Origin of the sequence: Burkholderia sp. MSMB1072, from assembly GCF_001524725.1 — a bacterium.
Taxonomy (GTDB): domain Bacteria; phylum Pseudomonadota; class Gammaproteobacteria; order Burkholderiales; family Burkholderiaceae; genus Burkholderia.
In genome coordinates this window covers 1-56,460 of record NZ_LOYC01000004.1, presented here as the reverse complement: position 1 = coordinate 56,460, position 56,460 = coordinate 1, and the positions used below count along the sequence as shown (strand labels likewise).

51 protein-coding genes and 1 pseudogene (1 of these 52 only partly in view) are annotated in these 56,460 nt (G+C 68.2%); 31 read left to right on the top strand and 21 right to left on the bottom strand.

Annotated elements, in window-relative coordinates:
* Positions 1-837, bottom strand: the 5' portion of a protein-coding gene (locus WS89_RS00595; protein WP_059789129.1) for an MFS transporter. 621 nt of this gene lie to the left of the window's left edge; only the first 837 of its 1,458 coding nucleotides appear in the window; it begins with the start codon at positions 835-837; its stop codon lies beyond the left edge, outside the window.
* Positions 838-979: 142 nt separating this feature from the next.
* Here WS89_RS00595 and WS89_RS00590 point away from each other — a divergent pair, with 142 nt between their 5' ends.
* Together WS89_RS00590 and WS89_RS00585 are read left to right on the top strand one after the other, a co-directional pair.
* Positions 980-1,852 carry a LysR family transcriptional regulator gene (locus tag WS89_RS00590; protein WP_059789240.1) on the top strand — a complete coding sequence of 291 codons (873 nt, stop codon included), beginning with the start codon at positions 980-982 and terminating at the stop codon, positions 1,850-1,852.
* Between the two features lie 60 nt (positions 1,853-1,912).
* Positions 1,913-2,236 (top strand): DUF7660 family protein, encoded by a 324-nt coding sequence (locus WS89_RS00585; protein ID WP_059502692.1) that lies wholly within the window; start codon positions 1,913-1,915, stop codon positions 2,234-2,236.
* Between the two features lie 31 nt (positions 2,237-2,267).
* Here the strand turns inward: WS89_RS00585 and WS89_RS00580 are convergent, their stop codons facing one another.
* Positions 2,268-3,176 (bottom strand): LysR family transcriptional regulator, encoded by a 909-nt coding sequence (locus WS89_RS00580; protein ID WP_059789128.1) that lies wholly within the window; start codon positions 3,174-3,176, stop codon positions 2,268-2,270.
* Positions 3,177-3,275: 99 nt separating this feature from the next.
* Between WS89_RS00580 and WS89_RS00575 the strand changes: the two are divergent.
* Positions 3,276-4,246 (top strand): annotated as a pseudogene (locus WS89_RS00575) (NAD-dependent epimerase/dehydratase family protein); the annotation flags it as partial.
* Between the two features lie 349 nt (positions 4,247-4,595).
* On the opposite strand, the gene WS89_RS00570 reads toward WS89_RS00575, so the two are convergent.
* The 5 genes from WS89_RS00570 to WS89_RS00550 form a co-directional block, all read right to left on the bottom strand.
* A complete protein-coding gene (locus WS89_RS00570) occupies positions 4,596-5,297 on the bottom strand; it encodes a DUF2848 domain-containing protein (RefSeq protein ID WP_059789127.1) in 702 nt (233 codons plus the stop codon).
* 49 nt (positions 5,298-5,346) lie between these two features.
* Positions 5,347-6,582 carry an MFS transporter gene (locus WS89_RS00565; protein WP_373558376.1) on the bottom strand — a complete coding sequence of 412 codons (1,236 nt, stop codon included), beginning with the start codon at positions 6,580-6,582 and terminating at the stop codon, positions 5,347-5,349.
* A 141-nt stretch (positions 6,583-6,723) separates the two neighbouring features.
* Entirely contained in the window at positions 6,724-7,413 is a 690-nt protein-coding gene (locus WS89_RS00560) for a DUF4286 family protein (protein WP_059789126.1), read from the bottom strand.
* A 98-nt stretch (positions 7,414-7,511) separates the two neighbouring features.
* The gene (locus WS89_RS00555; RefSeq protein ID WP_059789125.1) at positions 7,512-8,549 is read right to left on the bottom strand and encodes a LysR family transcriptional regulator; all 1,038 of its coding nucleotides are present in this window, start codon (positions 8,547-8,549) and stop codon (positions 7,512-7,514) included.
* Positions 8,550-8,649: 100 nt separating this feature from the next.
* Positions 8,650-9,441: an SDR family NAD(P)-dependent oxidoreductase gene (locus WS89_RS00550; RefSeq protein WP_059789124.1), complete on the bottom strand. Its 792-nt coding sequence runs from the start codon at positions 9,439-9,441 to the stop codon at positions 8,650-8,652.
* 403 nt (positions 9,442-9,844) lie between these two features.
* Between WS89_RS00550 and ypfJ the strand changes: the two genes are divergently transcribed.
* The 11 genes from ypfJ to WS89_RS00495 all read left to right on the top strand — a co-directional run bounded on the left by ypfJ (position 9,845) and on the right by WS89_RS00495 (position 22,735).
* On the top strand, positions 9,845-10,723 hold the full coding sequence (ypfJ, locus tag WS89_RS00545; RefSeq protein ID WP_034204488.1) for a KPN_02809 family neutral zinc metallopeptidase: 879 nt from the start codon (positions 9,845-9,847) through the stop codon (positions 10,721-10,723).
* Positions 10,724-10,886: 163 nt separating this feature from the next.
* Complete coding sequence (locus WS89_RS00540; RefSeq protein ID WP_059789123.1) at positions 10,887-11,621, top strand: helix-turn-helix transcriptional regulator; 735 nt, start codon at positions 10,887-10,889, stop codon at positions 11,619-11,621.
* Positions 11,622-11,838: 217 nt separating this feature from the next.
* The gene (locus WS89_RS00535; RefSeq protein WP_059789122.1) at positions 11,839-13,341 is read left to right on the top strand and encodes an aldehyde dehydrogenase family protein; all 1,503 of its coding nucleotides are present in this window, start codon (positions 11,839-11,841) and stop codon (positions 13,339-13,341) included.
* 67 nt (positions 13,342-13,408) lie between these two features.
* The gene (locus WS89_RS00530; RefSeq protein WP_059502710.1) at positions 13,409-14,749 is read left to right on the top strand and encodes an aspartate aminotransferase family protein; all 1,341 of its coding nucleotides are present in this window, start codon (positions 13,409-13,411) and stop codon (positions 14,747-14,749) included.
* Between the two features lie 237 nt (positions 14,750-14,986).
* A complete protein-coding gene (locus tag WS89_RS00525; RefSeq protein ID WP_059789121.1) occupies positions 14,987-16,489 on the top strand; it encodes an APC family permease in 1,503 nt (500 codons plus the stop codon).
* Positions 16,486-17,085 carry a DUF3156 family protein gene (locus WS89_RS00520; RefSeq protein ID WP_059789120.1) on the top strand — a complete coding sequence of 200 codons (600 nt, stop codon included), beginning with the start codon at positions 16,486-16,488 and terminating at the stop codon, positions 17,083-17,085. The genes WS89_RS00525 and WS89_RS00520 overlap by 4 nt, the downstream gene beginning before the upstream one ends.
* A gap of 70 nt (positions 17,086-17,155) precedes the next feature.
* A complete protein-coding gene (locus tag WS89_RS00515; protein ID WP_034204494.1) occupies positions 17,156-18,094 on the top strand; it encodes a helix-turn-helix domain-containing protein in 939 nt (312 codons plus the stop codon).
* Between the two features lie 161 nt (positions 18,095-18,255).
* Entirely contained in the window at positions 18,256-19,464 is a 1,209-nt protein-coding gene (locus WS89_RS00510) for a porin (RefSeq protein WP_059789119.1), read from the top strand.
* A gap of 271 nt (positions 19,465-19,735) precedes the next feature.
* On the top strand, positions 19,736-20,974 hold the full coding sequence (locus tag WS89_RS00505; protein WP_059789118.1) for an ABC transporter substrate-binding protein: 1,239 nt from the start codon (positions 19,736-19,738) through the stop codon (positions 20,972-20,974).
* A gap of 34 nt (positions 20,975-21,008) precedes the next feature.
* Positions 21,009-21,878, top strand: a complete 870-nt coding sequence (locus WS89_RS00500; RefSeq protein ID WP_059789117.1) for a carbohydrate ABC transporter permease — start codon at positions 21,009-21,011, stop codon at positions 21,876-21,878.
* Positions 21,875-22,735: a carbohydrate ABC transporter permease gene (locus WS89_RS00495; RefSeq protein WP_059789116.1), complete on the top strand. Its 861-nt coding sequence runs from the start codon at positions 21,875-21,877 to the stop codon at positions 22,733-22,735. The genes WS89_RS00500 and WS89_RS00495 overlap by 4 nt, the downstream gene beginning before the upstream one ends.
* Before the next feature lie 32 nt (positions 22,736-22,767).
* On the opposite strand, the gene WS89_RS00490 is transcribed toward WS89_RS00495, so the two are convergent.
* Positions 22,768-23,790 carry a LacI family DNA-binding transcriptional regulator gene (locus WS89_RS00490; RefSeq protein ID WP_059789115.1) on the bottom strand — a complete coding sequence of 341 codons (1,023 nt, stop codon included), beginning with the start codon at positions 23,788-23,790 and terminating at the stop codon, positions 22,768-22,770.
* Between the two features lie 6 nt (positions 23,791-23,796).
* On the opposite strand from WS89_RS00490, the gene WS89_RS00485 reads away from it, so the two are divergent.
* The gene (locus WS89_RS00485; protein WP_156440188.1) at positions 23,797-24,717 is read left to right on the top strand and encodes a phosphatidylinositol-specific phospholipase C; all 921 of its coding nucleotides are present in this window, start codon (positions 23,797-23,799) and stop codon (positions 24,715-24,717) included.
* On the opposite strand, the gene WS89_RS00480 is transcribed toward WS89_RS00485, so the two are convergent.
* Both WS89_RS00480 and WS89_RS00475 read right to left on the bottom strand, forming a co-directional pair.
* Positions 24,718-25,221 carry a hypothetical protein gene (locus tag WS89_RS00480; RefSeq protein WP_082741735.1) on the bottom strand — a complete coding sequence of 168 codons (504 nt, stop codon included), beginning with the start codon at positions 25,219-25,221 and terminating at the stop codon, positions 24,718-24,720. It lies immediately after the preceding gene.
* Positions 25,222-25,274: 53 nt separating this feature from the next.
* The gene (locus WS89_RS00475; RefSeq protein WP_059789114.1) at positions 25,275-25,886 is read right to left on the bottom strand and encodes a LysE family translocator; all 612 of its coding nucleotides are present in this window, start codon (positions 25,884-25,886) and stop codon (positions 25,275-25,277) included.
* A gap of 86 nt (positions 25,887-25,972) precedes the next feature.
* Here WS89_RS00475 and WS89_RS00470 point away from each other — a divergent pair, with 86 nt between their 5' ends.
* Positions 25,973-26,500: a GNAT family N-acetyltransferase gene (locus WS89_RS00470; RefSeq protein WP_059789113.1), complete on the top strand. Its 528-nt coding sequence runs from the start codon at positions 25,973-25,975 to the stop codon at positions 26,498-26,500.
* A gap of 18 nt (positions 26,501-26,518) precedes the next feature.
* Here the strand turns inward: WS89_RS00470 and WS89_RS00465 are convergent, their stop codons facing one another.
* The gene (locus tag WS89_RS00465) at positions 26,519-27,580 is read right to left on the bottom strand and encodes an alkene reductase (protein ID WP_059502729.1); all 1,062 of its coding nucleotides are present in this window, start codon (positions 27,578-27,580) and stop codon (positions 26,519-26,521) included.
* Positions 27,581-27,661: 81 nt separating this feature from the next.
* Positions 27,662-27,970, bottom strand: coding sequence for an ArsR/SmtB family transcription factor (locus WS89_RS00460; RefSeq protein WP_011547377.1), 309 nt, complete (start codon positions 27,968-27,970; stop codon positions 27,662-27,664).
* A gap of 246 nt (positions 27,971-28,216) precedes the next feature.
* Between WS89_RS00460 and WS89_RS00455 the strand changes: the two genes are divergently transcribed.
* Together WS89_RS00455 and WS89_RS00450 are read left to right on the top strand one after the other, a co-directional pair.
* Positions 28,217-28,927: an HAD family hydrolase gene (locus WS89_RS00455; protein ID WP_059502730.1), complete on the top strand. Its 711-nt coding sequence runs from the start codon at positions 28,217-28,219 to the stop codon at positions 28,925-28,927.
* A gap of 85 nt (positions 28,928-29,012) precedes the next feature.
* Positions 29,013-30,185 (top strand): hypothetical protein, encoded by a 1,173-nt coding sequence (locus tag WS89_RS00450; RefSeq protein WP_059789112.1) that lies wholly within the window; start codon positions 29,013-29,015, stop codon positions 30,183-30,185.
* A gap of 152 nt (positions 30,186-30,337) precedes the next feature.
* Here the strand turns inward: WS89_RS00450 and WS89_RS00445 are convergent, their stop codons facing one another.
* The gene (locus WS89_RS00445) at positions 30,338-30,679 is read right to left on the bottom strand and encodes a cupredoxin domain-containing protein (protein ID WP_059502820.1); all 342 of its coding nucleotides are present in this window, start codon (positions 30,677-30,679) and stop codon (positions 30,338-30,340) included.
* Between the two features lie 19 nt (positions 30,680-30,698).
* Positions 30,699-31,643 carry a metallophosphoesterase family protein gene (locus WS89_RS00440; protein ID WP_059789111.1) on the bottom strand — a complete coding sequence of 315 codons (945 nt, stop codon included), beginning with the start codon at positions 31,641-31,643 and terminating at the stop codon, positions 30,699-30,701.
* A gap of 252 nt (positions 31,644-31,895) precedes the next feature.
* On the opposite strand from WS89_RS00440, the gene WS89_RS00435 reads away from it, so the two are divergent.
* The 3 genes from WS89_RS00435 to WS89_RS00425 all read left to right on the top strand — a co-directional run bounded on the left by WS89_RS00435 (position 31,896) and on the right by WS89_RS00425 (position 35,295).
* Positions 31,896-32,105, top strand: coding sequence for a hypothetical protein (locus WS89_RS00435; RefSeq protein ID WP_059789110.1), 210 nt, complete (start codon positions 31,896-31,898; stop codon positions 32,103-32,105).
* Positions 32,106-32,185: 80 nt separating this feature from the next.
* On the top strand, positions 32,186-33,937 hold the full coding sequence (locus WS89_RS00430; RefSeq protein WP_059789109.1) for an ABC transporter permease: 1,752 nt from the start codon (positions 32,186-32,188) through the stop codon (positions 33,935-33,937).
* Positions 33,938-33,948: 11 nt separating this feature from the next.
* Positions 33,949-35,295 carry an ABC transporter ATP-binding protein gene (locus tag WS89_RS00425; RefSeq protein ID WP_059789108.1) on the top strand — a complete coding sequence of 449 codons (1,347 nt, stop codon included), beginning with the start codon at positions 33,949-33,951 and terminating at the stop codon, positions 35,293-35,295.
* Positions 35,296-35,322: 27 nt separating this feature from the next.
* Here the strand turns inward: WS89_RS00425 and WS89_RS00420 are convergent, their stop codons facing one another.
* Positions 35,323-36,201, bottom strand: a complete 879-nt coding sequence (locus WS89_RS00420; protein ID WP_059500173.1) for a MurR/RpiR family transcriptional regulator — start codon at positions 36,199-36,201, stop codon at positions 35,323-35,325.
* A 367-nt stretch (positions 36,202-36,568) separates the two neighbouring features.
* On the opposite strand from WS89_RS00420, the gene ggt reads away from it, so the two are divergent.
* Both ggt and WS89_RS00410 read left to right on the top strand, forming a co-directional pair.
* A complete protein-coding gene (gene ggt / locus WS89_RS00415) occupies positions 36,569-38,320 on the top strand; it encodes a gamma-glutamyltransferase (RefSeq protein ID WP_059789107.1) in 1,752 nt (583 codons plus the stop codon).
* A gap of 178 nt (positions 38,321-38,498) precedes the next feature.
* On the top strand, positions 38,499-39,827 hold the full coding sequence (locus tag WS89_RS00410) for a dicarboxylate/amino acid:cation symporter (RefSeq protein WP_059789106.1): 1,329 nt from the start codon (positions 38,499-38,501) through the stop codon (positions 39,825-39,827).
* Positions 39,828-39,830: 3 nt separating this feature from the next.
* Here WS89_RS00410 and WS89_RS00405 read toward each other — a convergent pair whose 3' ends face one another.
* Complete coding sequence (locus tag WS89_RS00405) at positions 39,831-40,220, bottom strand: DUF3331 domain-containing protein (protein WP_034204517.1); 390 nt, start codon at positions 40,218-40,220, stop codon at positions 39,831-39,833.
* Positions 40,221-40,264: 44 nt separating this feature from the next.
* On the bottom strand, positions 40,265-41,557 hold the full coding sequence (locus tag WS89_RS00400; RefSeq protein WP_059789105.1) for an NAD(P)/FAD-dependent oxidoreductase: 1,293 nt from the start codon (positions 41,555-41,557) through the stop codon (positions 40,265-40,267).
* Between the two features lie 146 nt (positions 41,558-41,703).
* On the opposite strand from WS89_RS00400, the gene WS89_RS00395 reads away from it, so the two are divergent.
* Entirely contained in the window at positions 41,704-42,357 is a 654-nt protein-coding gene (locus WS89_RS00395; RefSeq protein WP_059500177.1) for a TetR/AcrR family transcriptional regulator, read from the top strand.
* A gap of 22 nt (positions 42,358-42,379) precedes the next feature.
* On the opposite strand, the gene WS89_RS00390 is transcribed toward WS89_RS00395, so the two are convergent.
* On the bottom strand, positions 42,380-43,291 hold the full coding sequence (locus tag WS89_RS00390; protein ID WP_059789104.1) for a LysR family transcriptional regulator: 912 nt from the start codon (positions 43,289-43,291) through the stop codon (positions 42,380-42,382).
* Positions 43,292-43,405: 114 nt separating this feature from the next.
* On the opposite strand from WS89_RS00390, the gene WS89_RS00385 reads away from it, so the two are divergent.
* Entirely contained in the window at positions 43,406-44,167 is a 762-nt protein-coding gene (locus WS89_RS00385) for an SDR family NAD(P)-dependent oxidoreductase (protein WP_059789103.1), read from the top strand.
* Positions 44,168-44,191: 24 nt separating this feature from the next.
* Here WS89_RS00385 and soxR read toward each other — a convergent pair whose 3' ends face one another.
* On the bottom strand, positions 44,192-44,671 hold the full coding sequence (gene soxR / locus WS89_RS00380) for a redox-sensitive transcriptional activator SoxR (protein ID WP_034204522.1): 480 nt from the start codon (positions 44,669-44,671) through the stop codon (positions 44,192-44,194).
* A gap of 79 nt (positions 44,672-44,750) precedes the next feature.
* Between soxR and WS89_RS00375 the strand changes: the two genes are divergently transcribed.
* From WS89_RS00375 to WS89_RS00355, 5 genes are all read left to right on the top strand, one after another.
* The gene (locus WS89_RS00375) at positions 44,751-45,947 is read left to right on the top strand and encodes an efflux RND transporter periplasmic adaptor subunit (RefSeq protein ID WP_059789102.1); all 1,197 of its coding nucleotides are present in this window, start codon (positions 44,751-44,753) and stop codon (positions 45,945-45,947) included.
* A gap of 13 nt (positions 45,948-45,960) precedes the next feature.
* Positions 45,961-49,134 carry an efflux RND transporter permease subunit gene (locus tag WS89_RS00370; RefSeq protein WP_059789238.1) on the top strand — a complete coding sequence of 1,058 codons (3,174 nt, stop codon included), beginning with the start codon at positions 45,961-45,963 and terminating at the stop codon, positions 49,132-49,134.
* Positions 49,131-50,654 (top strand): efflux transporter outer membrane subunit, encoded by a 1,524-nt coding sequence (locus WS89_RS00365; protein ID WP_059789101.1) that lies wholly within the window; start codon positions 49,131-49,133, stop codon positions 50,652-50,654. The genes WS89_RS00370 and WS89_RS00365 overlap by 4 nt, the downstream gene beginning before the upstream one ends.
* A gap of 521 nt (positions 50,655-51,175) precedes the next feature.
* On the top strand, positions 51,176-52,426 hold the full coding sequence (locus WS89_RS00360) for an MFS transporter (RefSeq protein ID WP_059789100.1): 1,251 nt from the start codon (positions 51,176-51,178) through the stop codon (positions 52,424-52,426).
* A 178-nt stretch (positions 52,427-52,604) separates the two neighbouring features.
* Complete coding sequence (locus WS89_RS00355) at positions 52,605-53,216, top strand: cysteine hydrolase family protein (RefSeq protein WP_059789099.1); 612 nt, start codon at positions 52,605-52,607, stop codon at positions 53,214-53,216.
* A 196-nt stretch (positions 53,217-53,412) separates the two neighbouring features.
* On the opposite strand, the gene WS89_RS00350 is transcribed toward WS89_RS00355, so the two are convergent.
* Both WS89_RS00350 and WS89_RS31505 read right to left on the bottom strand, forming a co-directional pair.
* Entirely contained in the window at positions 53,413-53,889 is a 477-nt protein-coding gene (locus tag WS89_RS00350; RefSeq protein WP_059500185.1) for a nuclear transport factor 2 family protein, read from the bottom strand.
* Positions 53,890-54,239: 350 nt separating this feature from the next.
* Complete coding sequence (locus WS89_RS31505; protein ID WP_082741733.1) at positions 54,240-54,611, bottom strand: YXWGXW repeat-containing protein; 372 nt, start codon at positions 54,609-54,611, stop codon at positions 54,240-54,242.
* Positions 54,612-55,196: 585 nt separating this feature from the next.
* On the opposite strand from WS89_RS31505, the gene WS89_RS00345 reads away from it, so the two are divergent.
* A complete protein-coding gene (locus WS89_RS00345; protein ID WP_059500186.1) occupies positions 55,197-56,318 on the top strand; it encodes a porin in 1,122 nt (373 codons plus the stop codon).
* Positions 56,319-56,460 lie beyond the last annotated feature (142 nt).

Genomic DNA, 56,460 nt, shown 5'->3' with positions numbered 1-56,460 from the left:
GCGCACGTCGAGCAGCGGATCGTGGCCGCGCGCGAGCCGGCGCGCTTCGACCGTCAGCAGCGCGCCGAGCATCGGCAGCGCGCCGACGCCGCACGCGATCATCCACAGCGGCCAGCCGGCTTCGCGACCGTGCGTGAGCGGGTACACGAGCATCAGCAGGAACAGCGACATCAGCACCGTGCCCGGCACGTCGATGCGCTGGCCGCGCGGCGCGCGGTTTTCCGGGATGAAGCGCCAACTGCCGATCAACGCCAGGATGCCGATCGGCAGATTGACGAGGAAGATCGCGCACCAGCCGAGCCCGAACGGATGCAGGCTGATCAGTGCGCCGCCGCCGAGCTGGCCGATCACGGCCGCGAGGCCGAACGCGAACCCGTAAAAGCCCATCACGCGCACCTGCTCCTGCGGGCTGAACACGCTGCGGATCGTCGCGAGCACCTGCGGCGCGAGGATCGCGGCGAACAGGCCCTGCAGCACGCGGCCGCCGACGAGCACCGTGCCGTTGCCGGCGAGCCCGCACAGCGTCGACGCGAACACGAAGCCGGCCATGCCGATCATGAACATGCGTTTGCGTCCGTACAGGTCGCCGAGACGCCCGCCGGTGATCTGGACGACCGCGTTCGCGCACGCATAGGCCGATACGACGAGTTGCAACTCGGCCTGGCGTGCGCCGATGCCGTCGCGAATGGCCGGGAGCGCGAGGTTCACGATGAAGTAGTCGAGCGGCGGCAGAATGGCGCCGACCAGCAAGACCACGAGCGCCCAGCCGTGGTGACTGCGTGGCGTCGCGGCAGCCGCGCCGGCCGGCGCGCAGGAAGCAAGGGTGTTGTTCGTCATGAAGGATCCGAAAAATTAGGGGCCTGATGGGTGATGGGCCCAGGCAGGCCGTTGCCCCATTATTCTGGGCATCGCCAATGGTTCGGAAAAGCGGGAAAGAGTGGTAGCATCCATCGGGTTAATCGATGGATGGGGAATGACGATGCGCGGTTTCGATCTGGATCAGTTGCGCACTTTCGCGGCGGTCGCGGATGCCGGCAGCCTCACGGCAGCCGCGCCGCTGCTGCACCTGTCGCAATCGACGGTCAGCGAGCAGGTGCGCAAGCTCGAATCGCGCGCCGGCGTGCCGCTGTTCGTGCGCAGCAAGCGCGGCGTCGAGCCGACGCCGGCCGGCTCGCGGCTGCTGAAGCATGCGCGCCGCATCGTCGCGTTGAACGAGGCGGCGTTCGACGAGTTGCGCGGGCAGGCGATCAAGGGCGAACTGCGCGTCGCGATCACCGACTATTACCGCACGAACGAAGTGGCGGGCATGCTGGCGCGGCTGCGCGAGTGCTACCCGCAGTTGAGCCTGCACGTGAGCGCGATGAAGAGCGCGGATATCGAGGCGGCGCACGCGCGCGGGCAGATCGACCTCGGCGTCGTGATGAACATGTCGAGCGGGCCGTTCCGGCCGGCGTCGGCCGACACGCGCTGGGTGCTGCGGCGCGAGCCGCTGTCGTGGGTCGCGTCGCCCGCGCTCGCCGAACAGTTGCCCGAACCGCTGCCGCTGGTGCTGCTGCCGGACGACTGCATGATGCATCAGGTCGCGGTGCGCTCGCTCGACGAACGGCACACGCCGTACGCGCTCGTGCACAGCGCGTCGGGTGTCGCGGGCTTGCAGTCGATGCTCGCGGCGGGGCTCGGGGTCGGCTGCCTGTGCGCGTCGGCGATCGGCGATGGCCTGATGCGGCTCGGCACGAAATACCGGCTGCCGCCTTTGCCCGACGCGGTGTTTTCGCTGACGCCGCCGTTGCCGGGCGAGCGCGAGACCGTCACCCAGGCGCGCGAGGTGCTGTCGCGTCAGCTGCTGATGTAACACCATGCCGCGCGTCGTGCGGCGGCGCGTCACCGACGGGCGCGCCAGGGGGCTACGGGCATGAACGACGACGAACTGAAGAACCAGATGGCCGCGAAGCTGGAGCATGCGCTGGAGCGCGTGGTCGACGAGCGCTCGCTGGTCCACTTCCTGCGGGTGCTCTGCCATGACTGGCGCACGGAGCGGCAGCTCGAGGCCGATGCGCCGCTGTCGCCGTATGCCCACGCGGCGCTCGGCTGGGAAAACCGTTCGATCGGCGAATACCTGGAAGCGATGATCGACTGGGCCGAGGCGTCGGAAGAGGGGTTGGGCTGCTACGCCATGCCCGACAATCCGTGGCGGCGCATCGCCGACATCCTGTTCGCCGGGAAAACCCACGAATGACGCGGCTCGCGCGATTCACGCACGCCGCTTTCTACTCGGCGACTTCATCGTCCGCGTCCGCATATGCACGCAACCCGTTGGCCAGTGCATCGAACACGGCCCGGCAGCGCGGGCTCGTCCGCAGGTCTTCGTGCATCACGACCCAGGTTTCCAGCCGCATCGCGGGCCCGTCCGGCAGCACGCGCACGAGCCGCGCGTCGCGTTTCGCGAGCGCCGTCTGGCAGAAGCCGATTCCGTAGCCGGCGCGGATCATCGCAAGCTGTGCGAGGTTGCTGTCGGTGCGCAGCGCGAACGCGTCGCGCTTCCACATCGGCATGCCGCGCCCCGCGGAGCGGATGAACGGCGTGACCGTATCGAAGCCGATCAGCGCGTGATGCGCGAGCGCGTCGATCGTCGCGGGCGCGCCGTGGTGCGCCAGGTAATCGTCGCGCGCATACAGCCCGACCTCGATTTCGCCGACGCGCCGCGCGACGAGCGCATCCTGCGCGGGCGGCGCCATCCGGACCGCGATATCGGCCTCGCGCTTCAGCACGTCCTGGATGCGGTCGGTCGGTACCAGTTCGATCACGAGCCCCGGATGGTCGCGCCGCAATTGCGCGAGCATCGGCGGCAGCACCTCGACGGCGATCACGTCGCTGGCCGAAATCCGCACGATGCCGCGCACGCCGGCGCCGTGGCTGGCCGCCGCACGCTCGAACGCGGCCGCCGCGCTGCGCAGCGCCTCCGCATGGCCGCGCAGCGCGAGCGCGGCCTCGGTCGGCAGCAGGCCAGACGGCGAGCGCGTGAACAGCGTCTGGCCGAACGCCGCTTCGAGCGCCGCGACATGGCGGCCGGCCGTCGGCTGCGTGATGCCGAGCGCGCGCGCCGCGCCGGACAGCGAGCCTTCCGTCAGCACCGCGAGGAAGGTGCGGTAGCGTTCCCAGTTCAGAGCGGTGGTCATGCATAAATGTATAGCCGATCCGTCGGGTTAGGCAATTCCTTGATAGCCGGCTGCGCGCCAGAATGCGTGTCGTGATGGTTTCATTCAAGGGGAACGGCAATGGCGAAGAACGCAGGCGGGACGCAACGGCTGGCACTCGTGCTCGGCGCGAGCGGCGGAATCGGCGGGGAAGTCGCGCGGCAGTTGCGCGATGCGGGCTGGCAGGTGCGTGCGCTCAAGCGCGGGCTCGCTGCCGAGGCCGTGGAGCGCGACGGCATCGCGTGGGTGCGCGGCGACGCGCTGGATCGCGATGCGGTGGTGCGCGCCGCACGCGGTTGCAGGGTGATCGTGCATGCGGTGAACCCACCCGGATACCGGAACTGGGCTACGCAGGTGTTGCCGATGATCGACAACACGCTCGCGGCGGCCCGGGCCGCGCAGGCGACCGTCGTGCTGCCGGGCACGGTCTACAACTTCGGCGCCGATGCGTTTCCGGTGCTGCGGGAAGATGCGCCGCAGCATCCGGTGACCCGCAAGGGCGCGATCCGCGTCGAGCTGGAGCGGCGGCTGCAGGACGCCAGCACGCGCGGCGTGCGGGCAATCGTCGTGCGCGCCGGCGATTTCTTCGGGCCGCAGCTCGGCAACAGCTGGTTTTCCCAAGGGTTGGTCAGCCCGGGCGGCCCGTCGCGGCCATCCGCGTGCCGAGCCGCGGCGTCGGCCATCAGTGGTCGTATGTGCCGGACGTGGCCCGCGTGATGGTCGAGCTGATCGAGCGGCGCGAGACGCTGGAGCCGTTCGCGCGATTTCATCTGGGCGGGCATTGGGATGAAGACGGCATGCAGATGGCGCAGGCCGTGCAACGCGTCGCGCAGCGGCACGGCATGCGGCCGGCGCTGCGCGATTTCCCGTGGTGGCTCGTGTGGGTAGCCGCGCCGTTCGTCACGACGCTGCGCGAATTGCTCGAGATGCGTTACTTGTGGCGCGAACCGGTCCGGATGGACAACGCGCGCGTGACCGCGGTGCTCGGCCGCGAGCCGGTGACGCCGCTCGATACCGCGGTGGAGGCGACGCTGGCGGGGCTCGGGTGTCTCGGGTGAGCAAGGCCGGGCTGCGCCCGTGCACGGAAACGCGTCACGGCGAACCGGAGAACGCACGAGGCCACAATTCTCCACATACCCGCGTGCGTCCGATGCGCATCATGTCGGTCAGTACCGATAAGGCGAGAACGGGGGCGCGATGGGGTATTGCGGATGGAAAATATCGGTTGCGGGGGCAATCGTGTTCGCACTGAGCGGGTGTGCGAACCTGGCCGGTGTGCTGTACTGCGGCAACTCGCAGTTCAACTTCCCGGACTACCATTGCTTCGAGTCGTACAGGTAGGAACGGGCGCGACGACTGAACACCGTCGTGCCCGTGTTCCGTGCGATGTTCCGCTCGCCGTTACGCCACGACCGGCAACACCTCGACTGCATACCGGTGTCGCAAGCTGCGTCCGAGCACCGGATCGTGCAACTCCATCTCGAATGCGTCGCCGTCGTCCATCGCCGCGATCGCGCCGTGCACGGCGACCGTGCCGCCGTACATCGCGCAGCGTGCGGGCATCGTGCGGCGATCGTCGAACCGCTGCCACAGCACGTCGGGCGCGAGCAGGCCGCTGACCGCGCCGTGCTGGTACGCCACCCGTTCGCCATCGCGCGCAATCAGCCACGAACGCATCTCGAGCGTATCCCAGTGATCGGCGACATCCGCATAACGCCACGCGTCGCGGCCGAGCGGCTTCGCGCACACCTGCTTCGACACGGCGACGCCGTACGCTTCGACTTCGCGATCCGTGTGATCGGAGCCGACCGTGACCAGCGTGCCGGCCGGGCTGTCGACCAGCACGCATTCGATTTCGCCGCCGGAGCGCGCGCCGAGCACGCCGATCGACGGCGCCTGCGTGAGCAGCGCGGACGACACGCGATAGAAGCATGGCGTGGTCGACGGGGGTGCGACGCCGAGCGCCGCGAGTTCATCGATGTGCGCGCGGATCGCGGCCGGGTCGCGGCCGGCCCAGCCGGCGATCACGACGCGTTCGACGTCGGCGTCGACGGCGGCTGGCGTGCCTTGCGGGGAAATCACGTTGAACGACAGGGTTGGCATGCGGCTATCCGTTTGAAGTGCGAAGGAATGAATCGGCTGGCGGCTGCGCTCAATCCTCGAGCGGCCGGTGCGCGGTCTCGCGCGCGGCGACGAGTGCGATCGACGTGACGACGAGCGCGGCGGCGACGTACAGCGACACGGCCGTCGTCGTGCCCGTCTGCCGGAACAACGTGGCGATCACGAGCGGCGCGAAGCCGCCGCCGACGATGCCGGCGAGCGTGTACGCGAGCGACGCGCCGGCATAACGCACGCGCGTCGGGAACTGTTCGGTCACGAACGCGCCTTGCGGGCCGTACATCACCGCATGGATCACGAGGCCGATCGCGACGGCCGCGACGATCGCCGCAGGGCGCGCCGAATCGAGCAGCGCGAAGAACGCGAACGCCCACACGATGCCGGCGAGCGCGCCGGCGAGATACACGGGCCGGCGGCCGAAGCGGTCCGACAGCGCACCGAAGAACGGCACCGCGAGCGCGTTGCAGGCCGTGCCGATCATCACGGCCGTCAGCGCGACGGGGCGTGACAGGTGCAGCACGGTCGTCACGTAGGTCAGCGTGAACACGACGATCAGCGCATACAGCACGTCCGAGCCGATCCGCGAGCCGCCTGCGATCAGCAGGCGCTTCCAGTGGTACTTCAGCACGTCGGCGACGGGCACGTCGGCGGTCGCGTGCGATTCGGCGAGCTGCTCGAACTGCGGCGTTTCGTCGACGCCGCGCCGCAGCCAGAATCCGAACACGACCAGCAGTGCGCTGGCCGCGAACGGCAGGCGCCAGCCCCACGACAGGAACGTGTCGGACGTGGTGGACAGCGTGACGAGCGCGATGCAGCCGGTGCCGAGCAGCGTGCCGAACGACGGGCCGATCTGCGTCCACGAGGCGGACAGCCCGCGCCGTTTCTGGTCGCCGTGCTCGACCGAGAGCAGCACCGCGCCGGCCCATTCGCCGCCGAGCGCGACGCCCTGCACGAAACGCAGCGCGACGAGCAGGATCGGGCTCAGGATGCCGGCCTGCGCGTAGGTCGGCAGCGCGCCCATCAGCGCGGTCGTCACACCCATCAGCACGAGCGTGAGCATCAGCACCGCGCGGCGGCCGATGCGGTCGCCGAGGTTGCCGAACACGAAGCCGCCGAGCGGACGCGACACGTAGCCGACCGCATAGGTCGAGAACGCGAGGATCGTGCCGGCCAGCGGATCGACCGACGGAAAGAACAGATGGTTGAAAACGAGCGCGGCGAGCGTGTTGTAGATCGTGAAGTCGTACCACTCGAGCGACGTGCCGATCATGCTCGCGGTCGCGAGTCGGCTGTTGCGGACACGGCGGGGCGCGTGGGCGGCGGGCTGGACGAGAGTGCTCATGGTATCGGGCAGGTCGTGACGGATGACGGGATGAAGCGCGGGGCCGGCGTGGGCGTCGGCGTCGAGCGTTCAGGCAGGCAGGGCGGCAGCGGCGGCCGCGTCGGCTTCGGTGTCGCGTCGCCGGGCAGGCAGCGGCGCGGCGGCGCGCCACAGCAGGTCGAAGGTGCGCACGTCGTCGTGCCCGGCGAGCGTCGCCGCCACGCGACGCGTGGCCGCCGCGTCGCTGCCTTCGATCAGCACGAGCGCATCGGCGGCCGGGCGGGCGGCCGCTGCGGCGCCGATCGGCGCGGACAGGTCCGGCGACGTGCGGAAGAGCCGCGCGGCGTGGATGCCCGGTTCGTGCAGCGCGGCGTCGAAGCGCTCGCGCAGGTGCGGCACGTCGATGCGGTCCGGCGGCAACACGAACAGCGCGAGATGCGCGCCTTCGCCGTCACCGGCCTCGATCGTCAGCTCGCCGACGCGCCGCTGCGTGCCCGTCATGCGCTCGAAGTTCGCCAGCGACCACGCGGTCTGCTGCGTGAACGCGCGCCGGTACGCGTCGCCGCGGAACACGTCGAGCGCGTCCGTCACGTACAGCGCGAGGTATCGGCGCGGGCCGCCGTCGGTCGCCCGAAACCGTCGCGCATGCGTGAAGCCGGGAATCGCGACACGCTCCTGCATGTGCTCGCGGTCGTACCACGCGTTGAAATCGGCTTCGTGCGTGGGGTCGATATCCGTCCAGACGCAAAGCTGGCCGTGCGGAAGGGAAAGGCGGGTCATCGCGGGGGTCCTCGTGACGGGGTGTCAGGAACCTCAGTGTCCCGAAGGCGGGCCGCGCCCGTCCAACAAGAAAACAAATTCGCGGTGAACAGGTTTTCTTATGAGCGGCGCGGGCGGCGTTTCGCGGCGGGTGTGGCAGGCGATGCGGCCTTCGCCGTGCGCTTCGTTTTCGCCGACGTGTTCGTCTTCGTCCCGGTTGCCTTGCACGTGGGCGCTGCGTCGACGCGATCGGGGGCGGCCGGCTTCGCGAGGTTCGCGGCGGCTGCCGTCGGGCGCGCGACTTCGCTCGCGAGTTCCGCGATGCGCGCGGCGACCGGCAGCCCCTGGCTGCGGTACGTCGCGACGAGCGGCAGCGCCGGGAACTCGGGCTCGACGTCGAGCAGTTCGAGCGTGCCTTCGTGCAGTTCGCGCCCGATGATCGCGGGCGGCAGCGCGGCCACGCCGAAGCCGTCCGCGACGAGGCGGATCATCGCGGCGACCGACGTGATGCAGTTGATGCTGGCCGGCCGTTCGACGGCTGCGAACAGCCGCTCGATCGTCGCATGCGGCCCCGAGTGGCGCGAGAAGCTGATGATCGGAAACCCGGCCAGGCGCGCGACGTCGAGCGGCTGGCCGCCGAGCCCGAGGCGCGGGCTCGCGGCCCAGCGCACCGGGAATTCGCACAGCGGCAGGTTCGTGAAGTCCGGCCCCGGCACCGGGTCGGTCTGCAGGATCAGGTCGACGCCGTCGGTGCTGAGCAGCCGGATCAGATGCAGCGTCGTGTCGCTCGTGATCTCGACGTCGAGGCGCGGATAGCGCTCGCGCAGTTGCGCCATCAGCGCGGGGAACCAGCTGTGCACGATCGATTCGATCACGCCGATCCGGATCAGGCCCGCATCGCTCGCCGCGTCGATGTCGCGCCGCATTTCGCCGTCGAGCCGCACGATCCGCTCCGCGTAGGCCAGCATGCGCCGGCCCGCGGGAGTGAGCGTGGCCGAGCGCGTGTTGCGGTCGAACAGGCGCACGTCGAACGCCTCCTCGAGCGATGCGATGCGGCTCGACACGGCGGCTTGCGTCGTGTGCAGTTTCTCGGCCGTGAGCCGGAAGTTTTCCAGCTTCGCGAGCCAGACGAAGGTTTCCAGAAACCGGATGTTCATCGCATTCCGAACGGTGAGGCGGTGCCGCGCCGGGCGGCGGATCCGGACGATGTTAATGGATTCGGGCGCGGGCCGGCGCGTGCGACGCCTTCCGGTGGCGTCAAAGCCGGTCGAACGCGAGCGTCGGCACGTCGACGCTCGTCGCGCCGCCGTCCGCGACGAGCGTCGCGCCGGTCACGAACGATGCGTCCGGCGACGCCAGGAATGCGCACACGGCCGCGATCTCGTCGGGTTCGGCCGCGCGCCGCAGCGGCACGTCGGCGCTGACGCGGGCGTACGCCTCGTCGAGCGAATCGCCGTGCGCGGCCATCAGCGGTGCCATTTCCGCATCGGCCATCGGCGTGCGGACCCAGCCGGGGCAGACGGCGTTCGCCCGCACGCCGTGCGGGCCGTAGTCGCGTGCGAGCGATCGCGCCAGCCCGAGCAGCGCGTGCTTGCCGACCGTGTAGCCGCATACGCCCGGCCCGGCCGCGAGCGCCGCGATCGACGCGACCAGCACGATATTGCCGCGCTGCGCGATCAGGTCGGGCAGGCACGCGCGCGCGCTGACGAATGCGGTGTCGAGGTTCGCGCGCATCGCGTCGCGCCACTGCGCGTCGTCGGTTTCGTCCGCACGGCCGACACCGTGGCCGCCTGCGCATGCGACGAGCGCATCGACGCGGCCGAAGCGCTCGGCGATGCGCGGCAGGAAGCCGGCCCAGTCGGCGGTGCCGGCGGCGTCGCCCGCGAGCGCGAGGCCGCCCGTTTCGGCAGCCAGCGCGTCGAGGGGGGCCTGGCGGCGCCCGATCAGCACGACGCGGTCGCCGCGACGGGCGAAGCGGCGCGCGCACGCGGCGCCGATGCCGGTGCCTGCGCCGGTGATCGCGATCGTGCGGGCGGGCGGTTGCGTCATGTCGTTCTCCGGAAAAGGGGCGGTCCGGCCACTTTATGCGGCGCGGGCGCGCCCCGGTATCCGCCGAAAGGATGAATGCGGGCTGTCCGGGCGGCCGGGCGCGGCGGCCGTCGCGCATTTTGCAAAGGCTGACGATGTTCGCCGCCGAATCGCTCTATCCTCCACATTTTTGCGATAAGCCGCGAAAGCCCGGCAAAATAGCGCGGGCGCGCGCGCGCAGTGGCGCGCGGCGCGTCGGTCGGCCGGTTCCGTCGTACGAATCGGGCGGCAGGCGGAATCGGCGCGAGCGGGCGTCCGCGGCACAGGTATCGCGTCCGCCGACGGCTCGTGCCGCCACGGCGTATCGCCCGGTTGCGCGCTGGCGCGGCCGGACCATCGACAAAAGAACAGGGAGGGGCCGGCAATGAGGCTGGACGACGAAAGAGAAAGCGTCAACGTCGAGGATCGACGCGGCGCCGGCGGGTTCGGCGGCGGGCGCGCGACGATCGGCATCGGCACGATCGTGGTTGCGCTCGCCGCATCGTATTTCTTCGGTATCGATCCGCGCGTCGTGCTCGAAGGCGCGTCGGCGCTGCAGGGCCGCCAGCAGCAGGCGCAGCCCGCGCCGACCCAGCGCCAGGGCGCGCCGGCCAACGATCCCGGCGCGGTGTTCACGCGCAAGGTGCTCGGCAATATCGAACGCACGTGGACGGATGTGTTCAACACGCAGCTGCACGCGCAGTACGAACCGCCGAAGCTCGTGATGTTCACCAACTCGACGCCGACCGCGTGCGGCACCGGCCAGACCGCGATGGGGCCGTTCTATTGCCCGGGCGACCGCAACGTGTATATCGATCTCGGCTTCTACGACGAGCTGCGCAAGCGTTTCGGCGCGGGCGGCGATTTCGCGCAGGCCTATGTGATCGCGCACGAAGTCGGCCATCACGTGCAGAACCTGCTCGGCATCGCCGACAAGGTCGACGCCGCGCGGCGGCGGTCGAGCCAGGCGCGCGCGAATGCGCTGTCGGTGCGCATGGAGCTGCAGGCCGACTGCTTTGCCGGCGTGTGGGCGAACAACGCGCAGCGCGCGAACCAGCGGCTGATGGAGCCGGGCGATTTCGAGCAGGGGCTGAAGGCCGCCGCGGCGATCGGCGACGACCGGCTGCAGCAGCAAGGGCAGGGCTACGTCGTGCCCGAAAGCTTCACGCACGGCACCAGCGAGCAGCGCGTGTACTGGCTGCGGCGCGGGATGGAGTCGGGTGAGGTGAGCGCCTGCGACACGTTCGCCGCGAACGCACGCTGAAACGACGCGCGCGCACCGTCGCGCGCCGATATCGTCCTGGTTGAACCGGCCGCCGCGGCCGGGCCGGGACGATTTGCCGATTTGTGCTCACCGGCGCTTTTCGGCGCCGGTAGGCTGGCCCGACCGTCGAGATTCGATGCGTTCGCCTGCCGGCCGATTTCCCATGCCCATCTTGTCCGTTTCCGCCGACCACGCCCGCGCCGACTGGCAACGCGCGCTGCGCGCGTGCGTGGATGCGTTCGACGCATTCGCGAGCCCGTCGGCGATCGTGTTCTACCGGCTCGACCGGAGCGGCGAGCCGGCCGATTTCGAGCTGTTCGGGATGCCGGAATCGATGCATCGCACCTACGTCGCCCGCTACCGGATGCTCGATCCGCTCCATCCGTCGCGCTGCGCGGAGGGCGAATGCGCGGTCGTCACGCTCGCGTCCCAACTGCCCGACGAGCGACGTGATGCGTCCGCGTACTGGACCCGTTTTCTGCGGCGCCACGACGTGGCCGACGTCGTCGAGATCTGGCTGCGCGATGCGGGCCGGACGGTGGGCGCATTCTCGCTGCTGCGCTTCGGCATTGGCGACGCGAACGGCAGCGGCAGCGGCAGCTCCGGCCGGTTCGCACCGGGCGAGATCGACGCGCTCGCGCGGCTGCAGCCGGTCGCCGAAGCCGCGTTGAGTCCGCTGCTGCGCGCGCGGCGCGGCATCCACCGGATCGGCTGCGAAGAACGCCTGACCTACCGCGAGGAGCAGATCGCGCGGCTCGTGCGCGACGGCCGCTCGAACAAGGAGATCGCACGCGATCTCGCGCTCGGGCAACCGACGATCAAGACGCACCTGATGCGCATGTACCGCAAGCTCGGCGTATCGAACCGCACCGAGCTGGTCGGGGCGCTGTTCCTGTAATCGTTCCGCGCGCGGGCAGCCCTGCCCGCGGCGATATCGAGCCGGGTTACGGCTCCGCTCCGCCCGTGCGTCGCCGCAGGGGACGAACTCGCCCCTCCCGGCGTCCCACGCGCTGCCAATTTGCGCTCACCGGGCGCGATTCCCCGTCGATACAGTGGTCCGACGCACGCGTGCCTCACCGGCACGCGATCCAGCCACGACCATCAACGAGACGCCCATGAGCAACACGAACTTCGTCGCCGTCAGCGACACCGTGCGCACTTTCGTCGCGCGCGATTTCGGCCTCTTCATCGACGGTGCAATGCAGCCCGCACACGCGGCCGCGCGGCTCGACGTGTACGACCCGGCCACGGGCGAGCGGCTCGCGACCGTCGCCGATGCGGACGCACACGACGTCGACCGCGCGGTCGCCAGCGCGAAACACGCATTCGACGCGCGCGTCTGGAGCGGGCTGCGGCCGGCCGACCGCGAACGCATCCTGCTGAAACTCGCAGACCTGATCGAAGCCGACGCCGAAACGCTCGCGCAACTCGAAACGCTGAACCAGGGCAAGTCGATTCACGTGTCGCGCGCGATCGAGGTCGGCGCGAGCGTCGAATACGTGCGCTACATGGCCGGCTGGGCGACCAAGATCACCGGCCAGACGCTCGACGTGTCGATCCCGTTCCCGCCCGGCGCACGCTATACGGCCTATACGCGCAAGGAGCCCGTGGGTGTGGTCGCCGCGATCGTGCCGTGGAATTTTCCGCTGATGATCGCGGTGTGGAAGCTGATTCCCGCGCTCGCGGCCGGCTGCACGATCGTGCTGAAGCCGTCGCCGGAAACGCCGCTCACCGCGCTGCGCCTGGCCGAACTCGCGCTTGACGCCGGCGTGCCGCCCGGTGTGTTCAACGTGGTCACGGGTGGGCGCGTCTGCGGTGCGGCGCTCGCGAGCCATCCGTCGATCGCGAAGATCTCGTTCACCGGGTCGACCGCGACCGGCAAGCTGGTCGGCGCGGCGGCCGTGCAGAACATGACGCGCTTCTCGCTCGAACTCGGCGGCAAGAACCCGATCGTGATGCTCGACGACGTCGACGTCGCGCAGGCGCTCGACGGCGTGGCCGCCGGCGCGTTCTTCAACCAGGGGCAGGTATGCGCGGCCGCGTCGCGCATCTACGTGCATCGCAGCAAGTTCGCGCCGCTCGCGGAGGGCCTCGCGGGCGTCGCGCAGTCGATGAAGCTCGGCGCTGGCCTCGACACCACCGCGCAGATCAACCCGCTGGTCTCCGCGCACCATCGCGACAAGGTCGTCGAGCACATCGAAGGCGCGCGCCGCGCGGGCCTCACGTTCCTCGCGGGCGGCACGCCGGCCGACGATCTGCCCGGCTATTACGTGAAGCCGGCCGTGATTGCCGATCCGCATCCGGACAGCGCGATCGTGCGCGACGAGGTATTCGGCCCGGTGATCGTCGTCGTGCCGTTCGACGACGCGGCCGACGCGGTGCGCCTCGCGAACGCGTCGCCGTACGGCCTCGCCGCGAGCATCTGGAGCAACGACCTGAAACGCGTGATGAACCTGGTGCCGCAGATCGAGGCCGGCACCGTGTGGGTGAACTGCCATATCCCGCTCGATCCGTCGATGCCGTTCGGCGGCTACAAGCAATCGGGCATCGGCCGCGAATTCGGCCAGTACGCGATCGAAGGCTTCACCGAAACCAAATCCGTCTGCATCGCGCACTGACGCGCGGCGCTCGAACCCGAACGAATCCGAACGAACCGATTCAACCGATCCGACCATGGAGACTGCAATGAGCTACAACGAAGCGAAATTCTGGCACCCGATGCTGCACCCGAACGAAATGAAACAGCGCAAGCCGATCCGTATCGTGCGCGGCGACGGCTGCTACGTGTTCGACGAGGAGGGGCGCAAGCTCGTCGACGGCGTCGCGGGCCTGTGGAACGTGAACGTCGGCCACAACCGCCAGGAAGTGAAGGACGCGATCGTGCGTCAGCTCGACGAACTCGAATACTTCCAGCTGTTCGACGGTATTTCGCATCCGCGCGCCGAGGAGCTGTCGAAGAAGCTGATCGACATGCTCGAACCGGAAGGGATGCGCCGCGTGCTGTACAGCTCGGGCGGCTCCGATTCGATCGAGACCGCGCTGAAGATCGCCCGCCAGTACTGGAAGGTGCGCGGCCAGGCCGATCGCACGAAGTTCATCTCGCTGAAGCAGGGCTATCACGGCACGCATTTCGGCGGTGCGTCGGTGAACGGCAACACGGTGTTCCGCCGCAACTACGAACCGAACCTGCCCGGCTGCTTCCACGTCGAGACGCCGTGGCCGTACCGCAACCCGTTCACGCAGGACCCGGACGAACTCGGCCGGATCTGCGCGGAAATGCTCGAGCGCGAGATCCAGTTCCAGAGCCCGGACACCGTCGCCGCGTTCATCGCGGAGCCGATCCAGGGCGCGGGCGGCGTGATCGTGCCGCCGGCCAATTACTGGCCGCTGGTGCGCGAGGTGTGCGACCGCTACGGCGTGCTGCTGATCGCCGACGAAGTCGTGACGGGCTTCGGCCGCAGCGGCAGCCTGTTCGGCAGCCGCGGCTGGGGGGTGCGCCCGGACATCATGTGTCTCGCGAAGGGGATTTCGTCGGGCTACGTGCCGCTCGGCGCGACGGTCGTGAACGCGCGGATCGAGGATGCGTTCGCCGCGAATGCCGATTTCGGCGGGGCGATCATGCACGGTTACACGTACGCCGGCCACCCGGTTGCATGCGCGGCCGCGATCGCGAGCCTCGACATCGTCGTGAAGGAAGACCTGCCGGCGAACGCGGCGAAGCAGGGCGCGTACCTGCTCGAAGCGCTGCAGCCGTTCGCGGAGCGCTTCGCGGCAGTCGGCGAGGCGCGCGGCAAGGGGCTGATGCTCGCACTCGATCTCGTCGCGAACAAGGACACGCGCGAGCCGATCGATCCGTTGTCGGGCTATGCGAACGCGGTCGCGGAAGTCGCGCGCGAAAACGGCGTGCTGGTGCGTCCGGTCGGCACGAAGATCATCCTGTCGCCGCCGCTCGTGATCCAGCGCGAACAGCTCGACCGGATCGTCGATGCGCTCGCGGCCGGCTTCGAGGCCGTACCGTTCGCATGACGGCGTGACCGCATGACGGCAAACCCGCGGCGGAGGGTAAACGCCATCGCGGGTTTGCCGATTTGCGCTATGACCGGATTATTTTGCCTGCGTATTTTTTCGACATCGGATCACGCCGTGATCGACAAGGGCCCCGGGTCTCGTCGGGCTGAAGCACCGCCCCGGGGCCGACCGCAGAGCATCCGGCCCCGGCGCCGATGAAGCGTCGGCTCGGGCCAACCAACGAAGGAGACAACGATGTCGGGATGGTCGGGAATGACCGGCGCCGCGGGCGATACGTCCGCCGGCTTGCCGGCTGAAGCGGGCGGCGGCGCCGCATTGAAGGCCGGTGCGGTCGGTTTCCCGACCGCGCTGGCGAGCGCCGTCGGCCTCATCATGGCGAGCCCGGTGATCCTCACCGCGACGTCGGGCTTCGGGATGGGCGGCTGGGCGTTCGCGGTCGCGATGATCGTTGCGTTCGTGATGATGCAGGCGCAGGCGACCACGTTCTCCGAAGCCGCCGCGATGCTGCCGACGGCCGGCTCGGTTTACGATTACCTGTCGTGCGGGCTGGGCCGCTTCTGGGCGATCACCGGCACGATTTCCGCGTATTTCCTCGTGCACGTGTTCGCCGGCACGGCGGAGACGATCCTGAGCGGCATCATGGCGCTCGTGAACTTCGAGTCGCTGAACGCCGCGTTCGAGAAGCACAACAGTTCATGGCTCGTCGGCGTCGGCCTCGTGGTCACGTTCGCGATCACCAACATCGTCGGCATCAAGGTATTCAGCAATCTCGAGATCGTGCTGACGGCCGGCATGTGGCTGTCGCTGATGATCTTCGGGATCCTCGGGCTTGCGGCCGCGCCGGCCGTGCATCTCGACGGCTGGTTCGGCGGCTCGGCCGTCGGCACGTCGATCCCGGCCGTGCTGTCGCTGGTCGGGATGGCGATGTTCATGTTCGTCGGCTGCGAGTTCGTCACGCCGCTCGCGCCGGAAATGAAGGCGCCGGGCCGCACGATCCCGCGCGCGATGGCGCTCGGCCTCGTCGGCGTCGCGATCTGCATGTTCCTGTACGGCGCGGCGATCCGCCGCCAGGTCGCGAACGTGCCGGTGAGCCCCGACGGCCTCACGCACCTGCTCGACACGCCGGGCGCGATTCCCGCTTTCGCGCTGCAGGTGCTCGGGCCATTCGGCCGCGTGTGGTTCGGCATCGCGTTCCTGTGCGCGGGCGCCGCGACGATCAACACGCTGATGGCCGGGCTGCCGCGCATTCTGTACGGGATGGCGATCGACGGCGCGCTGCCGCGCTGCTTCGCGTACCTGCATCCGCGTTTCAAGACGCCGGTAGTCGGCATCGTCGCGTCGGCGGTCGTGCCGATCTTCCATGCGTGGCTGATCAACGGCAATCTCGACAGCATCCTGCATCTCGTGCTTGCCGCGACCTGCGCGTGGGGCATCGCGTACCTGCTCGTCACCGCATCGGTCGTGATGCTGCGTATCCGCCGCCCGGACCTGCCGCGGCCGTACCGTTCGCCGCTGTTCCCGCTGCCGCAGATCGTGTCGAGCGTCGGTATCGTGCTTGCGATCTGGTACATCACGCCGCCCGGGATGAACCCGCGCGACATCTACGTGCCGTTCGGCGCGATGCTGGGGCTCACCGCGCTGTACGCGCTGTTCTGGACGCTCGTCGTGCAGCGCCGGCATCCGTTCAAGCCGGTGCCGGTCGAGGACGTGCTGCGCAACGAGCACGTCGCGCCGTGAAGGCCGTACTCGCCCGATGGCGCGCGGCGGCCGATGCGCCGCCGCCCGGTCACCGCTCCGGCGCGATCGCCGCGCGCGTGCTCGCCGATCTGCGGGCCGTGCGCGATGCCGGCGGCGGCGTTGGCGGCGTCGGTGGTGTCACGGCGCGGCTGTCGAACGGTGTGCGCGTGAGCATCGACGAGCGCGTCGAGCGCCAGTTCCTGATGCATACGGTCGGCGTGAAGGTGACGGCGGCCGCCGACGGCCCGGCCGCGCGGGGCAGCGCGCGCGTGCGGCAGACCGGCTGGCTGCGTCGAACCGGCATCGAGGCGGCGCCCGCGCCCGGATGCGACCCGCGCTTCGTCGACACGCTGGCTGCATTGATCGCCGAGCCGGCGCTGGCCGACGCGCTGCGGCCGCTGCACCTGACCGACTGCGCGATCGACGCGCGCGACGGCCGCTGGACGCTCGCGATCGTGCCGTTCGGCGGCAGCGAGGTCGTGAACCGGATGCCGTCGTTTCGCCGCTATGTCAGGCTGATCGACGAGCAGGCCGCGGCGCTGTCGGCGGCCTGTCTCGCGTTCGAAACCGTACTACGCGGGATTTTGCGAGGGTAAGCTATGGCGATGCGTGCCGCGCGAACCGGGCGGCCGCGTCCAGCACCCCAGGGTTTTACCGGAGACGCCGATGCTGTTCCAGTCACGCTCACACGAAGACGTGCACGATCACGGGCTCGCGATCGCGGGCTGGCATCAGGTCTATCGTCAGATGACGCCGGGCCGCTTCAAGGGCACCGTCACGCAGGTGCTGTACGACGATTTCCACTTCTTCCGCGAGACGACCAACCGGCGTGTCGCGCAAACGGGGCTCGCGCCGCTCGGGCGCACGTCGCTCGCGGTGCCGCTGTCCGTGCCGCTCGCGGGTACGTTCCAGGGGCAGCCGGTCGACGGCTATGCGCTGCTCGCGCTGCGCGCCGGCGAGGATTTCGAATTCCACACGCCGGAAGGGATGGGGCTCGTCGGGATCAGCGCGGCGTCCGACATGGTCGACGAGCTGTGCGAAGCCGAATTCGGTGCGGCTGCTGCGCGCAGGCTGCGGCACGTGACGCGGCTGTCCGATGCGCAGGGCGTCGCGCTCGGCATGCGGTTGTCGGCGCTGATCGACGATGCCCAGCGCAACCCGGGCTGCCTCGAATATGCGGCCACCCGCAAGATGTTTCGCGACGCGATGCTCGGCATGTTTCTCGATGCACTCGAACAGGGCATCGGCGTCGAGCGCCGCGACATCACGCACGCCACCTACAGCGATATCGTGAGCCGCTGCGAGAAGCATCTGCGCGAGCGGCCCGAAGAACCCGTCACCGTGCTCGAACTGTGCCGCGCGCTGCGCTGCAGCCGCCGCACGCTGCAAACGAGCTTTCAGCGCGTGGCGGACGTCACGCCGGTCGGCTACCTGCGCACGATCCGGCTGAACGCGGTGCGTCGCCTGCTGCGCACGACGCCGGTGCAGCAGCTCGGCGTCGGGGAAGCCGCCGCGAGCTGGGGCTTCACGCATCTCGGCTATTTCGCGCGCGAGTATCGCGACCTGTTCGGCGAGTTGCCGTCGCAAACCTTGCGGCCCGAATGACGTCCTCCTGCCGCGACGGCGCCGTCGTGCGTCGCCCGTCCTCGTCACCGTTTGCTGATTTGGGATAGGGGTCCGGAATTTTCGCTGGATAAAGTCCTGCCACCCATATCGACAACACCATCGGTTCGCAGTGCAAATCGATGAACATGGAGGGGCGGGACATGAAGAACGGACGACGACTGGCCGCGGCCGCGGTCATGCTGGGTTGCGTGCACGCGCACGCGCAAACCTCGGGGAGCGTGACGCTGTACGGCACCGTGGACACCGGCATCATCTATTCGACCAACCAGCAGTTCACGCGCGCCGACGGCAGCACGGGCGGCGGCCATGCGTGGCAGATGGGCGGCGGCAACCTCGTGCCGTCCCGCTTCGGCTTCCAGGGCGCCGAGCCGCTCGGCGGCGGCCTCGATGCGGTATTTACGCTCGAGCAGCAGTTCCTGTCGGCGAGCGGGCAGGCGCTGCAGGGCGGCACCGCATTCAGCCGGCAGGCATGGGTCGGGCTGCGCCAGGACGGGATCGGCACGCTCGGCCTCGGCCGGCAATACGACTCGTACACCGACATGCTCGGCGCGTACGTGTCGAGCAACAACTGGGCGACGCCGTACGGCTCGCATCTCGGCGACGTCGACAACCTCAATGCCGCCTTCAACTTCAACAACGCGGTGAAATTCACCAGCGCCGATTTCAACGGGCTCACGTTCGGCGGCACGTTCAGCTTCGGTGGGCAGGCCGGCGATTTTTCCGCGAAGCGCGGCTATGCGGTGGCCGCGACGTACACCCGTGCGCCGGTGGCGTTCTCGCTCGGCTATCTCGACCTGCATCAGCCGCTCGACGCGGCGCTCGGCGGCGCGAGCGGCTATATCGGCGATTTCGCGTGCGGCAACCCGGGCGCGATGTATTGCCTGCTGCAGGATGCCGGCTCGATGCGCGCGTTCGGCGCGGGCGGATCGCTCACGTTCGGCGCGGCGACGGTCGCGCTGACCTACACGCATACGCGCCTGGGCGACAGCCGCTATTTCTCGACCGCCGCACAGCCGCGCACGCAGGCGTTCACGTTCGACGTCGGCGAGCTGAACGTCACGTACATGTTCACGCCGGCGCTGCAAGGCGGCGTCGCGTACATCTTCAACGCCGCGCATACGGACGGGCGCGGTACGACGCGGTTCCACCAGATCAACCTCGGCACGAACTACAGCCTGTCGAAGCGCACGGCGCTGTATGCGGTCGCGATCGGGCAAATCGCGAGCGGCACGGGGCTCGGCACCGACGCGAACGGCAACGCGGCGAACTATGCGCAGATTCCGGTGCTCGCGAACAGCAATTCGAGCCGGCAACTGGCGGTGCTGGCCGGGATTCGCGTGAACTTCTGACGGCTGCTGCTGCGGGCATGAGGCGGCCGGTCGGGCGCGCATGGCGTGCCTGGTTGACCTCCGGGCCGTCGTCGCATCACGGCACGATCGATACGGCCGGCGCGAGCGGTACGACGGCAAATGCCGCGCACCGGCATTCGACGCGTGCCATAAATTCTTAACGATCGGCGTGAACAATGGCGTTCGCATCAGGCGGCCAGCCGCGTCCCCCGCGTTGCACACGTGTGCAACGCCTGGCCGTCCCGCCACCACGCCGAACGAGAGAGACCTCATGACCTTGCCGAGCCGCCTGCGCGCGCTGTCCGTCGCCCTTGCGCTGTCCTTCGCCGCCATGCACGCCGTGGCCGCCGATCTCGTCATCGCGGGCCGCGACGACATCTACGGCAAAGGGCTGGCCGACGCCGTCGCCGGCTTCAACAAGCTGCATCCGGGCACCGAGATCGAACTGCTCAAGCTGCCGAACGCGAACCTGTACCAGAAGCTCAAGCTGTCGATGCGCGAAGGCACGGGCGCCTACGACCTCGTGATGATGGACGACACGTGGGCGCCCGAATTCATCGGCAACGGCTGGCTGAAGCCGCTGCCCGCGTCGCTCGCGGACGCCGATCTCGTGCCGTCCGCCGTCGCGCTCGGCCGCAATGCGGCCGGTGCGCTGTACGCGCTGCCGATCGTCGGCAACGTCGAGATGTTCGCGTACCGCAAGGATCTGCTCGCGAAGTACAAGCTGCAGCCGCCGCGCAACTGGGACGACGTGCTGAAGATCGCACAGACCGTCGGTGGCGCGGACAAGAGCGTGTCGGGCGTCGTGTTCCGCGGCACGAAAGGCAACCCGGTCGTCACGGGGTTCCTGCCGATCCTGTGGGCGTACGGCGGCGACGTGTTCGACCATGCCGGCAACGTGACGATCGATTCGCGCGAAGCGCAGGCTGCACTGAAGACGTTCCTCGCGCTGAAGGCGTTCGCGCCGAAGGACGTCGACGTGTACGGCGCGGCCGAAGTGCGCGATGCATTGCAGCGCGGCACGGCCGCGCAGTCGATCGAGGTATGGCCGGCGTGGGTGCCGGCGCTCGACGATCCGAAGCAGTCGCGCGTGGTCGGGCAGATCGCGCTGCAGCCGCCGCCGGGGCAGACCGCAGGCCCGGCACCGATGCTCGGCATCTGGCAGATGGGCATTCCGAAGGACGCACCGCACGCGAAGCTCGCGCAGGACTTCCTCGCTTACCTGAGCGCGCGCGATACGCAGACGCGCCTCGCCGGCATCGGCATTCCGCCGACTCGCCGCAGCGTCTTCAACGATCCGGCGCTGGTGCGCCAGTACCGCTGGTATCCCGATCAACTGAAGGCGCTCGAGGCTGGCCGCGCACGGCCGCGCGTGAAGGACTGGCAGCAGGTCGAGAGCATTCTCGGCGATCAGTTGCAGCTCGCGTTGACGGGGCAGGCAGCGCCCGATGCCGCGCTGCGCCAGGCGCAGCAGAAGATCGCGCAGGCGACGGTCGCGGCCGGCAAGTGAGCGCGCCCGTCGATCCGCTGGCCGGGCGTTCCGCATGAAAGCGTTCGGCCGCGGCCTGCCGTTCGTCGCGCTGCTCGGGCCGGCGCTGCTGGTGCTCGCCGCGCTTGCGCTGTATCCGGTCGCGCAGGTGCTGATCGACTCGTTCTGCCGGGTCGATTACTCGGCCGGCCGCCGCGCGTTCGCGGGGCTCGCGAACTATCGCGCGGTGCTCGGCGACGATGCGTTTACGGCCGGCTTCGGCAACACGCTGCGCTTCACGCTCGTCGCGTCGCTTGCCGAAGTCGTGCTCGGTTTCGGTCTCGCGCTGCTGTTCGTGCGCGCGTTTCCGGGGCGGCGCATCGCGCTGCCGCTCGCGATCCTGCCGATGATGCTGTCCACGCTCGTGTGCTCGGCGATCTGGCGCAACTGGCTGAACTTCGACGGTTTCCTGAACGCGCTGCTCGCGGCGTTCGGCGTCGACGGCGTGCGCTGGCTGTCCGATCCGCACCTCGCGCTGTGGTCGCTCGCACTCGTCGACGTGTGGCAGTGGACGCCGATGGCGTTCCTGATCGTGCTGGCCGGGCTGCAGTCGATTCCGCAGGAACTGTACGAAGCCGCACGCACCGACGGCGCGAGCGAGTGGCAGTGCCTGCGCGACATCACGCTGCCGCTCGCGGCGCCGCAGATCGGCCTTGCGCTGCTGCTGCGCTCGATCGACACGTTCAAGCTGTTCGACAAGGTCTATGCACTGACGGGCGGCGGCCCCGGCAATGCGACGCAGACGCTGTCGACCTATATCTACGACACGGGCTTCCGCTTCTTCAACGTCGGTCCGGCGAGTGCCGCGTCGGTGCTGATGCTCGCGGCGTCCGCGCTGCTGGTCTCGGGGTACGTATGGCAGACGGTTCGCAAGCGGCGCGCATGACGACGCAATCGGCGGGCATCTCGTGCGCACGGACGGGCGCCGTATTCGGTCACGCGGGGCCGTGGGCGCTGCGCATCGTCGCACTCGCGCTGTTGCTGCTGCCGTGCCTGTGGATGGCCGGCGCGGCCTTCATGCCGACCCTCGAACGCCTCGATCATCCGTTGCGGATCTGGCCGGCCGCGCCGACCGTCGAGCATTTTTCATCGGTGTGGTCCAACGGCATCGGCGCGCCGCTCGCCAATTCGCTGCTGGTCGGCTTCGGCACGACGCTGCTCGCGCTGGCGCTCGCGTTTCCCGCCGCGTATGCACTCGTGCGGCTGCGATTTCCGGCGCGGCTCGATCTGCTGTTTCTGGTGCTCGTGCTGGCGTTGAAGCTGATGCCGCCGATCACGATCGCGGTGCCGCTGTTCGCGCTCGCGAAGCGGCTGCACCTGCTCGATTCGACGCTCGGCCTGACGCTCGCGTACCAGATCTACGCGTTGCCGATGGCGATCTGGATGCTGCTCGCGTTCGTGCGCGACGTTCCGGTCGAATACGAGGAAGCGGCGTGCATCGATGGCGCGGGGCTCGCCCGGCGGCTCGTGCAGATCGTGTTGCCGCTGTGCGCGCCGGGGCTGATCGCGACCGCGATCTTCGTGTTCATCGCGGCCTGGAACGAATTCCTGATCGCGCTGCTGTTCGTGTCGACGCCGAGCCGCTTCACGCTGCCGCTCGCGATTGCCGGCTACGTGACGGAGAACGGCATCGACTGGGGCGACCTGATGAGCGCGGGGCTGATGGCGTCGCTGCCCACGCTCGCCGTGGCCGGCTACGTGCAGCGCTACCTGTTGCGCGGGTTCGCGGGCGGGTTGAAGTGACGCGCGGCGTGGCCGCGCCCGGTCCCGCGCCGTCACGCGCAACTGTCCCGCACCACCTGCGTGACCGGTACGACGCACGTGCGCGACGGGCCGTCGAACGTCTGCATCCGGTCGGCGAGCAGGTCGATCGCCGCGTGCGCGAGGCCGTGCGTGTCCTGCCGCAGCGTCGTCAGCCCATACGCATCGTATGCGGCGGCGGGGATGTCGTCGAAGCCGATCACGCGAAGGTCGTCCGGCACGCGCAAGCCGAATTCGCGGCGCGCGACGTCGATCACGCCGAGCGCGAGCAGGTCGGACGAGCAGAACACGCCGTCGGGCCGCTCGCCGGCCGCGAACAGTTGCCGCGCGGCGTCGATGCCGCTGGCGTGGGTGTCGGACGGCGTGTCGAGCACGCGTACGAGCGTCGCGTCGAACGCGTCGCGTTGCCCGATCGCCTGTTCGAACGCCGCGGCGCGCGACCGCGCGCTGTAGCTCGCGCTGCGCGGCCCGACGAACGCGAGCCGGCGCGCGCCGGCCCGCACGAGCCGCTGCGCGGCGTGGACGGCGCCCGCCGCGTTGTCGCTGACGATCACGTCCGCGCCCGGCAGATTCGCTTCGCGGTTGATCATCACGACCGGAATCCGGTGTTCGAGATACTGCTGCGCAACCGACAGCGGCGGCGATGCGGACGTCATCACGAGGCCCGCGATCCGATAGCTGAGCAGTCGTTCGAGCGATTGCCGGACCTGGCGCGGATCTTCCGCATTGGTCACGAGCGGCGTGAGCGCGCGCTGCCCGAGCGCGGCCATCAGGTCCGACAGCAGCCGCGCGCGGAACGGGTTCTCGAACCCGGCCGTCACGACGCCGATCATGCTGCTGCGCTGCGTGATCATGTCGCGCGCGATCAGGTTGACCTGATAGCCCAGCGCACGCGCGGCGACCATCACCCGTTCACGCGTTTGCGGTGCGATGCTTGCCGTCGGCGAGAACGCGCGCGACACCGCGGAGCGCGACACGCCGGCCCGCGCCGCAACATCCGACGCCGTCACCCACGGTTTTCTTTCCTTGTCATTCATCGATTCATGATTCCTTCGCGCCACGATACGTGCATGCCGCCTGCCGACTGGATGTCGGCGCTCGACGACGCGCGGCTGCTGCATACGCTGACCCTACCGGGCAGCCATGACACCTGTGCGTATACGGTCGACGATCCGCTGGTGCGCACGCAGCGTGCGCCGCTCGACGCGCAGCTCGCGCATGGCGTGCGGCTGCTCGACATCCGCTGCCGGCACGTGCGCGACGCGTTCGACATCCATCACGGCGGCATCGCGCTCGGCATGACGTTCGACGACGTGCTGGCAACCTGTACGCGCTTTCTCGATGCGCATCCTCGCGAATGCATCGTGATGTCGGTGAAGGACGAGTGGCCGGCGCATGCGTGCACGCGCGGTTTCGATGCGACGTTCGACGCGCATCGCGCGCGGCATCCGCGGCTGCGCTGGCATGCCGGCGGCACGCTGCCGACGCTCGGCGACGTGCGCGGCGCGGTCGTGCTGTTGCGGCGCTTTCGCAGCGGCCGGCCGCTCGGTATCGACTTGACCGCGTGGTCCGACAACGCGACGTTTACGATCGATCATCCGGACGGCGCATTCGTGATCCAGGACGAATATCGCGTGCCGGTGGCAGCGTCGATCGCATGGAAGTGGCGCGCGATCGACGCGCTGCTGACGCACCTGCCGCTGCCGGACAGCGGCCGCTGGGCGCTCAGTTTCTGCAGCGGAACGGGGATGGGGGCGAATCCGTCGGTAGTCGCATTCGGCGATGGCCGGGTGCAGGGGATTCATGCGCGACTGGCCGAGCGCTTGCGCGAGCAGCGCGGCCCGTACGGCGCGGTGCTGCTCGATTTCTGCGACGACGGCGACTGGGCGCTGGTGCGTGCGCTGATCGAATGCAACGATCGCGCGCCTGAACAGGGCGGCTGGCGCAAGGCGTTTCGCTGCTAGTCAGCGAAGATTCGCGTTGAAGAACGCGAGTGCCTTGGCGTCGAGCGTTTCGTGGAATGTGGCGCGATCGAATCCCTTTGCGTCGGTGCAGATGCCGGGTGCGCTGCGTGCGAGCCGTTCGGAACACGGCGACAGAAACGCGAAATGGGCGGAATGCGGCACGACGTGGAATTCCGGCCGTTGCGGCAGCAGGGCAGCCACTTCGGAGACCGTTTGCGGCTCGACACCGCCGCCGCCCGATGCGGACGCCCACAGCTGGATCGGCGCATGCACGTCCTTCAGCGTGTCGACGGTCGGAAACATGTCGAACGGATCGGCGAGCACGTAGGCCTTGATGCGCGGATCGTGCGTCAGCGGCGCCTTCGGCAGGTCGCCAGCACGGATCTGCTTCGCACGCAACTCGGGGCCGGTTGCATCGGCGGGGATCCGGACGAACTCGACACCGGCCGCGTGCGCAACCGTGGCGCACAGGCAGAGCGGGACAGCCGATAGCCAGGTTTTCATGTCGATTCCCGAGGCGACGAAGAAGGGAACCGCGCTGCGCGCCCGACGGCGGCTTACCGCGTCACGATCGCCACCGCCGCGCCGGCCATCGCGGTCGCGCTCGTGCGGTTCGCGATCCGCTTTGCGCGTGCCGACGTGAGCAACGCACGCGCACGCGAAGCGAGCAGCGACCAGAAGCAGTCGGCGAGAACCAGGATGGCGAACATCGTGCCGACGAGCTCGGCCCACGCCACGACACCGACATGCGTCAGATCGACGATCGTCGGCAGCAGTGCAAGATAGAACAGCATGATCTTCGGGTTGCCGAGCGTGACCAGCATACCGGCCACGAACATGCGCCACGGCGACTGGCCGGTCGGCAGCTCGTCCGTGCCCGCCGACGTGGGCGCGGTCCACATCTTCCACGCAAGGAACAGCAGGTACGCGACGCCGAGCAGCTTGAGCACGGTCAGGCCCGTCGCGAACGTGTGCACGAACGCGGACAGCCCCGCGACCGCGAGCGTGAGCCACAGCGCTTCGCCGAGCCACATCGCGGCGAGGAACGGCAGCACGTCGCGCACGCCGTTCGTCAGCACGCGTGCAACGAGCGCGGCAACGCTCGGGCCGGGCGTGCCGGCGGTGACGAGCAACGCGAAGGCGAAGACGGCGAGGGCGGACAACGTCATGGCAAGCCTCCTGGGTAGGCGTTCGAAACGTCTGAAGTTTCGATTATAGTGACGGCCGTTCCAGACTGTCTGCCTGAATCGCCGTCATGCCTGCATCGATCCTGATTCGTCCCGCCACGCGGGAAGACGCGGCCGCGATGGCCGCCGTGGAAGTCGCCGCCGCGCAGCGGTTTCGCGCGATCGGCATGGCCGATATCGCCGACGGCGAGCCGACCGATGCGGCCGCCGTGCGCGTGCGGATCGACGACGGTCGCGCGTATGTCGCGGTCGATCCGCAAGGCACGTGCGTCGGATTCGCGTTCTACCGGCTGCTCGATGCGCAGCGGCTGTATCTGGAGGAACTGGACGTCGCGCCGTCGCATGCCGGGCAGCGGATCGGCGCACGTCTCATCGAACAGGTGATGGCGCGCGCGGCGCGGGAGCACGTCGAGCAGGTAGTGCTGTCGACGTTCCGCGATGCGCCGTGGAATGCGCCTTACTACGCGCGCCTCGGTTTCCGGATCGTCGACGATGCAGCGCTCGACGACGCGCTGCGCGCGATTCGCGCGCACCACGTCGCGCTCGGTCTCGACGAAACGCGGCGCGTGTTCATGCGCGCCGACGTGCACGCCTGAACCCGCACCGTTCTGCCGTCAGGCCGCGTCGCTCAGCGCCGGGTAGTCGGTGTAGCCCGTTTCGCCTTCCGCGTAGAACGTTTCCGGCACCGGTGTGTTGAGCGGCGCACCGATTTCGAGGCGGCGCGGCAGGTCCGGGTTCGCGATGAACAGCTTGCCCCAGGCGATCGCATCGGCGCTGCCGTTCGCGAGCGCGGCCTGCGCGGTATCGAGCGTGAACTGCTCGTTCGCGATCAGCGGGCCGCCGAACGCCTCCTTCAGGCGCGGGCTCAACTCGTCGCCCGAATACGATTCGCGCGTGAAGATGAACGCGATCCTGCGGCGGCCGAGTTCGCGCGCGACATAGCCGAACGTTGCCGCCGGATCGGAGTCGCCCATGGTATGCGCGTCGCCGCGCGGTGCGAGGTGCACGCCGACCCGGCCGGCGCCCCACACGTCGATCGCCGCGTCGACCACTTCGAGCAGCAGGCGGGCGCGATTCTCGATCGGGCCGCCGTATGCATCGGTGCGGCGATTGGTGCTGTCCTGCAGGAACTGGTCGAGCAGGTAGCCGTTCGCGCCGTGAATCTCCACGCCGTCGAAGCCGGCTGCCTTCGCATTTTCGGCGCCCTTGCGGTACGCGGCGACGATGCCCGGAATTTCGTCGAGTTCGAGCGCACGCGGCGTCACGTACGGGCGCTGCGGACGCACGAGGCTCACGTGGCCGCCCGCGGCGATCGCGCTCGGCGCGACCGGCAGATCGCCGTTCAGGAACATCGGATCGGAGATCCGGCCGACGTGCCAGAGCTGCAGCACGATGCGCCCGCCAGCCGCGTGCACGGCCTGCGTGATCTGCTTCCAGCCTTCGACCTGCTCGTCGGACCAGATGCCGGGCGTGTCGGCATAGCCGACGCCTTGCGGCGTGACCGACGTCGCTTCGGTAATGATCAGGCCGGCCGACGCGCGCTCGGCGTAGTAGCGCGCCATCAGCGCGTTCGGCACGCGCGCCGCGCCCGCACGGGAGCGGGTGAGCGGCGCCATCACGATGCGGTTCGGCAGGGTCAGCTCGCCGAGGGTAACGGGATCGAACAACGTGGGCATGGCAGATAACCTCTTACGAAAGGCGGGAAAGCCGCCGCGTCGTGTGCGACGGCGCCCCCGCATGGCCGGTTCGGCCGTTGGCTAGAGTTCGCGGCGCAGAGCGTCGAGAAATGCGTCGATGACGGCCTCGTTGCGCTGGAAGAACGCCCATTGGCCGATCCGCGTCGACGTCACGAGCCCCGCGCGCTGCAGCGTGGCGAGGTGGGCGGACACGGTCGACTGCGACAGCCCGCAGCGCGCGTCGATCTGGCCCGCGCAGACGCCGTGTTCGTACGGCAGCGTCTGTTGCGGAAAATGCTCGCCGGGCGTTTTCAGCCAGACGAGGATCTCCCGGCGCACGGGGTTCGAGAGCGCTTTCAGGATCGCGTCGATGTCGAGTTCGGTCGGCATGGAAAGGCTGGGTGTGTCGATCAGGCAACGGGTATCGTCGATGAACGAATCTTATATCGTTATTTTGCGATATGTTCGAAAGCACTGTCGGCAATGGGGTTGATAGCGTGCGTCGATCGCGGGGGCGGATCGACGGCGGGAGGCGCCTTCGACGGAGGGGCACCGGTTTCTGGCCATCTCGGCGACGATCTCATGTCGCCGCCCGCGTAACATACGTGGCATCGTGCTTGGCTTACGGAGTCTTTCATGCCAGTTCGGGCCGTGATATTCGATTTCGACCTGACGCTGGCGGATTCGTCCGCCGCGATCGTCGCGTGCACCGAGCATGCGCTGGACCGGCTCGGCGCCGCCGGCCCGACGCCCGCGCAGATCGGCGCCGTGATCGGGCTGCCGCTGCCGGACATGTTCCGTTCGTTGACGGGCGAAACCGGCGCGGCGCGGGCCGATGCGTTCGCGCGGCACTTCGTGGCGCGCGCCGACGAGATCATGGTGTCCGGCACCCGCATCTATCCCGAAGTGCCGCCGCTGCTTGCGGCGTTGCGCGAGCAAGGAATCGCCGTCGCGATCGTGTCGTCCAAGTTTCGCTACCGGATCGACGCGATTCTCGAACGTCACGGCTTGCAATCGCGGGTCGACGTGGTGATCGGCGGGGAAGACGTGCAGCGCCACAAGCCGGACCCCGAAGGGCTCGTGCAGGCACTGGCGCGGCTGGGTCTGCCTGCCGCGGCGGCGGTCTACGTCGGCGACCACGCAGTGGACGCGCAGGCGGCCGAGCGCGCCGGCGTGCCGTTCGTCGGCGCGGTGAGCGGCATGACGTCGTTCGAAGCGTGGGCGCGCGCCGGCAAGCAGGCTGTGCCGACACATATCGGCGAACTGGCCGGCATCGTGCAGCAGATGCAGCGCCGCTCGGGCGAAGCGTGCGCCGACGTCGAACCGGGTGCGCAACCGGCCGGCTGACCCGTTTTCCGCAACGGGCCGGCAGCGCGCGACGGATTCTGCAACCATCGCCGTTCAAGTCATATCCGCCACTCGAGTCGCCGCCATGTCCGTCATATCCGTCGCCTTTGCCCGCATCCGACGCGCCGCGCGTGCGCTGCCGGCAGCCCGAGCCCTTTCATCTGCCGTGCCGCTTGCGGTAGCCTGCGCGGCGGCGGGCATGCTGGCCGCCACACAGCCGGCCGAAGCCGTCACGCCCACGCAGCGCGAACGCCTCGAAGCGCCGGTCAAGGCCGTCGCCGACCAACGGGTGACCGTCGACACGTCGCAGGGCCGCGCGATGCTGCCCGTCTACGCCGATCATCCGCTCGACCGGGCCGCGCCCGACGTCACGCGCGTGTTCATCGTGATTCACGGCACGCTGCGCAATGCCGACGCGTACTACGCAACGGGGCGCAAGGTCGTCGACAAGGCCGGCGCGCTCGGCGCGGGCACGATGGTGGTCGCACCGCAGTTCCTGACACGCGCCGACGTGCGCGCGTTTTCGTTGCCCGCACCGACGCTCGCGTGGACGCAGGAAGGATGGAAGGGCGGCGACCCGGCGCGCGAGCCGGGCCCGATCAGCTCGTTCGCGGCGCTCGACGCGCTGCTCGCGCATTTCGCCGACCGCAGCCTGTACCCGTCGTTATCCACGGTCGTCGTGATCGGTCACTCCGCCGGCGCGCAGTTGCTGCAGCGTTATGCAGTCACCGGGCGCGAAGGCGATGCGCTGGCACGGGCCGGCGTCGCCGTGCGCTACGTGGTCGCGAACCCGTCGAGCTACCTGTATTTCGACGACGAACGCCCGAATGCCGACGCGCTTGCAGGCGGCGCCTGTCCGCGCGCGACGGAATGGAAGTACGGGTTGAAATCGGCGCCGCCTTACGTTGCGTCGCAGGACGTGCGCGATCTCGAGACGCGCTACGTCGCGCGCCATGTCGTGTACCTGCTCGGGCAGGCCGACACGAATCCCTACACGCATTTCATCGATCGCTCGTGCGCGGCGATGGCGCAGGGGCCGTACCGGTTGGCGCGCGGGCTCGCCTATTTCGATTACCTGAAGAAGCGGCATCCGGACGATCTCGCGCAGCAGGTCGTCGAAGTGCCGGGTGTCGGGCATGACGGCCTCGGCATGTTCACGTCTGCCTGCGGTCTGGCCGTGTTGTTCGGGCAGGCGTTGCCGCCGTCGTGTCCGGTCGTCGCCGGCACCGCGCCGGACCTGCGCGCAGCGGGGCGGTGAGCCTGCGTGCAAGGCTCGCCCGTGACGAAAAGCGATCGAACGGAAAATGCAGGAATCGCAAGCGAATCAGTCTGCCTGGCGAGCGAAGGGGCGACGGCCTTTGCAGGCGGCTGCCGCTCGTGGTTCGCCCGCGCGTTGCGTGGCGGGCCGCGTCATTCGACGGTGATCGTCTCCTTCATGTACGGATGAATCCCGCAGAACACCTTGTAGACGCCCGGCTTGTCGAAGCGGAACGCATACGTCTCGTCCTGGTCGAGCGCCTTCGAATGAAAGATGCCGGCGTCGTTGACGACGGTATGCGGCTCCGCGTCGAGATTCTTCCACGTGATCGTCGTGCCGGCCTTGATCGTGGTCGACATCGGCGAAAACATGAAATTGCGGATCGTCACGAGCGGGCCGCCCGGGCCCTGCGCGAATGCGGCGGGCGGCGTGCCGGCGGCCGCGCCGCACAGGATCAGCATCGCGACGATTCGAGCGCGTTGGAAGCGAATCATGTCGTTCTCCTTATTTTGATCACGCGAGCGTCGCATCGTGCAGCGACGACGCGACCGGGTGACCTGCGAATTCGACGGTCGTCACGCCGAGCATCGACGGCAGCCGCTCGTGCGGCACCGTGAGCGGGACGGGGCCCGGGCCGTTGCCGGCCGTCGGCTGCGGGAACGCGGTCGAGCGGGCGGTATGAAACGTCACGTTGCCCTCCACCTTCGACACGATCTGATGGATATGTCCGTTCAGGACGGTGACCGAGCCGAAGCGGCGCAGCAGCGCCATCGTCTGCGGCGCGTCGCCGGTACCCCAGCCCCACGGCTCGTAGATGGTCCACATCGGCATGTGCGAGAACACGACGATCGGCGTGCTCGACGAGCGGCCTTTCAGATCCTGTGCGAGCCACGCGAGCTGCTCGTTGCCGAAGCTGCCGAGCCCGTTCGGCTTGAAGTGCATCACGTTGACGAGGCCGATGAAGTGCACGCCCGCATGGTCGAAGCTGTAATAGCCGCGGTTGTCCGACGCCTTGCCGAACCGGGCGAAATATTCGGCGCCCGAACCGTCGGTGACGTCGTGTTCGCCGGGCACCGTATGCAGTTCCGGCACGCGCAGCGCGGCCAGCAACTGCGACGCGTGATCGAATTCCTCCGGCTTCGAGAGGTGCGTGATGTCGCCGGTATGGATCGTCAGCGCGGGCAGCGCAGGCATCCCGTTGACGAGGTCGATCGTCTGCTTCAGCGTGGCCGACACGTCGGGATTCGCGTCCTTGTTGAAACCGATGTGCGTATCGCTGATCTGGACGAACAGCGGTCGGCCCGCGTCGGCCGGGCGCGCGTCGCCGGTCTGCGCGAGCGCGAGGTCGAACGGGATGAGGATGCCGCCCGACAGCGTGAACAGCGTGCCGAGCCCGCCGAAGGCCATGCACTGCAGGGCCTTGCGGCGCGACGGGCGGGTGGGGGTCGATGAAGACATGTAAGCCTCGCATTCGTGTGACGAAACCGGACGGCCGGATCGTCCTGGAATAAGCCGGCGCCTTCGCATGCGATACCGGCGAGGCGGCGCATTTATTCCCGACCGTTGCGGGATCGACTCCGTGTTCGGGGCCGACGGCGCGATGCATGACGCCCGCCGGATGACCTGTCAATGTCCTGTAAGTGACACGTCACATTTGCGTCACGACCGCCCGATAGCCTCCCACTCCGAATCACCTCTCCGGAGCCCTTCATGCCGAACTTCGCGGCAACGGACACAGTCGGTGCGGTCGGTCACCGCATGCGCACCCTCGGCCTCGCGCCGTTTTTTCTGATCGTTGCCGGCGGCATCGCCGATGTCGGCATTCATCCCGGTGCCGGTTTCCGTTTCGTCAAGGCAGGCTCGGTGCTGCCGCTCGCGCGGTCGGCCATCCCATACCGGGCACTGCACGGGCTGTCCTGATTCGCACCGCGGGTGCGACGCCCGGCCGCGCGGCACGCGGCCGGACCCATCGATTTTCAATTCGACACAAGACGCTACCGATGGATATCAGTTTCGATCCGAACCGCACCGCGAACGCCTCGGCGTGGCGCGTGCTGCCCAACCGCTGGGATGCCGTCGCGTTTCCGCTGATCATCTGCGTGCTGGCGATGGCGATCGTCGGTTTTCACCAGACGATGGCGCCGATCGGCGTGCTGCAGACGCAGAAGATCTCGCTCGATCCGGCGAGCCTGCCCGAATACGCATTGCGCACCACGCTGCGAATGCTCGCCGCGATGGTCGCGTCGCTCGTGTTTACGCTCGTCTACGGCACGCTCGCCGCGAAAAGCCGCCGCGCGGGCATGGTGCTGATCCCGATCCTCGACATCCTGCAGTCGGTGCCGGTGCTCGGCTACATCTCGTTTACGGTCACGTTCTTTCTCGCGCTGTTTCCGGGGCGCGTGCTCGGTGCGGAGCTGGCCGCGATCTTCGCGATCTTCACGAGCCAGGCATGGAACATGACGTTCAGCTTCTACCAGTCGCTGCGCACGGTGCCGCGCGACTTGAGCGAAGTGTCGCGCGGATTTCACCTGACGTCGTGGCAGCGCTTCTGGAAGCTGGAAGTGCCGTTCTCGATGCCGAGCCTGATCTGGAACATGATGATGTCGATGTCGGGCGGCTGGTTCTTCGTCGTCGCGTCGGAGGCGATCACCGTCGGCAACCAGACGATCACGCTGCCGGGCATCGGCGCGTATCTCGCGCAGGCGATCTCGGACAAGAATCTCGGCGCGGTCGGCTGGGTGATCGTCGCGATGTCGGTCGTGATCCTCGCCTACGACCAGTTCCTGTTCCGCCCGCTGGTCGCATGGGCCGACAAGTTCCGGATGGAGAACACCGCGTCGGGCGATGCGCCGCAATCCTGGCTGCTCGACATGATGCGTCGCACGCATCTGATCCATCAGTTGCTCGTGCCCGCCGGCTGGCTGCTGTCGCAGGCCGCGCGGATTCCACTGCGACTGCCGGCGCTGAAGGGCACGCGTGCGCGCGGCGCATCGTCGCGCCGTTCGTCGCGCATCGGCGACATCGTGTGGGGCGCGTTCGTGATCGTGCTGACGGTGTACGTCGTCTGGCGCGTCGTCAGCTTCGTCGCGACCGGCGTGACGATGGCCGAAGTCGGCCACGTGCTCGTGCTCGGGCTCGTGACGCTGCTGCGCGTGCTGGTGCTGATCGCGATCGCGTCGGCGATCTGGGTGCCGCTCGGCGTGTTGATCGGGCTGCGCCCGAAGCTGGCCGAGAAGGTCCAGCCGCTCGCGCAGTTCCTCGCCGCGTTTCCGGCGAACCTGCTGTTCCCGGTATTCGTGATCGTGATCGTCCGCTTTCACCTGAACGCGGATATCTGGCTGTCGCCGCTGATCGTGCTCGGCACGCAGTGGTACATCCTGTTCAACGTGATCGCCGGCGCGATGTCCTATCCGAACGACTACAAGGAAGCGACGAAGAATTTCCGCATCCGCGGCTGGCAGTGGTGGCGTCAGGCGATCCTGCCGGGCATCTTCCCGTACTACGTGACGGGCGCGATCACCGCATCGGGCGGCGCGTGGAACGCGAGCATCGTGTCCGAGTTCGTACAGTGGGGCGACACGAAGGTCGTCGCGCACGGTCTTGGCTCGTATATCGCGCAAACGACCGCCGCCGGCGATTTCCCGAAGATCATCCTCGGCATCGCCGTGATGTCCCTGTTCGTTACCTTGTTCAACCGCCTGCTGTGGCGTCCGATGTACGCCTATGCGGAATCCCGGCTCCGTCTCGATTGAGAGTAAGCGCGATGCAAAATTCGACCGTTATCAACGCCCCCGTCAAGACGTCCCAGCCGCTGCAGCCGCCCCGGCTCGGCGAGGAAATCCTGCGCGTCGAGCACGTGAACCGCGGTTTCAACAAGACGCAGGGCGAGCTGCTCGTGCTCGACGACGCGAACCTGTCGCTGCGCGAAGGCGAGATCGTCGGCCTGCTCGGCCGCTCGGGCTCGGGCAAGTCGACGCTGCTGCGCATCATCGCCGGCCTGATCGAGCCGACCGACGGCGAAGTGACCTATCTCGGCAAGCCGTTGCGCGGCCCGGCCGAAGGCGTCGCGATGGTGTTCCAGACCTTCGCGCTATTCCCGTGGCTCACCGTGCTGCAGAACGTGGAAGCCGGGCTGGAGGCGCTCGGCGTCGGCGCGCGCGAGCGGCGCGAACGCGCGCTGGCCGCGATCGACCTGATCGGCCTCGACGGCTTCGAGAACGCGTATCCGCGCGAGCTGTCGGGCGGGATGCGCCAGCGCGTCGGGTTTGCGCGCGCGCTCGTCGTCGATCCGACTATCCTGCTGATGGACGAGCCGTTCTCCGCGCTCGACGTGCTGACCGCCGAAACGCTGCGCACCGACTTGCTGGATTTGTGGACGCAAGGCCGCATGCCGATCAAGTCGGTGCTGATCGTCACGCACAACATCGAGGAAGCGGTGTTCATGTGCGATCGGATCCTCGTGCTGTCGTCGAACCCGGGCCGCGTGATCGCCGAGATCAAGGTGCCGTTCAAGCATCCGCGCAATCGGCTCGATACCGATTTCCGCAAGCTGGTCGACGACATCTACGCGAAGATGACGGCGCGCCAGACCGGCGAGGCGACGAAGAAGGGGCTCGAGCTCGGCAGCTGGCTGCCGCAGGTGTCGACCAACCTGATGGCCGGCCTGATCGAGACGCTCGCGATGGCGCCGTACCACGGCCGCGCCGACATGCCGGAAATCGCGCGCACGCTGCATCTGGAGGTCGACGACCTGTTCCCGATCGCGGAAGTGCTGCAGTACCTCGGCTTCGCGGACGTGCGCGAAGGCGACGTGTTCCTGACGCCGCCCGCACGCGTGTTCGCGGAATTCGGCACGCAGGAGCGCAAGCTGATGTTCGCGGATCACCTGCTGAAGCACGTGCCGCTTGCTGCCCGGATCAGGAAGGTGCTGAACGAGCGTCCGGGCCACCGCGCGCCGCGCGTGCGCTTCGAGCAGGAGCTGGAGGATTTCCTGTCCGACGAAGCGGCCGAGGAAACGCTCGACGCGGTGATCGACTGGGGGCGGTACGGGGAGGTCTTCTCGTACAACGACAAGACGGAAGTGTTCAGTCTGGAGGACGTCGAGAGTTGAGCGCCGCGCCCGAATGGCGGCCACGTGTCATTCGGGCAAATCGCGCTGGCTGGTATCCCACTCGATCCCGCCCGCGTTGAGCTGTTCGATCTTCTCCATCCGCTGCCGGGCCAGTTCCGGCAGCCGGTTCGTCACGCCGATCACCAGCGCTTCGGCGAGCGCCAGCGCCGGCACGTTGGTCTGCAGCATCGCGAAAGGGCGCCCCTGGATCCGCAGCACGATCTCCGCGAATTCGCCGATCGGCGAGCGCCATTCGTCGGTGATCAGCAGGATCCGCGCGCCGAGCCGGTGCGCGGCCTGCGCGAAGCGGATGCTGTCCTTCTGGTAGCGGCGAAAGTCGAAGATCACGAGCAGGTCGGTGCGCCCCATGTCGGCCAGCGCGACGGACGCGAGATTCACGTTCGGCTCGACGTACTGCACGTGCGGCCGTGCATAGGCCAGCGTGAACGAGAACAGCGACGCGAGCGGCGCCGTATAGCGCCCGCCGCCGCAGAAGATGCGTACGTCCGGATCGGCCAGCACCGCCACCGCTGCGTCGAACGCGGCCGCGTCGAGCCCTTCGATCGTGGTCGCGAGCGATTCGGACAGCCGCTGGAAAATCGCCGCGTGGCTGTCGCGCATGCCCGTTTCCGAATGAAACGCATCCATGCGCGCGAGCGGCGAATTCATCGCGGTGTCGATCTCGTCGTGCAGCGCCTGCTGGAACGACGAATAGTTCGGAAAGCCGATCCGGACGACGAAGCGGAACACGGTCGGGTCGCTGACTTCCGCCTGCTTCGCGAACTGCGCGATGGGGCCCAGCCCGAGACTGGGATAGCGATCCAGCAACGCCTGCGCGACCTTCTGTTCCGACGGCGTGAAGCTATCCATCTGGGATAGCAGCAACGCCCTGATGCTCGTCCCCATCGGCACTCCGGCTCTCTATCTGAATTGAACGATCGAACGGCAGACGTGCGTCTGCCGGTAACTGCACGCATGTTAGCCGATCGACGTGCGGCAGGCCGCGCACGGTTCGAAATTAGAGGGACGTATCGCTCGATCCACGAATACGTTCATATATGTAATAAATCTAACATGCCTCGACAAAGATAGTCCCGCATATCCGCTTTGAATTCAGTAATTACCCTAGTTTTTGACGCAAAAAAGCGGGTGCTATGATCGCGGCCTTGCGGAAATGTACCGTTTATTACACGTCGAACGGGCGGCGTCGATACGCGGTGGTGCGGCCGCGCATCCCGGCATGCGCCGGTTTATTCGTCTGGAGGATTCCGTCATGAGGCGGCTCGTAGTACTCACCCTGTTGTCCGCGATGAGCGTGTGCGCGTTCGCCGCGTCGGACCCGGCGGTCGAAGCGAAGAACGGCATGGTCGTGTCGTCGCAGCACTTCGCGTCGCAGATCGGCGTCGACATCCTGAAGGCAGGCGGCAACGCGGTGGACGCGGCGGTGGCCGTCGGCTATGCGCAGGCCGTGACCAACCCATGCTGCGGCAACATCGGCGGCGGCGGCTTCATGACCCTCCACCTGGCCGACGGTCGCGACCGCTTCATCAATTTCCGCGAGACAGCGCCGGCCGCGGCGTCCGCGAACATGTATCTCGATGCGGCCGGCAACGTCATTCCGGACCAGAGCCTGTACGGCTATCGCGCGGTCGGCGTGCCGGGCACGGTGGCCGGGCTCGATCTCGCGCAGCGCAAGTACGGGAAGCTGACACGCAAGCAGGTGATGGCGCCGGCGATCCGGCTCGCGCGCGACGGCTTCGTGCTGACGCGCGGCGATACCGACATCCTCGACACGACGGTCGAGCGCTTCAGGAAGGACCCGGAAGCCGCGCGCATCTTCCTGCGCCCGGACGGCACGGCGTTGCAGCCGGGCGATCGTCTGGTGCAGAAGGATCTGGCGCGCACGCTCGAGCGCATCGCGGAGCAGGGGCCGGACGCGTTCTATCACGGCGAGATTCCGAAGATCGTGGAAGCGGCGGCCAGGCGCGGCGGCGGCGTGATCACGGCGGCCGATTTCGCGTCCTATCGCGCGCAGGACATGGCGCCGCTGACGTGCACGTATCGCGGCTACGAGTTCGTGTCGGCGCCGCCGCCGAGTTCGGGCGGCGTGACGATGTGCGAGACGCTGAACATCCTCGAAGGATATGACCTGCGCAAGCTCGGCTATCACTCGGCCGCGGCGGTCCACTATATGACCGAAGCGATGCGCCATGCGTACGAAGACCGCAACACGCTGCTCGGCGATCCGGACTTCATCGACAACCCGGTTGCGAAGCTGACGAGCAAGGAGTACGCGGCGCAGATCCGCAAGAGCATCCATGCCGACACGGCGACGCCGTCGGTCGACGTGCAGCCCGGCGTCGGCGTGCACGAGAAGCCGGAAACGACGCATTATTCGATCGTCGACCACGACGGCAATGCGGTGTCGACGACCTATACGGTCAACGGCCGCTTCGGCGCCGTGGTCATCGCGCCGGGCACGGGCTTCTTCCTGAACGACGAGATGGACGACTTCACCGTGAAGGTCGGCGCGCAGAACCTGTTCGGCCTCGTGCAGGGCACGCGCAACTCGATCGCGCCGGGCAAGCGTCCGCTGTCGTCGATGGCGCCGACCATCGTGAAGAAGGACGGCAAGGTATTCATGGTGGTCGGTTCGCCGGGCGGCTCGCGCATCATCACGATCACGCTGCAGACCGTGCTGAACGTGATCGACTACGGGATGACGCCGCAGGACGCGGTCGCCGCGCCGCGCATCCATCATCAGTGGCTGCCCGACGCGGTCTATTACGAAACCTACGGCCTGTCGCCCGACACGCTCGCGATCCTTCGCAACATGGGCTACAAGATGGTCGAGCAGACGCCGTGGGGCGCCGCCGAGCTGATCATGGTCGGCCTGCCGGGCACCGAAGCCGCGAGCCGCCAGAGTTCCGGGAACGATTCGTCCGTGTCCGGCAACGTGCGTGTGGGCTTCATCTACGGCTACAACGACCCGCGCCGTCCGGCGGGCTCCGCAATCGGCTATTGATCCGATCGCTGCATGCCGGATCGCTGCCGCCGGCGTTCGCGTTGCCGCGAATGCCGGTGCGGCGGCGCGTCCGTCCGCGGATCTCCGTGTCGGCCCGAGCGGCGCGCTCCGCGCGCCCCATGGCACGGCACGCGCCTCTTTCTTCCGTCAACTCCATCGCCGTGCGGCGAATTCCATCATGAACAAACGAATGTCTGCGGCAGGCTGGATCCTGCTCGCGATGGCAGCCGGCATCCTGATCGGCTACCTGATCTACACGCAGCTTCCGGACAAGCAGTCGGCCGCCGAAATCGCCGGCTACATCTCGCTCGTATCCGACGTGTTCCTGCGGCTGATCAAGATGGTGATCGGCCCGCTGGTGTTCTCGACGCTGGTGGTCGGCATCGCGCACATGGGCGACGCGTCGTCGGTCGGGCGCGTGTTCGTGAAGGCGCTCGGCTGGTTCGTCACCGCGTCGCTGGTCTCGCTGCTGCTCGGGTTGCTAATGGCGAACCTGCTGCGGCCCGGCGAGAACCTCGGCCTGCCGCTGCCGGACATCGGCGCGTCCGCGCATCTCGCGACGTCGAAGTTCACGCTGAAGGATTTCGTCGGGCACATGGTGCCGAAGTCGATCGCCGAGGCGATGGCGAACAACGAGATCCTGCAGATCGTCGTGTTCTCGATGTTCTTCGGCGTCGCGCTCGCCGCACTCGGCGAGCGCGGCAAGATCCTCGTCGCCGCGATCGACCAGCTTGCGCACGTGATGCTGAAGATCACCGGCTACGTGATGAAGCTCGCGCCGCTCGCGGTGATGGCGGCGATGGCGTCGACCGTCGCGGTCAACGGATTGTCGATCCTGCTGAAGTTCGCGGTGTTCATGGGCGACTTCTACGTGAGCCTCGTGCTGCTGTGGGCCACGCTCGTCGCTGCCGGGCTGCTGTTCCTCGGCCGCCGTGTGTTCAAGCTGCTCGTGCTGATCAAGGAAGCGTTCATGCTGTCGTTCGCGACGGCCAGCTCCGAAGCCGCGTATCCGAAGATCCTCGACGCGCTCGACCGTTTCGGCGTGCGCCGCAAGATCTCGAGCTTCGTGATGCCGATGGGCTATTCGTTCAACCTCGACGGGTCGATGATGTACTGCACGTTCGCGTCGCTGTTCATCGCGCAGGCGTACAACATCCACCTGTCGTTCGGCACGCAGGTCACGATGCTGCTGATCCTGATGCTGACGTCGAAGGGGATGGCCGGCGTGCCGCGTGCATCGCTCGTCGTGATCGCGGCGACGCTGCACCAGTTCAACATCCCGGAAGCCGGGCTGCTGCTGATTCTCGGCGTCGACACGTTCCTCGACATGGGCCGCTCGGCCACCAATGCGGTGGGCAACTCGATCGCCAGCGCGGTGGTCGCGAAGTGGGAAGGCGAGCTGATGTCGGAGTCCGAAGCGAACGCGCATGCCGCGCATCTCGACGCCCAGCTCGAACGGCAGAACGATGCGCCGGCCTATGGCGCCGGGCAGCCCACGTCGACCTGACGATCAGGCCGCCAGGGCGTCGTCGATGCAGGCCGCGAGCACCATCGCGGCGGCGTTGCCCGGCGTCGAGCCGAGCAGTTGCGGCGCATAGACGCTGTCGCCGATCTCGATCGATCGCCCCGACAGCGCGCACACGCCGCGCTTGCGCGTCGTGAACAGGCGCCACTTCTGGTAGCCGTAGTGCCCGGTGCACGCGTCGCACCACGAGATCATCACGGTGTCGGCCGTGGGCCGTTCGAGCACGCTGATGGTCGGCTTGCTCGTCGCGTCCCACGACGGCAGCCGGTCGCGCGTGACGCTGCGCCGCCGCGGGCCGCCCCACGAGACGGACGGCATGTCGAAGCGGCCGATTGCGGCGACGGTCATGAGCCAGGGCGCTGCACGGTTGTTCATGTCTCTGTTCCTCGAAACGTTACGGGGTGCCGCGACGCGCGGCATCACGACAGGCGGATGCGCGGCTGCACCCAGCCGTTGATCCGTTCGGCGATCCACAGCAAGGTGGCCTTGGGGAAACCGTGCAGCGCCTGCTGGTGCCGCCGGTAGAGCATCAGGTGGCTGAACTGCGCGAAGCGCCCCTGGATGAAGCCGCCGCGGAAGAACCCGAACTGCCCGAGCGTGCCGAACGCGTCGTAATCGCTGATCGACACCAGCGCGCCGAAATCGCGGAACGCGAACGGCGGAATCGGCGTGCCGTCGAGCCACGCGGGAAGGTGCTTCGCGAGATGCTCGGCCTGCTGCGTCGCGACCTGGGCGGTCGGCGGCAGCGGCCGTTCGTGGCCGTCGGGCAGCAGGCTTCCGCAATCGCCGATCGCGAACACGTGCTCGTCGCCGGTCGCCTGCAGCGTGGGGCCGATCACGATCTGGTTCGCGCGGTTCGTGTCGAGCCCGCCCAGCGCCTGCATGAAGTCGGGCGCCTTCACGCCGGCCGCCCAGACCATCAGGTCCGCTTCGGCGAACGCACCGTCGCCGTAATGGAAGCCGTTCGCGTCGGCCGACGTGACGCGCGTCGACGTCAGCACGTGAAAGCCGATCTGTTCGAGCCGCCGCTGGGCCGACGCGGAAATCCGCGCCGGAAACGCGTTGAGGATGCGCGGGCCGCTTTCGAGCAGCGTGAGCTGCAGCCGCTCGCGCACCGTTTCGTCACCGTACGCCTGCGCCACTTCCAGCAATCGGCTCAACTCCGCCGCGAGTTCAACGCCCGTCGCGCCCGCGCCGACGATCGCGACGCGAAATGGCTCGTCGCGCGCGATGCTGCGGAACACGCGCATCCGCAACGCTTCGTTGAAGGTCTCCGCTTGCTGCTGGCTGTCGATGAAGTAGCAGTGCTCGCGCACGCCCGGCACGCCGAAATCGTTGGCCTGGCTGCCGAGCGCGAGGATCAGCACGTCGTATTCGAGTTCGCGTGCGTCGATCACCACGTCGCCGTCCTGGGAGCGGATCTCGCCGAGCTGCACGCGGCGGCGCGCGCGATCGAGCCCCTTCAGTTCGCCGGGCTGGTACGCGTAGCCGTGATCGCGGGCGTGGGCGAGGAAGATCACCTGTTGCTGCTGGACGTCGCGCGTACCGGCCGCGATCGTGTGCAGCATCGGCTTCCAGATATGCGTGGGACTGCGGTCGACGACCGTAATCTGCGCCCGCCCGGACCGGCCGAGGCGCTCGCCCAGACGGGTCGCGAGCTGCAGTCCGGCGATCCCGCCGCCGACGATGACGATGCGTGTAGGGGTTGTCATTGATAAATCATCACGTGATGAATAATGTATGATCCTAGCGCTTCCCGGCTCGGCGTGTCAACGCAGCGGGGTAGGCCGCCCGCTTCCGGTACGTGAAACCGGGTACCGGGCACGGGCATTCGAATCGTTCAAGGAGCAGGAAAAACGTGGCAGAAGTCACTGAGCGCGCGCCGTCGAAGCGGCGTACGCGCGGACGGCCGCTGGCGGATGCGTCCGTCGGCCCGGACGTGATATTGCGGGCCGCGCGCCGCACGTTCGCGAAGCGCGGCTACGACGCGACGAGCGTGCGCGAAGTCGCGCGCGAGCTGGGCATCGACGCGGCGCTGATCGCCCATCACTTCGGCACGAAGGAAACGTTGTGGCTGGCGGTCGTCGAGCAGATCGTCGAGTTGGCCGAACCGATGTTCGACGCGCTGCGCGCGCTGCGCACGTCGTCGCTGCCGCACCGCGACCGCGTGCGGCGCGCGCTCGAGCTGTGCGTCGATCACGAGTTCGCGGAGCCGGATATCGGCATGTTCTTCTCGACGGCGGCGACCGAGGAGGGCGGGCGGCTCGATCGGCTGCAGGAGCGAATCGTGCGCCCGTATCACGACGCGATGTTGCCGCTCTTGGCGGATGCGGTCGAGGCCGGCGCGATCCGTCCGGTCGATCCGAACGTGCTGTTCTTCATGATCGCGAGCGCCGTGGGCATGACGGTGTCGTACCGCCACATGATGCTGGAGTTCACGTCGCTGCCGACGCGGCCGGAGGCATTCCGGCAGGCCGTGCTCGGCGTCGCGCTCAACTTCCTCGGCGACTGAGCGCCGCGCGCGATGCGCGCGGTCACGTCGCGGCGACCAGCCCCAGTTCGCGCACCGCCTCGCGCGCGCTCTCGCGCAGCGCATCGACGAGCGGCGACGGCGTACGGTATGCGAGCGCCAGTTCGTACGCGAGCGGGCTGCCCGCATCCTTCAGTTCGCAGAACGTAATGCCTTGCGGCTGCATCGGCACGAACAGGCGCGGCATCAGCGCGATGCCGATGCCGCCCGCGACGAGCCCGGCCGTCGTCTGCATCTGGCGCGGTTGCTGGATCACGCGCGGCGCGAAGCCGGCCTGCGCGCATGCCGTCACGATCAGCGCATGCATGCCGGGCCCGTGGTGCGCGGCAAACATGACCCACGGTTCGTCCGCCAGCTCGGCCAGCGCGATGCGGCGGCGGCGCGCGAGCCGGTGGCCGTCGGGCAGCGCGGCCACCATCCGGTCGCGCAGCAGCGGTTCGATACGCACGTCGCCGGCATCGGCCACCGGCAGCACGACGAGGCCGACGTCCGTGCGATCGTGACGCAGCGCGAGCACCTGCTCGGCCGTCGTGCCTTCCTCGAGCTGGAAATCGACGCCCGGATGCCGTTCCTGGAACGCGCGCAGGATCAGCGGCAACAGCGCATTGACCGTGCTGTCGACGAAGCGCAGCCGCAGCGTGCCGCCGAGGCCGGCGCCCGCGCGGCGCGCCGCGGCCACCGCGCGCTCGGCCTGTTCGAGCGCGCGCCGCGCTTCGAGCAGGAATGCTTCGCCGGCAGGCGTGAGCCGCGAGCCGCGCGTGTCGCGGTCGAGCAAGGCGACGCCCAGTTCGTCCTCGAGCTTGCGGATCGCCGCGCTGAGCGGCGGCTGGGCCATGTGCAGCCGCTCGGCAGCGCGCCGGAAGCTGAGCGTTTCGGCGACCGCGATGAATTGCCGGAACTGCCGCAGATCGATCATGGCGATACCTTTTGCGTATCAATATGTCATCGAATTCGTATTTTACCTATCGCCGTCCGTTGCCCACACTGCAAACGTCACCAATCGTCAACACCGAGGAAAGGAGGGCAGGTCATGACGGGCAACGAACGACAACGCACGGCGATCGTCACGGGCGGATCGAGCGGGATCGGCTTCGCGATCGCGCGCCGGCTGGTGGAGGACGGGTATCGCGTCGCGATCGTCGGGCGCGACGTGGCGCGGCTGAAGGCGGCCGTCGAGCGTCTGGGCAGCGCGGCGATCGGGCAGGCCGGCGACCTGGGCGTGCGGCGCGACGCGCAGGCGGCCGTCGACGCGATCGTCGCGCGATGGCCGCGCATCGACGTGCTGGTCAACAACGCGGGGCTGACCGGGCGCGTCGGCGCGGATACCGAAGCGGGGGAAGCCGAGGCCGTATGGGACGCGGTGCTCCATGCGAACCTGAAAAGCCTGTTTCTGACGACGATGGCCGTGCTGCCGCACCTGGCCGACCATGCCGCGCGAATCGTCAACATCGGCTCGATCGCGGCGCGTGCCGGCAGCCTGTTGCCGGGCGGCCTCGCGTATGCGGCCGCGAAGGCCGGCGTCGAAGGCTTCACCGTCGCGCTGGCGCGCGAACTCGGGCCGCGCGGGGCGACGGTCAACACGGTCGCGCCCGGCTATGTCGCCGATACGCGTTTCTTCGGCGACAGCGGGGTCGCGCCGGCCGTCGCGGCGACGATCCGCGAGCAGACGCCGGTCGGCCGCGCCGGGCAGCCGGACGACATCGCCGATGCGGTCGCGTGGCTCGCCGGGCCGCGCGCGTCGTTCGTCACGGGCGCGACGATCGCGGTGAACGGCGGCTGGCGCGTCGGGTGATGCAGGACGCGCGCGGCCTGCGCGTCATTCGGAGTCGGTCGGCGGCTTGTCGCCGAGCCAGCGTCGCGCGCCGGGCCCGTTGCGGCCCGCGCGGTCGTCCGGGTTGGTCAGCTTGCAGCGTTTCAGCGACAGGCAGCCGCAGCCGATGCATTCGTCGAGATTGATGTAGAGCCGCTGCAGCTCCTCGATCCGGCTTGCGACGCGCTGCTTCCAGCCGCGCGACAGCCGCTGCCAGTCCTTGTTGCTCGGCGCGGTGTCCTCGGGCAGGCTGACGAGCTGTTCGGCGATTTCGTCGAGCGAATAGCCGATCTTCTGCGCGAACACGATGAACGCGATCAGCCGCAGCACCGCGCGCGAATAGTGGCGATGACTCGAGCCGTTGCGGTGCGACTTGATCAACCCGCGCATCTCGTAGAAGCGCAGCGTCGACGCCGGCACGCCGCTGCGCGCGGCCACTTCGCGGATCGACATCAGCGGCCATTGCGGGGTTTCCTGGATACCCATGACACCCTCCGGAAAAGCTTGACTTGAAGTTAACTTGAACTTTTATGCTACGCGGCAGTTTAACCCGTCGCGAGGCATCATGTTCTCCTTTTCCCTACGCAGGACGTCGCCTTTGGGCGCAGCCTGTGCCCTGTTGCTGGCGTTGTCGGGTTGTCACGACGGCAAAGGCGCATCGTCGGCCCATCCTCTTCCCGAAGTCGGCGTCGCCACCGTCGCGCCGCGCACCGTCCGCCTCGCGGACGAATTCAACGGACGCGTCGAAGCGGTCGACGCGGTCGAGCTGCGGCCGCGCGTGAGCGGCTATCTGCAGCGTGTCGCGTACAAGGAAGGCGACGTGGTCGCGCAGGGCGCGCTGCTGTTCGAGATCGATCCGCGCCCGTACCGGATCGCGCTCGACCGTGCGAATGCGCAGCAGCAGCGCGCCCGTGCGGCCGCGAGCCTCGCGAACGTGCAGCTCAAGCGCGTGCAGACGCTGATCGATGCGCATGCGACGTCGCAGGAAGAACTCGACAACGCGCGCGCGACTGCCGAACAGGCACGCGCCGATCTGCAGGCGGCCGATGCGGCCGTTGCCGACGCGAAGCTCAATCTCGGTTTCACCGAAGTGCGCGCGCCGATCGCCGGCCGCGTCGGCCGCGCGGTCGCGACCGTCGGCAATCTCGCGCGTGCGGACGACACGCTGCTGACGACCGTCGTGTCGCAGGATCCGGTCTACGTATATTTCGATTGCGACGAGCAGAGCTACCTGCGCTACAACGCGCGGCGCGCCGACCCGAAACATCGCGCGATCGGCGCCGATCCGGTGCGCATCGGCCTCGCGAACGAGACGGGCTTCCCGCATGCGGGCACCGTCGATTTCCTCGACAACCGGCTCGATCCGCAGACCGGCACGATCCGCGCACGCGTGCGGCTGCCGAATGCGGACCATGCGTTTACGCCGGGCCTGTATGCGCGCGTGCAACTCGTCAGCGGCCGCGACCAGAGCGCATTGCTGGTCGACGACAAGGCCGTGCTGACCGACCAGGACCGCAAGTACGTGTACGTGATCGGCGCGGGCGACAAGGCGCTGCGCCGCGACGTGACGATCGGCCGCGAACTCGACGGCGAGCGGATCGTCGAGAAGGGGCTGCAGGCGGGCGACCGCGTGGTCGTCGACGGCGTGCAGCGCATCTACTATCCGGGCGCGCAGGTGAAGCCGAAGGCGCTGCCCGCGCGCGCCGATGCGGGCAGCGCGACGCAGGCGGTCGCCGATGCCGGCACGCCTGCCGCGCAATGACGGGAGCGATACGATGGATTTCTCCCGATTCTTCATCGACCGGCCGATCTTCGCGGTCGTGCTGTCGATCGTCATCTTCGCGATCGGCCTGATCTCGATCCCGATGCTGCCGGCCGGCGAATATCCGGAAGTCGTGCCGCCGAGCGTCGTCGTGCGTGCAACGTACCCGGGCGCGAACCCGAAGGAAATCGCCGAGTCGGTGGCCGAGCCGCTGGAAGAGGCGATCAACGGCGTCGAAGGCATCATGTACATGAAGTCGGTCGCCGGTTCGGACGGCAGCCTGCAGGTCGTCGTCACATTCCTGCAAGGCGTCGACCCCGACACGGCCGCCGTGCGCGTGCAGAACCGCGTGAGCCAGGCGCTGTCGCGCCTGCCCGACGAGGTGCGCCAGTACGGCGTGACCACGCAGAAGCAGTCGCCGACGCCGCTGATGTACGTGAGCCTCTATTCGCCGGACAACAGCCGCGATTCGCTGTACCTGCGCAACTACCTGACGCTGCACGTGAAGGACGAACTGTCGCGGCTCACCGGCATCGGCGACGTCGGCGTGTACGGCTCCGGCGATTACGCGATGCGGCTGTGGCTCGACCCGAACCGGCTCGCGTCGCGCGGCTTGACCGCGAGCGACGTGATCGCGGCCGTGCGCGAGCAGAACGTGCAGGTGTCGGCAGGTCAGCTCGGCGCGGAGCCGTCGCCGAAGAAAAACGACTTCCTCGTGTCGATCAACGTGCGCGGCCGCCTGCGCACGGTGCAGGAATTCGGCGACATCGTGCTGCGCAACGGCGACGACGGCCAGGTCGTGAAGCTGTCCGACGTCGCCCGCATCGAGCTCGGCGCGGGCGACTACACGCTGCGTTCGTATTTCAACGACAGGCATTCGGCCGTGGTCGGCATCTTCCTGTCGCCGGGCGCGAACGCGCTCGACGTCGCGAAGGCCGTGTATGCGAAGCTCGACGAGCTGTCGAAGCGCTTCCCGCCCGGCGTCGCATACCGCCCCGTGTGGGACCCGACGGTATTCGTGCGCGAATCGATCCGCGCGGTGCAGCACACGCTGATCGAGGCCGTCGTGCTGGTCGTGCTGGTCGTGATCCTGTTCCTGCAAACGTGGCGCGCGTCGATCATTCCGCTCGTCGCGGTGCCGGTGTCGGTGGTCGGCACGTTCGCATGGCTCTACCTGCTCGGCTATTCGATCAACACGCTGACGCTGTTCGGGCTCGTGCTCGCGATCGGGATCGTCGTCGACGATGCGATCGTCGTCGTCGAGAACGTCGAGCGCAACATCGCCCGTGGGCTGAGCCCGCGCGACGCCGCACACCAGGCGATGCGCGAGGTGTCGGGGCCGATCGTCGCGATCGCACTCGTGCTGTGCGCGGTGTTCGTGCCGATGGCTTTCATGTCGGGCGTGACCGGCCAGTTCTACAAGCAGTTCGCGGTAACGATCGCGATCTCGACGGTGATCTCCGCGATCAACTCGTTGACGCTGTCGCCCGCGCTCGCCGCGAAGCTGCTGCGTCCGCACGGCGCGCCGAAGGATGCGCTGACGCGTGCGCTCGATCGCGCATTCGGCTGGCTGTTCCGTCCGTTCAACCGGTTCTTCGAACGCAGCTCCGACCGTTACCACGGCGTCGTCGGCCGCACGCTGAAGCGGCGCGGCGCGGTGTTCGCGGTCTATGCGGCGCTGCTCGCGGCGACCGCGCTGCTGTTCGACGCGGTGCCGGGCGGCTTCATCCCGGTGCAGGACAAGCTGTACCTGTTCGCGGGCGCGAAGCTGCCGGAAGGCGCGTCGCTCGCGCGCACCAGCGCGGTGACCGAGCAGATGACGAAGATCGCGCTCGGCACCGACGGCGTCGAGATGGTGCCGGCGTTCGCCGGGCTGAACGCGTTGCAGGGCGTGAACACGCCGAACATCACGAACTCGTACGTGATCCTGAAGCCGTTCGACCGGCGTCGTCGCAGCGCCGCGCAAATCAACGCGGACCTGAACGCGCGTTTCGCGGCGATCGGCGGCGGCATCACCTATGCGCTGATGCCGCCGCCGATCCAGGGGCTCGGCAACGGCTCCGGCTACTCGCTGTACCTGGAGGATCGCGGCGGGCTCGGCTACGGCGAATTGCAGAAGGCGCTCGGCGCGTTTCAGGCCGCAGTCGCGAAGACGCCGGGGATGAGCTATCCCGTCAGCTCGTACCAGGCGAACATCCCGCAGCTCGAGGTGAAGGTCGACCGGCTCAAGGCGAAGGCGCAGGGCGTCGCGCTGACCGATCTGTTCAATACGTTGCAGGTCTATCTCGGTTCGATGTACGTGAACGATTTCAACGTGTTCGGCCGCGTGTATCGCGTGATGGCGCAAGCGGATGCCGGCCACCGGCAGACGGCCGCCGACATCGCGAACCTGCGCACGCGCAACGCGAAGGGCGAGATGGTGCCGATCGGCTCGATGGTGACGGTCGGACCCGCGTACGGTCCCGACCCGGTCGTCCGCTACAACGGTTATCCGGCCGCCGACCTGATCGGCGACGCCGATCCGAAGACGATGTCGTCGTCGCAGGCGATCGCGAAGCTGCAGCAGATCGCGAAGGACGTGCTGCCGCCGGGCATCGCGCTGGAATGGACCGACCTCAGCTACCAGCAGGTCACGCAGCGCAACGCGGCGATCGTCGTATTCCCGCTGGCCGTGATGCTGGTGTTCCTAGTGCTCGCGTCGCTGTACGAGAGCTGGACGCTGCCGCTCGCGGTGATCCTGATCGTGCCCGTGTGCATGTGCGCGGCGCTGTTCGGCGTGTGGCTGTCCGGCGGCGACAACAACGTGTTCGTGCAGGTCGGCCTGGTCGTGCTGATGGGGCTGGCGTGCAAGAACGCAATCCTGATCGTCGAATTCGCGCGCGAGCTCGAGATCCAGGGCAAGGGCGCGGTCGAAGCGGCGCTCGAAGCGTGCAGGCTGCGGCTGCGTCCGATCGTGATGACGTCGGTCGCGTTCATCGCGGGCTCGGTGCCGCTGCTGATCGGCAGCGGCGCGGGCAGCGAGGTGCGGGCGGCCACCGGCGTCACCGTGTTCGCCGGGATGCTGGGCGTCACGCTGTTCGGGCTGTTCCTGACCCCCGTGTTCTACGTGGCGATCCGCAAGCTCGCGGGCGGCACGCCGGCCGTCTGGCGCGAACAGCACGGCACCCTCGAAGGAGAAAACCGATGAGCGCCGCTTTCCGTCTTTCCGCGCTGGCGATGTCGGTGACGCTCGCTGCCTGCGCGGTCGGCCCCGATTTCGAACGGCCCGATACGATCACGGCCGCGCGGTTCGCGCGCGACGACCGTCCTGCGACGCAGCGCGACGCGGCGACGGTCCAGACAGGGTCCGATATGCCGCCCGACGCGTCGGCCGACGCCGATGCCACGTTCTGGCGCGGGTTCGGCGAGCCGGTGCTGACGCAGTTGATCGATGCGGCGCTCGCGGCGAACCAGGACCTGCAGGTCGCGGTGTCGCGTTACGACGCGTCGAATGCGCTGCTGTCTCAGGCAACGTTCGACCGCTATCCGACGATCACCGCGAGCGGCCGGATCGGCCATCAATTGATGAGCAAGGACCAGGCGTTCGGCGCGCCGCGCAGCCAGCGCGACACGCCGACGTCGAGCGTCGGCATCAATGCCGCGTGGGAACTCGACCTGTTCGGCCGCGTACGCCGCTCGATCGAGTCGCAGCGCGCGGAAACGGCGGCGAGCGCCGCGGACGTGCGCGCGGTGCGCGTCGCGATCGCGGCGGAGGTCGCGAGCACGTACGTCGATCTGCGCGGCTCGCAGGAGCGGTTGCGGATCGCTCGCGAGAATGCCGACAACCAGAAGCAGACGCTCGCCCTGATCAATGCGCGCGTCGGCGCGGGGCGAGGCTCCGACCTCGATGCGGCGCGCGCACGCGCGCAGTACGAATCGACGACATCGCGGATCGCCGTGTACGAAGCCGCGATCGGCGTCGACGAGCACCGGCTCGCGGTGTTGACCGGGCAGACGCCGGATGCACTGATCGGCCGGTTCGACCTGCCGAAGGTGGCCGCGCCGACGGGCACGCCGGTCCCGCTGCCGGCGCTCGCGGCCGACATCGATCCCGGCACGCCGGGCGACCTACTGCGCCGCCGCCCCGATGTCGCGGCCGCCGAGGCGCGGCTGCATGCGGCGACCGCCCGCGTCGGCGTCGCGACCGCCGACCTGTTCCCGCGCTTCACGCTGTCCGGGTTGCTCGGCAGCGCGACGAGCAGCTACGGGTTCTTCCGCGCGGGCAGCGACACGAACCTGATCGCGCTCGGCATCGACTGGTCGTTCCTCGACATCGGCCGCGTGCGTGCGCGGATCGCGGCGAGCGACGCGGAAGCGGCCGGCCAGCTTGCGCAGTATCGGCAGACCGTACTCGGCGCGCTGGAGGAAACCGAGAACGCGCTGCTGCGTGTCGCCCGCACGCGTGACGAGACCGCGCACCTCGTGCGCGCGGCCGACGACAGCGCACGCGCTGCGCAGCTTGCGCAGGCGCGTTTCTCGGCAGGCGCGATCGACTACTACGAAGTGCTCGACGCGCAGCGGACGCTGCTGCAGGCGCAGGACGCGGCGGCCGACGGGCGGATGCGCAGCGCGGCATCGGCGGTCGCGCTGTACAAGGCGCTCGCGGGCGGCTGGCCGTCGGGCGCGGGGCAGGGCGTGCAAGGTCCGCTCGCTCGGTCGGGGAAGTAGTGCGAGCAGGGGGCGGGTCTCGCTCGCGGCGATGCGGGAAGCGCGCAGGCCGAAGGTCTGACGGGTCGTTGCTCCCGCGAGCGACGCGAGCGCGATCCGGTGCGCGAACAGCTCGCGCGCATGGCCGGGCAGCAGCGAGCAGCCGACGCTGCCCGATACGAGGTTGGTCGGCGAGAAGATGTCGCCCACCGCGTCACGACGTTGGGCGTCACGTGGTCGACGCGTGCGAGCGGGTCGCCCGTCGCCCCTCGCGTGGTACGTGCCGTTCGCAGGGTCGTTCGGATTCCTCTTCAGCATGTTCATGCACGACGGCGCGCGGTGCGTGGTCGCGCAGCCGGCTGCTTCGGGGCGGGCCGCCGTGCGCCAAGTCGCGGCCGCACGGCCGGGACGACGAGCCATCGGCGCGGGTCGCATGCGGGGTATCGCGCGAACCGATGCTTAGCATCGCCGGCGGCGGCCTACCGCGGCCGCCGCCCGGTCATTACGCTTGGGCGATCATTCACTCTGTCCGGAAGGTCGCCATGTCCCGGTTCGACTACAAACTGCTCGGCCCCTGCCTGCTCGCCATCGCGCTCGACGCGATGGGGTTCGGGCTTGTTTATCCGATGATGTCCGCCATCTTCAGCGATCCGCACGCGGGCATCCTGCCGGCCGACGCCAGTGCACACGCGCGCAATTTCTATCTCGGTCTCGGCTACGGAATCTACCCGCTGTGCATGTTCTTCGGCTCGTCGCTGATGGGTGAGCTGTCCGATCGCTACGGCCGCCGTCGGATCCTGCTGCTGTGCGTGCTGGGCCTCGCGGTCGGCTACGCCACGATGGCGGGCGGTGCGTGGCTGGGCAGCGTCGCGCTGCTGCTCGCCGGCCGCGGGCTCACCGGCCTGATGGCCGGTTGCCAGGGCATCGCGCAGGCGGCCGTCGCCGATCTCGGCACGCCCGATACGAAGGCGTACGACATGAGCATCATGTCGCTTGCGTTCAGCGCGGGCGTGATTGTCGGCCCGGTGCTCGGCGGCGTCGCGTCCGACCGGACGATCTCGCCGCTGTTCGACTACGGCACGCCGTTCGTGCTGGTCGCGGCGCTGTCGCTGATCTGCGCGTGCTGGACCTGGGCGTCGTATCGCGATTGCGCCGCGCCGCGCGGCGATACGCGCATCGATCCGCTGCTGCCGTTGCGGATCATCCGGGAGGCCGCGCGCCAGCGCAACGTCGCGTTCCTGTCGGTGGTGTTCTTCCTGATGCAGGTCGGCTACGGGCTCTACCTGCAGACCATCATGCTGCTGTTGCAGGCGAAATTCGGCTATACGAGCGCGCGGCTCGGGCTGTTCAGCGGCGTGATCGGCATCTGCTTCGTGTTCGGCCTGTTGTGCGTCGTGCGGCTGATGCTGCGCGTGTGGCGCGTGATCGAGATCGCGAAGACGGGCCTGCTGGTGGCCGGCCTCGGCCAGATCCTGTCCGCGTTGTTTCCGCATGAACCGGTGCTGTGGGCGCTCGCGATGGTCGTCGGCTGTTTCGACATGGTTGCGTACACGACGATGTATACCGCGTTTTCCGATGCCGTCAGCGACGATCGGCAGGGTTGGGCGCTCGGCGTCGCGGGCTCGGTGATGGCGGTCGCGTGGGTCGTGACGGGGGCGCTGACGAACCTGCTGCCCGTATTCGGCGAAATCGGCCTGCTGCTGATCGGCGGCGCGGGTTTCCTGCTCAGCTTCGCGATGATGGTCGCTTACGGCCGTACGCGGTCGGGCGCGCGAACGGCCGTGCTGTCGTAGGCGGCGCTCGCGCACGTTGGCCCAATTCTGTCGGACGTTGTCCCGCGCGCCGCTGTCGCGCCGCGCCGCGCGGCCCGACACTGGCGCGTCGTGGCCGGGGAAGGTTCCGGGCCGCGTCCGGCGACGCCGCAAGGCCCGGCGCGCCGTTCCGCCAATGTGTCAACCGAGAGGGCATTCCATGCAACATCCGACTATCCGTACCCTGGCCGGCGCGAGCGCACCGACGTCGATCGCCGCCGCCCGCACCGCGCTGCTGGTGATCGATTTCCAGAACGAATACTTCAGCGGCCGTCTGCCGATTCCGGACGGGCCGCGTGCGCTGGGCAATGCGCGGCGCGTGATCGCGTTCGCCGACCGCGCGGGCATTCCGGTGTTCCACATCCAGCACGTCGGGTCGGCCGACAGCCCGATCTTCGCCGACGGCAGCGACGGCTTCCGCTTTCATGCGGACCTGCAGCCGGCGCCCGCTCACGCGGTCGTGAAGAAAACGTCGGTGAGCGTCTTCCCGACGACGGACCTCGATGCGAGGCTGAAGGCGGCCGGCATCGACACGCTGATCGTCACCGGCCTGATGACGCATGCGTGCGTGGCCGGCGCGGCACGCGATGCGGTGCCGCTCGGCTATGCGGTGATCGTCGTCGACGATGCCTGCGCGACGCGCGATCTCGACGTCGCGGACGGCGGCACGGTGCCGCACCGCGACCTCCATCGTGCGACGCTGGCCGCATTGTCGGATACGTTCGGCGACGTGCTGACCACAGAGCAGGTGCTGGCGCTCGGCGTCGCGTGACGGCGCCGGTTCGCGCGCCGATCGCCCGGGCCTGGCGCGACGTACGTGCTGCGCTGCGAATGCAGACGCACGTCTCGATCGCACGGGACTGCGCGAGCGTCGCTACCGAACGGGCGAACCGATTGCCGTCGAAGATCGCGAAGCAGCGTCGATTCGGCCGGCGTAGGGGGCGGCCGGTCGCGTCCGGCGTCGTGCATCAGAACATCGTGTTCTGGTTCGCGGACGTTTCGGGTACCGGCTGAATCACGTCCCAGTGTTCGACGATCTTGCCGTTCTTCACGCGGAAGATGTCGACCACCGCTTCGCCGCGATCGCCCGGATGCTCGGTCGCATGCACGTGCAGGTAGACGAGATCGCCGTCGGCCGCGCTGCGGACGATGCGCGCGCGCGATGCCGGGTTCTTCTGGAACGCTCCGACGAAGTACGACACGAACGGTTGCTTGCCGTCCGGCACGTACGGGTTGTGCTGTTTGTAGTCGTCCGCGACGACGGCGGCGGCCTCGACTGCTTCGTGCCGGTTGAAGAAGCGATCGTAGAACGTCAGCACGAGCCGGCGATTGGCTTCCTCGGTGGCCAGGTCGCGTGCGGCGGGGCCGGCGGCCAGCGCAGCTGTCGATGCGGCCAGCAAAACGAATGCGGCACCGGCGCGAACGGGGGAGCGGGACGATGACATGTAGCGTTTTCCTTGTCTGGCGATACGTGGACGGGATGGGCGAGCGACCCGCGGGTTGCGCGGGTCGGGACGGCCGGCGCGCGCTGGGCGCGGTGCGCGCTGGGCGCGGTGCGCGCATCGGTTCGTTGACCGGCGGTGTGCGGTAGACGATCTCGATGGGTTGAAGCGTCCCCGGACGCATTCGCATCGCCATCGTATGACTTCGTTATCGGAATGATGCCGCCGGAATGGCGACCCGACGATATGTCGACTGCAGTGCGGCTGCCGTAACGCACGATTGCGTGGCGTGGACCGCGTCGGTTCTCGCGCGCGACTCGGCTCCGGCCCTTCGGCTGGGGCCGAGCCGCTGCTCACCGCCACGAGCCGTCGACGTAGACCCACACCGACCCTTGGCGGCGCCAGTAGCCGGGTACCCAGCGGCGCCCGGGGCGTCGCGCGACCCAGCGACCGGGAACCCATATATAGCGGCCGCGCTGCCAGCGCCAATAGCCGTCCGTCCATATATAGCCATGCGGCCGTGGCGGGGGCGGGCGACGGTCGTGGCGTGCCGCCGGCGGCGCGAAGCCCGGCCGGTCTGCATAGGGCGGCCCGCCGGGTACGCGATTCGGGCCGGCGGGCCGATACACGGGCGGGGAAGGCTGGGCCGAGGCGGCGCGCAACCAGCCGGTGCCGACGAAGGCGGCGGTCAATCCGATGGCGCGCAGCAACGAGCGTCGATTCATGGCGGCTCCTGTTCTGTATACGAGGCTGCCTTACATTAGCCTGCCGGTCTGCCCGCCGCGTTACGGGGCCGGTTAAGGCTGTTACCGCGTGTCACGGCGGGGTCGAGCCGCGTTTCCTTTCCAACGGCTGACGGAATCTCGCCGTGGCAGAGGTATCGGCCCCTGTTTAGGGTGCCGAGGGGACGTTTTAGATGCGGAAAGGCCAATATTTGAGATTTGATAAGGTAATAATTACCGTTTTTGGTGGGCCGAACCGAAACCGTTTGTTGTTTCTATGCAACCGTCAAGCCGATGACATGAAAGAATGGTGCGATGAAAGCGTCCAAAAAGCCGGCGTCAAGAGGTCAAAAACAAACGTTAAAACAAATACTTATGACGCGGCCCCACTTTCATTATTTCTAGTTCTGGAAAAGCTTATTTCTTTATTTGCGGATCGCTCCCCTAGGGTACACCCCTAAACTCACGGTTCCCAAACGGGCAACTATCCGGGCGCCGCCAGCAGGACCGATGGCGCTCCCGGGCGGTTGAAGACCGTTTATGAACAAGGTCGCGAGACCTGCCTCTTTTTAGAAGGGAGCTCCACGAATGAACAAGACTCTGATCGTTGCAGCAGCTGCAGCATCGTTCGCTACCGTCGCTCACGCGCAAAGCAGCGTCACGCTGTACGGCGTGCTGGACGCAGGCATCACCTACACGAGCAACGTCCAGCCGGCACTCGGCCAAGCTGGCAAGTCGCGTTGGGCGATGGGTTCGGGCATTGACCAGAGCCGTTTCGGCCTGCGCGGCTCGGAAGACCTCGGTGGCGGCCTGAAGGCAATCTTCACGTTGGAAAGCGGCTTCAACATCGGTAACGGCCGCTTCGCAAACGGCAACGGCGGCATGTTCAACCGCCAGGCTTTCGTTGGCCTGTCGAGCCAGTACGGCACGGTCACGCTGGGTAAGCAGTATGACGCAACACAAGACTACCTGGCGCCGCTGACGGCAACGGGCTCGTGGGGCGGCACGTACTTCGCGCACCCGCTGAACCTCGACCGTCTGAGCACGAACGGCGACGTCGCGCAGAACAACACGATCAAGTACACGAGCGCTAACTACGCTGGTCTGCAATTCGGCGGCACGTACTCGTTCTCGAACAGCACGAACTTCGGCAACAACCGTGCATACAGCGGCGGTCTGTCGTACCAGTTCCAAGGCCTGAAGCTGGGTGCAGCATACTCGCAAGCGAACCTGGGTGACGGTACGAACGCAAACGGCGCGACGTCGTCGGCAATCGGTGGCATCGCTAGCCAAGGCCGCGTCCGTACGTACGGTGCTGCTGCTGGTTACGCATTCGGCCCGGCGCAAGTCGGCGCTGCATGGACGCAAGCGCGTCTCGACAACAACGCAGTTGCTGCAGGCACGCTGCGCACCGACAACTACGAAGTCAACGCAAAGTACAACCTGACGCCGGCTCTCGGCCTGGGTGCTGCTTACACGTACACGAACGCGAAGATCAACAACGGCAGCACGCACTGGAACCAGTTCGGTCTGCAAGCTGACTACGCACTGTCGAAGCGCACGGACGTCTACGCACAAGCTGTGTACCAGCGTGCAGCGAAGAACGGCATCGGCGCGTCGATCTACAACGGCGACAGCTTCGCCAACAACCTGCCGAGCTCGTCGATCAACCAAACCGCAGCAACGGTTGGTCTGCGTCACCGCTTCTAAGCGTGACGGGCGGGGTAACCCGCTTCGCAGCATCGAAAAAGGCGCCTTCGGGCGCCTTTTTTTTCGTGTGCGCCCAGCATGGGCGCATTCCTGCGGGTGGAAGTCCCGCCATAAGCTGATCACGGCAAATGAAGTGAAGCGC

Coding starts and splice junctions, on each gene's coding strand:
- WS89_RS00590 (WP_059789240.1), top strand. CDS start 980: ATGCGCGGTTTCGATCTGGATCAGTTGCGCACTTTCGCGGCGGTCGCG.
- WS89_RS00585 (WP_059502692.1), top strand. CDS start 1,913: ATGAACGACGACGAACTGAAGAACCAGATGGCCGCGAAGCTGGAGCAT.
- WS89_RS00580 (WP_059789128.1), bottom strand. CDS start 3,176: ATGACCACCGCTCTGAACTGGGAACGCTACCGCACCTTCCTCGCGGTG.
- WS89_RS00570 (WP_059789127.1), bottom strand. CDS start 5,297: ATGCCAACCCTGTCGTTCAACGTGATTTCCCCGCAAGGCACGCCAGCC.
- WS89_RS00565 (WP_373558376.1), bottom strand. CDS start 6,582: ATGATCGGCACGTCGCTCGAGTGGTACGACTTCACGATCTACAACACG.
- WS89_RS00560 (WP_059789126.1), bottom strand. CDS start 7,413: ATGACCCGCCTTTCCCTTCCGCACGGCCAGCTTTGCGTCTGGACGGAT.
- WS89_RS00555 (WP_059789125.1), bottom strand. CDS start 8,549: ATGAACATCCGGTTTCTGGAAACCTTCGTCTGGCTCGCGAAGCTGGAA.
- WS89_RS00550 (WP_059789124.1), bottom strand. CDS start 9,441: ATGACGCAACCGCCCGCCCGCACGATCGCGATCACCGGCGCAGGCACC.
- ypfJ (WP_034204488.1), top strand. CDS start 9,845: ATGAGGCTGGACGACGAAAGAGAAAGCGTCAACGTCGAGGATCGACGC.
- WS89_RS00540 (WP_059789123.1), top strand. CDS start 10,887: ATGCCCATCTTGTCCGTTTCCGCCGACCACGCCCGCGCCGACTGGCAA.
- WS89_RS00535 (WP_059789122.1), top strand. CDS start 11,839: ATGAGCAACACGAACTTCGTCGCCGTCAGCGACACCGTGCGCACTTTC.
- WS89_RS00530 (WP_059502710.1), top strand. CDS start 13,409: ATGAGCTACAACGAAGCGAAATTCTGGCACCCGATGCTGCACCCGAAC.
- WS89_RS00525 (WP_059789121.1), top strand. CDS start 14,987: ATGTCGGGATGGTCGGGAATGACCGGCGCCGCGGGCGATACGTCCGCC.
- WS89_RS00515 (WP_034204494.1), top strand. CDS start 17,156: ATGCTGTTCCAGTCACGCTCACACGAAGACGTGCACGATCACGGGCTC.
- WS89_RS00510 (WP_059789119.1), top strand. CDS start 18,256: ATGAAGAACGGACGACGACTGGCCGCGGCCGCGGTCATGCTGGGTTGC.
- WS89_RS00505 (WP_059789118.1), top strand. CDS start 19,736: ATGACCTTGCCGAGCCGCCTGCGCGCGCTGTCCGTCGCCCTTGCGCTG.
- WS89_RS00500 (WP_059789117.1), top strand. CDS start 21,009: ATGAAAGCGTTCGGCCGCGGCCTGCCGTTCGTCGCGCTGCTCGGGCCG.
- WS89_RS00495 (WP_059789116.1), top strand. CDS start 21,875: ATGACGACGCAATCGGCGGGCATCTCGTGCGCACGGACGGGCGCCGTA.
- WS89_RS00490 (WP_059789115.1), bottom strand. CDS start 23,790: ATGAATGACAAGGAAAGAAAACCGTGGGTGACGGCGTCGGATGTTGCG.
- WS89_RS00485 (WP_156440188.1), top strand. CDS start 23,797: ATGATTCCTTCGCGCCACGATACGTGCATGCCGCCTGCCGACTGGATG.
- WS89_RS00480 (WP_082741735.1), bottom strand. CDS start 25,221: ATGAAAACCTGGCTATCGGCTGTCCCGCTCTGCCTGTGCGCCACGGTT.
- WS89_RS00475 (WP_059789114.1), bottom strand. CDS start 25,886: ATGACGTTGTCCGCCCTCGCCGTCTTCGCCTTCGCGTTGCTCGTCACC.
- WS89_RS00470 (WP_059789113.1), top strand. CDS start 25,973: ATGCCTGCATCGATCCTGATTCGTCCCGCCACGCGGGAAGACGCGGCC.
- WS89_RS00465 (WP_059502729.1), bottom strand. CDS start 27,580: ATGCCCACGTTGTTCGATCCCGTTACCCTCGGCGAGCTGACCCTGCCG.
- WS89_RS00460 (WP_011547377.1), bottom strand. CDS start 27,970: ATGCCGACCGAACTCGACATCGACGCGATCCTGAAAGCGCTCTCGAAC.
- WS89_RS00455 (WP_059502730.1), top strand. CDS start 28,217: ATGCCAGTTCGGGCCGTGATATTCGATTTCGACCTGACGCTGGCGGAT.
- WS89_RS00450 (WP_059789112.1), top strand. CDS start 29,013: ATGTCCGTCATATCCGTCGCCTTTGCCCGCATCCGACGCGCCGCGCGT.
- WS89_RS00445 (WP_059502820.1), bottom strand. CDS start 30,679: ATGATTCGCTTCCAACGCGCTCGAATCGTCGCGATGCTGATCCTGTGC.
- WS89_RS00440 (WP_059789111.1), bottom strand. CDS start 31,643: ATGTCTTCATCGACCCCCACCCGCCCGTCGCGCCGCAAGGCCCTGCAG.
- WS89_RS00435 (WP_059789110.1), top strand. CDS start 31,896: ATGCCGAACTTCGCGGCAACGGACACAGTCGGTGCGGTCGGTCACCGC.
- WS89_RS00430 (WP_059789109.1), top strand. CDS start 32,186: ATGGATATCAGTTTCGATCCGAACCGCACCGCGAACGCCTCGGCGTGG.
- WS89_RS00425 (WP_059789108.1), top strand. CDS start 33,949: ATGCAAAATTCGACCGTTATCAACGCCCCCGTCAAGACGTCCCAGCCG.
- WS89_RS00420 (WP_059500173.1), bottom strand. CDS start 36,201: ATGGGGACGAGCATCAGGGCGTTGCTGCTATCCCAGATGGATAGCTTC.
- ggt (WP_059789107.1), top strand. CDS start 36,569: ATGAGGCGGCTCGTAGTACTCACCCTGTTGTCCGCGATGAGCGTGTGC.
- WS89_RS00410 (WP_059789106.1), top strand. CDS start 38,499: ATGAACAAACGAATGTCTGCGGCAGGCTGGATCCTGCTCGCGATGGCA.
- WS89_RS00405 (WP_034204517.1), bottom strand. CDS start 40,220: ATGAACAACCGTGCAGCGCCCTGGCTCATGACCGTCGCCGCAATCGGC.
- WS89_RS00400 (WP_059789105.1), bottom strand. CDS start 41,557: ATGACAACCCCTACACGCATCGTCATCGTCGGCGGCGGGATCGCCGGA.
- WS89_RS00390 (WP_059789104.1), bottom strand. CDS start 43,291: ATGATCGATCTGCGGCAGTTCCGGCAATTCATCGCGGTCGCCGAAACG.
- WS89_RS00385 (WP_059789103.1), top strand. CDS start 43,406: ATGACGGGCAACGAACGACAACGCACGGCGATCGTCACGGGCGGATCG.
- soxR (WP_034204522.1), bottom strand. CDS start 44,671: ATGGGTATCCAGGAAACCCCGCAATGGCCGCTGATGTCGATCCGCGAA.
- WS89_RS00375 (WP_059789102.1), top strand. CDS start 44,751: ATGTTCTCCTTTTCCCTACGCAGGACGTCGCCTTTGGGCGCAGCCTGT.
- WS89_RS00370 (WP_059789238.1), top strand. CDS start 45,961: ATGGATTTCTCCCGATTCTTCATCGACCGGCCGATCTTCGCGGTCGTG.
- WS89_RS00365 (WP_059789101.1), top strand. CDS start 49,131: ATGAGCGCCGCTTTCCGTCTTTCCGCGCTGGCGATGTCGGTGACGCTC.
- WS89_RS00360 (WP_059789100.1), top strand. CDS start 51,176: ATGTCCCGGTTCGACTACAAACTGCTCGGCCCCTGCCTGCTCGCCATC.
- WS89_RS00355 (WP_059789099.1), top strand. CDS start 52,605: ATGCAACATCCGACTATCCGTACCCTGGCCGGCGCGAGCGCACCGACG.
- WS89_RS00350 (WP_059500185.1), bottom strand. CDS start 53,889: ATGTCATCGTCCCGCTCCCCCGTTCGCGCCGGTGCCGCATTCGTTTTG.
- WS89_RS31505 (WP_082741733.1), bottom strand. CDS start 54,611: ATGAATCGACGCTCGTTGCTGCGCGCCATCGGATTGACCGCCGCCTTC.
- WS89_RS00345 (WP_059500186.1), top strand. CDS start 55,197: ATGAACAAGACTCTGATCGTTGCAGCAGCTGCAGCATCGTTCGCTACC.